Genomic DNA, 55,595 nt, shown 5'->3' on the forward strand with positions numbered 1-55,595 from the left:
CCGGCTCGCCTGCTTCGCCACCGCGCTGGTCGGGGAGCGGCCGCTGCTGGTGCTGGACGAGCCGACCAGCGGCATGGACCCGGTGGCCCGCCGGTCCGTGTGGGCGGCCGTCGACCGGCGGCGCGCCGAGTCCGGCACCACCGTCCTGCTGGTCACCCACAACGTCATCGAGGCCGAGACCGTCCTCGACCGGGTCGCTGTCCTCGACCAGGGACGGGTCATCGCCTGTGACACCCCGGCCGGGCTGAAGGAGAAGGTCGCCGGCGAGGTCCGCGTCGAACTGGTGTGGCGCGAGCGGGCCCCGCTGGAGGTGCCGGAGGTCGCCGCCCTGCTGCCCCGGGCCGTGGAGTCCGGACGCCGCTGGACGCTGCGGCTCGCGCCGGAGGAGGCGCGCGCGGTGGTGGCCACCGTCACCGGAGGCGCCGCCTTCGTGGCGCTCGACGACTTCACGCTCGCCACACCGAGCCTGGAGGACGTCTACCTGGCGCTCGGCGGCAGCGCGGGTCACGCTCAGGGGCTGGTCAAGGCGTGAGGGGCGCGGGCATGGGCCGGACAGCGGCCGGTACGGGCGTGAACGGCAGGGCTGCCGCAGCCGTACGAGAATGGGCGACAGCCGAAGCGCGAAGGAGCAGCTCGACGTGAGTGTCGTACCCGCCGAGGCCCTGCCGGGCAGTGCCCTGGCAGTCGAGGAGCGAGCGGAGCGGGAGCCCGCCGAGCTGGGGCCCCGCGCCCGGCTGTGGCCCTCCCTCGCCGCCGTGTACCGGGCACAGCTCTCCCGGGCGCGGGTCGCGCGGATCCCGCTGCTGTTCGTCGCCACCTTCCAGTCGATCGGGATCATGGTCCTGATGCGCGGAGTGGTGGACGGCGGGGCCGAGGCGCGGGCCGTCGTCGCCGGTTCGTCCGTGCTCGTCGTCGCGTTCGTGGCGCTGAACCTGCTGGCGCAGTACTTCGGTCAGCTGCGGTCGAGCGGCGGCCTCGACCACTACGCGACCCTGCCGGTGCCGCCCGCCGCCGTCGTACTGGGCGCCGCGGGCGCGTACGCGTCGTTCACCGTGCCGGGGACCGTGGTCACGGCGGTGTTCGGGTGCGTGCTGTTCGGGCTGCCCCTGGCTCATCTGTGGGTGCTCGCCGCGGTGATCCCGCTCGCCGGGGCCGCCCTCGCCGGGCTCGGCGCCGCGCTGGGCCTGCTCGCCCCCCGCCCCGAACTCGCCACCGTCCTCGGCCAGCTGGGCATGTCGGCGGCGCTGCTGCTGGGCGTGCTCCCGGCCGACCGGATGCCGGGCCTGATCCGGTTCGCCCGCGACCTGCTGCCCTCCACCTACGGTGTCGAGGCCTTCGCGCGGACCTTCGGACCGAACCCCGACTGGGCGTTCGTCCTCGGCGACCTCGCCGTGTGCGCGGGCGTCGGTGTCGTCTCGCTCGCCGTCGCCACCTGGGCGTACCGCCGGGCCGCTGTCCGGTGACGCGCCGCACGGCCGCGCCTGGCACGATGTCAGAGTGACCGCACCGTTTTCTTCGCCTCCGCCGCAGCCGCACCACCAGCCGCAGACCGACCCCTGGGACTCGCCGCCCACCGGCGGACACGGCGTGGGGCACGTATGGCACGAGCCGGAGGAGCCGTCCGGGCCCGGGCTGGGGAGAGAGCTGTTGGAGGCCGCCGTCGTCACGGTGGTCATGACGCTGGTCGGCGGGGTGCTGCTCGGAGTGCTGTGGTGGTGGCTCGCGCCGCACGTGCCGCTCGTCTCCGACGGGTCGGCGGTCTACTTCGAGGACACCGAGGGCGAGCAGGCCGTCGGCGTCGACGGAACGTTCACGCTGCTCGCGCTGGGCATGGGCGCGCTCAGCGCGCTCCTCGTCTTTCTCCTGCGGCGGCGCGGGGGTGTGCCGCTGGCCGTGGCGCTCGCCGTGGGCGGGCTGCTGGGTGCCGTGGTGGCGTGGCGGCTCGGGGTGTGGCTCGGGCCCGGCACGGATGTGGCGGCACGAGCGAAGGAAGCGGGGCGGGGGGTGACGTTCTCCGCGCCACTGAAGCTGGCGGCGAAGGGGGCGTTGCTGGCGTGGCCGCTGGCGGGGTTGCTGGTGCACCTCGCGCTGACGGGGCTGTTCGGGCCGCGGGATCCGGAACGGTTCGAGGAGTACGAGGGCGCCAAGTAACTCGGGGCCGCGGGGTGCGGGTGCGGGTGGGTGGGGGTTGTTCGCGCATTCCCCGCGCACCTGAAAAGCGTCCGGGGCTGCGCCCCGTGCTTTTCAGCTGAAGGGCGGGCCGCAGGCCCAACCCTTCAGGGGCGCGGGGAACCGCGCGAGAAACCACAACGCACCCGCAGTCGCCGAATCACACGCACCCCCGAGTTGTCAGGCGCCCTGAACCCTGGCGATCGGCGCCATCGTCGCACCCGTCAACGCCGCCAGATCCCCCGGCACCAGCTCCACCTCCAGCCCCCGACGCCCGGCCGAGACACAGATCGTGGCGTGCCCGGAGGCCGACTCGTCGAGGACGGTGCGGAGCCTCTTGCGCTGGCCCAGGGGGGAGATGCCGCCGCGGACGTACCCCGTGGTGCGTTCGGCGAGGGTGGGGTCCGCCATCGCCGCCCGCTTGCCGCCGACCGCCGTCGCCAGGGACTTCAGGTCCAGTGAGCCCGCGACCGGCACCACCGCGACGACCAGCGCGCCGTCGACGTCCGCGACGAGGGTCTTGAAGACGCGCTCGGGCGAGACGCCCATCGCCTCCGCCGCCTCCTCGCCGTAGGAGGGGTGGGACGGGTCGTGCTCATAGGCGTGGACGGTGAACTCCACGCCCGCCGCGGTCAGCGCCACCGTCGCCGGAGTGCCCCCCGCCTGCTGCTTCTTCGACTTCTTCGCCATCCCAGCCTGTTCCTGGTAGCCGTGTCCTGGAGCCGTGTCCTGGAGCCGTCCTCAGTTGAGGCTCGTCGGACCCCGCGTCAGTTCCGACGCGGGCAACGACGGCAGACTACGGATGATGGCGGTCTCGGCGCGCAGGAGTTTCAGCTCGTCGCGCAGCCGGGACGCGGTGTCGGGGGCCTGGAGGAGCCGCTGCTTGGCCGGGGTGTCGAGCATCATCGCCGCGGCGACCAGATACGACACCACGGCAGGCTCGTCGGGAAGGTCCGAGCCCGTCGACAGCGAGCGCTCCCGCGCTCCCGCCAGACGCTTCTGGTACTGGCGGAAGGCCCGCAGGACACCCTCCGCGAGCGCGCCCGCCTCGTCGCCGGGTGCCTCCGGCAGTTCCTCCAGGTCCGCCATGAGGAACGGGCCGGTCGTGTCCAGGGAGAGCAGTCGTACCCGGTTCGTGCCGGTGGCGAGGACCTCGAACGTGCCGTTGTCGCGCTCCCGGATGGTGGCCGCGTCGGCGATGCAGCCCACGGAGTGGAACGCCTTGGCCGGGTCGTCGCCGAACCCGGCGGTCGGCCCGCGCTCGGGGAGCGCCGTCGGATCCGGCATGCCGGGCGCGCTCGGCGCGACCTCGTGGCCGTCGCGGATGGCGACGACGGCGAAGCGGCGTGGTTCGTCCTCGGGGGTCTTCAACAACTCGCGCATCATGGCGCGGTAGCGCTCCTCGAAGATGTTCAGAGGAAGCACGAGCCCCGGGTACAACACCGAGTTCAGGGGGAAGAGCGGCAGCCGGACGGTGGTCACGAGGCCAGAGCCTAGTCGTCGTCGGGGCGCGCGCGTTCGCCCGTACTCGTTTGTGACCTCGCCGCGGGCCGTCCGGCACGCTTCCGGGACCTCGTCAGCAGTGGTGTCGAGGACGCCACCTCCAGCCGTACCCCGTCCCGCAGTTGGAGGAACTGGCCCAGCGGATCGTCCGAGACCCGGTCCCAGGGGAACGAGGTGGCGTACGGGCCGATCCTGCGCAGCTGCTCCAGGGCGTCCTGCCAGCGTTCGAGGCGGACGAGGACATAGGCGAGGAGGTTGCGGACCTCGGCGGGCCACGGGTCGCCGGGCGGGTACTCGGCGGAGAGCGCGATCGCGCGGTCCGCCGCCTCGTCCAGCCGGGCGCGCCGCACCTCGGGGCCGCCGCCACCGACGAGATGGGCGAACGCCGCCCGCACCGGAAGGGCCTGGATGAGGGAGCCGGGCAGAGCCTCCTCGGCGGCCCGTTCCGCGAAGTCGAAGCACTCGTGGTGCGAGCCGTACCAGGCGGCGGAGCGGTACTTCAGGGCCGAGACATGACAGCCGTAGTGGTGCGGGGAGCGGCGGACCGCTTCCGCCCAGAGCCGCGCGAAGCCGGTGCGGCCGACGCCCGTGCCCCGGGCGTGGTCCAGGGCGATCCGCCACGGCACGGGGTCGCGCGGTTCGCCCTCGGCGGCCGCCATGATCAACGGACCCGCCTCGCGCAGCAGTTCCGCCCTGGCCGGGGAGTGCCAGCCGCGGGTCACCGCCAGCTCGGCCCCGACCAGCAGGACATCAGGGTCGTGCGGGGCGGCGCGCCGCCAGTTGTGCAGCCACTCGTCCGTGGCGCGGGCGAAGGCGGCGAGCCGCAGCGCGTACCGGTCGCGGTTCTCCCACTCCGCCGCCTCACGCGTCATCGCGAGGAGCCCGGCCACGGGGGCGTACTCACCCCGGCCGGCCGCGACCAGCGCGGGCCCGAGCCGCTCGTCGGGGGCGTCCAGCAGCACCTCGTCGTCGGCGGGCAGACCGTCGGCGAGCCCCGAGGTGTGCCTCACCATCCGGGCCGTACGCACGAGCGCACGCAGAAGGTCCATTGGCGCGCCCCCTTTGCGCCCGGCCGGTGCCGCTCCGCGCGGACCGGTGCTCACCGTCCTGGTGCAGCGGTCGACGGTGGTGTCGTGGTCGGTGGTTCGGTGGGAAGACGGTGGGGGAGCGACTCCGGTTGTGCCTCTCCACAACCTTTTCAGTTCCTGCTCAACAGCCGCGTGGCACCCGCGGCGACCGTCGTCGCGAGGATCCAGCCCAGCAGGATCACCACCACGGCCAGCCACTGCCAGCCGCCGCGCAGCTGCCAGTAGCCGACCTGACCGAGATCGATCACCGGGAGCAGCAGATCCAGGGCGAACAGGGACGGGCTCCAGTGCGGGTGCTCGCCGCTCTTGATCGGCGGATGGTCCGCGTGCGAGAAGGCGTACGAGGCGAGCGCCCACAGCAGCGCCATCCACACGACCGCCCGGCCCGGCCGGTACCCGTACGCCACCGTCCAGTCCTGCGCGTAGCCCCACAGCTTGGCCGCGAGCGGCAGGTTCTCCCGCCGGTGGCGCTGCTTGGCGAGGAGCACGTCCCGGGCGCCCTCGTCGTCGCCGCTGGCCCGCAGCACCGTCGCGAGCCGCTCGTACGGCTCCGGCTGGTACTCGGGGGTGGCCGCCGCCACCCACTCCAGACGTCCGGCGAGCGGGAACCGGTCGCGCGGTACGAGGTTCTCGTACTGGAAGCCGCCCATCTGGAGGTTGCCCGGGCCGGGCCAGCTGTCCGCCCGGTCGATGAGGACGCCGACGCGGGCGCCGGACAGCACGACCTTGCCGCGCTCCGGCTTCTCGCCGAGGAAGCGCAGCTCGGGCACCTGGACCCGGCGCAGCGACAGCTCCTGCTCGTCCGTGAAGGTGAACCTGGCCCGCTCCAGGTCGACGGCGTCCCCGAAGCGCCCGTCGTCCAGCCGTATCCCGCCCTGGCACTCGAACCGCTGGACGCGGGTGCCGCGCGCGGGCGTGCTGCCGCTGGTGTAGAGCGGGTTGCCGACGCCGGCGGGGGTCAGATACAGGGTGCGCTCGACGGTCAGCTGGGGCGCGTTGAGGGCGAGGCGGCCGTAGGGGTTGGCGAGCCGGCTGCCGCGCAGGCTGAGCGACGCGCCGACGGTCGCGCCGCGCAGGCTCAGCTCGCCGTGCGACTCCAGCATCTCCGCCTGCACGTCCTGGGCGACGCTGAGGCCGTCGGCGGACAGGGAGCGGCCGTGCCGGTCACGGTAGACGACCGCCTGGTTGAGCAGCAGATCGGTGCCGATGTGCGCGTCGGCGAGCCGCACCCCGTTGTGGAAGCGGCAGCGCGGCAGGTGCAGATCGCCCTCCGTGTGCAGCCGGGCCGCCTCCAGCCGCGGCACCGAGCAGTCCACCAGCCGTACCGTGGTGAACCGGGCCTCCGGCAGCAGGATCTCCTTCTCGAAGCGGCAGGACTTCATCTCCACGTACGGGACCACCTGGCCGCCCGCCAGCTCCAGGACGTCCTTGATCTGCACGCCGACCAGCTTGAGCGCGGACACCCGGCCGGCCAGCGCGGGCGGCCCGTCGAGCAGCAGCCAGGCCACGATCCGGGCCCGTACCGTCCGCTCCGGGCCCCAGGGGTGGCCGCCGTGCGGATCGTCCTCGGCGGTGTCGCCGCTGCGGAGGTCGTACACGCTGCCGTTGCGGAATGCCTGCCACATACCGGCCTCGGCGGCGGTGAGGTCGTCCGGGAGGTCTCCGTCGTCCCGGATGGCGGCACCCTCGGTCACGGCTCTTCCTTCCTCCGTCTCCACCACTCACGTGTATCGCACAACAGTTCATGCTGGTGATGCCCGCTGAGTGACATCCCGAACGCTAGACGTGAAGAGGATCTTCCGGGTTCTCGTTCCGACGCGTATCAGCCATTGGAACGTGCGGACAGCCGCCGACCGCGGTCTGAGAGAATTGGGCCTGTGATCTCCCGAATCGATCTGCGCGGCGACGCCCTCCCGAAGGGACCCGCCCTGCGCGACCTGCTGCCCCGAGCCGACTTCGACGTCTCGGCCGCCCTGGAGAAGGTGCGTCCGATCTGCGAGGCCGTGCATCATCGCGGGGACGCGGCGCTGATCGACTTCGCCGAGAAGTTCGACGGCGTACGCCTCACCTCCGTCCGGGTCCCGGCCGAGGCCCTCGCGGACGCGCTGGACCAGCTCGACCCTGCCGTCCGCGCGGCCCTGGAGGAGTCCGTCCGCCGCGCCCGCCTCGTCCACCGCGCGCAGCGCCGCACCACGCACACCACCCAGGTCGTGCCCGGCGGCACCGTCACCGAGAAGTGGGTGCCGGTCGAGCGTGTCGGCCTCTACGCCCCCGGCGGCCGTTCGGTCTACCCCTCCTCGGTGATCATGAACGTGGTCCCGGCGCAGGAGGCGGGCGTCCCCTCGATCGCCCTCGCCTCCCCGGCGCAGGCCGAGTTCGGCGGGCTGCCGCACCCCACGATCCTCGCCGCGTGCGCCCTGCTCGGCGTCGACGAGGTGTACGCGGCCGGCGGCGCCACCGCCGTCGCGATGTTCGCCTACGGCACCGAGTCCTGCCCGCCGGCCAACATGGTCACCGGGCCGGGCAACATCTGGGTGGCCGCCGCCAAGCGGTACTTCACCGGCGTCATCGGCATCGACTCCGAGGCGGGCCCCACCGAGATCGCGGTCCTCGCGGACGACACCGCCGACCCGGCGCACGTCGCCGCCGACCTGATCAGCCAGGCCGAGCACGACCCGCTCGCCGCCGCCGTGCTCGTCACCGACTCCGTCGCGCTGGCCGACGCGGTGGAGAAGGAACTGGGCCCGCAGGTCGAGGCCACCAAGCACATCGAGGACCGGATCCGCCCCGCGCTCGCGGGCCGGCAGTCCGCGGTCGTCCTGGTCGACGGCATCGACGAGGGCCTCAGGGTCGTCAACGCGTACGGCGCCGAACACCTGGAGATCCAGACGGCCGACGCCGCGGCGGTCGCCGAGCGTGTCGTCAACGCGGGCGCCATCTTCATCGGGCCGTGGGCGCCCGTGTCGCTCGGCGACTACGCGGCGGGCTCCAACCACGTGCTCCCGACCGGCGGCTGCGCCTGCCACTCCTCCGGTCTGTCCGTCCAGTCCTTCCTGCGCGGCATCCACATCGTCGACTACACGAAGGACGCGCTGGCCGAGGTCGCGCACCACGTGGTCACGCTGGCGGAGGCGGAGGACCTGCCCGCCCACGGCGCGGCGATCAAGGCACGTTTTGGCGGAGCCGAACAGTGGACACGTGGCGGAGCCGAACAGTGGACACGCGGCTGGAAGGTACCTGGTCAGTGAGCTTCGGAATCGACGATCTTCCCGTCCGGGACGAACTGCGCGGCAAGAGCCCCTACGGCGCGCCCCAGCTCGACGTCCCCGTACGGCTGAACACCAACGAGAACCCCTATCCCCTGCCCGAGCCGCTGGTCGAACGGATCGCCGAGCGGGTGCGCGAGGCGGCACGGAACCTCAACCGCTACCCCGACCGGGACGCGGTGGAGCTGCGGACCCGGCTCGCGGAGTACCTGACGCGGACCTCCGGGTTCGCCGTGGACGTGACGAACGTCTGGGCGGCCAACGGCTCCAACGAAGTGATCCAGCAGCTGCTGCAGACCTTCGGCGGACCCGGCCGTACGGCCATCGGCTTCGAGCCGTCGTACTCGATGCACGGGCTCATCGCGCGCGGTACGGGCACCGGCTGGATCTCCGGGCCCCGCAATGACGACTTCACGATCGACCTCGCGGCGGCCGAGCGGGCCATCGCCGAGCACCGGCCCGACGTCGTGTTCGTCACCACCCCCAACAACCCCACCGGCAACGCGGTCCCGCCGGAGACGGTCCTCGCCCTGTACGAGGCGGCCCAGGCGGCCAAGCCGTCCATGGTCGTCGTCGACGAGGCCTACATCGAGTTCAGCCACGGCGACTCCCTGCTGCCGCTGCTCGAAGGACGGCCGAATCTCGTCGTCTCACGCACCATGTCCAAGGCCTTCGGCGCCGCCGGTCTGCGCCTCGGCTACCTCGCCGCGCACCCGGCGGTCGTGGACGCGGTCCAGCTCGTGCGGCTGCCGTACCACCTCTCCGCCGTCACCCAGGCGACCGCGCTGGCCGCCCTGGAGCACACCGACACCCTCCTCGGCTATGTCGAACAGCTGAAGACCGAGCGGGACCGGCTGGTCGCCGAGCTGCGCGCCATCGGCTACGAGGTCACCGAGTCCGACGCCAACTTCGTGCAGTTCGGGACGTTCGCCGACGCGCACGAGGTGTGGCGGAAGATCCTCGACCGGGGCGTCCTGGTCCGGGACAACGGCGTACCGGGGTGGCTGCGGGTGACCGCCGGCACCCCGGCCGAGAACGACGCGTTCCTCGACGCGGTACGTGAACTGAAGAAGGAGCAGAGCGCATGAACCGCGTAGGACGCGTGGAGCGGGTCACCAAGGAGACGTCGGTCGTCGTCGAGATCGACCTCGACGGCACCGGCCGCACGGAGATCTCCACCGGGGTCGGCTTCTACGACCACATGCTCGACCAGCTCGGCCGCCACGGACTGTTCGACCTGACCGTGAAGACCGACGGCGACCTGCACATCGACTCCCACCACACCATCGAGGACACCGCCCTCGCGCTCGGCGCCGCCTTCAAGCAGGCCCTGGGCGACAAGGTGGGCATCTACCGCTTCGGCAACTGCACGGTCCCGCTGGACGAGTCCCTCGCCCAGGTCACCGTCGACCTCTCCGGCCGCCCCTACCTCGTGCACACCGAGCCCGAGAAGATGGCGCCGATGATCGGCGAGTACGACACCACGATGACCCGGCACATCCTGGAGTCCTTCGTCGCCCAGGCCCAGATCGCGCTGCACGTGCACGTGCCGTACGGGCGCAACGCCCACCACATCGTCGAGTGCCAGTTCAAGGCGCTGGCCCGCGCCCTGCGCTACGCCTCCGAGCGGGACCCGCGCGCGGCCGGGATCCTGCCCTCCACGAAGGGCGCGCTGTGAACAGCCTCTCGACCATCCTGATCGTCGTCGGTCTGTTCCTGGTCGGCGGGATCATCTCCTTCGTCAAGCAGCAGATGCCGAAGGGCCTCATCGTGCTGCTCTCCATCGGCGCCGCGATGTGTCTGGTCGCGGGCGTCATGAGGCTGGAGGTGTGGAATTGAGCACCGAGAACGCGGGGGCGAGGACCACTCCCGCCAAGCGGGTCGTCGTCTTCGACTACGGCTTCGGCAACGTCCGCTCCGCCGAGCGCGCTCTCGCGCGCGCGGGAGCCGAGGTCGAGATAACGCGTGACTTCGACAAGGCGATGAACGCGGACGGGCTCCTGGTGCCCGGCGTCGGCGCCTTCGCCGCCTGCATGAAGGGCCTGAAGGAGGCGCGCGGCGACTGGATCATCGACCGCAGGCTCGCGGGCGGACGCCCCGTCATGGGCATCTGCGTCGGCATGCAGATCCTCTTCGCCCGCGGCATCGAGCACGGTGTGGAGACCGAGGGCCTCGACGAGTGGCCCGGCGCGGTCGAGCCGCTCCAGGCCGAGATCGTGCCCCACATGGGCTGGAACACCGTCGACGCCCCGCCCGGCTCCGAACTGTTCGCCGGCCTGGACGCCGACGCCCGCTTCTACTTCGTGCACTCCTACGCCGTCCACGACTGGACCCTGGAGACGCACAACCCGACCCTCACCACACCCAAGGTCACCTGGTCGACGCACGGCAAGCCCTTCGTGGCGGCCGTCGAGAACGGCGCCCTGTGGGCCACGCAGTTCCACCCCGAGAAGTCCGGCGACGCCGGAGCGCAGCTGCTGAACAACTGGATCGGAACCCTGTAGACCATGGCAAAGCTCGAACTCCTCCCCGCCGTCGACGTCCGCGACGGCCAGGCCGTCCGCCTCGTGCACGGCGAGTCCGGCACGGAGACCTCCTACGGCTCCCCGCTGGAGGCCGCCCTCTCCTGGCAGCGGGCGGGCGCCGAGTGGCTGCACCTGGTCGACCTGGACGCCGCCTTCGGCACCGGCGACAACCGCGAGCTGGTCGCCGAGGTCACCCGGGCGATGGACATCAAGGTCGAGCTCTCCGGCGGCATCCGGGACGACGCCTCCCTGGAGAAGGCGCTCGCCACCGGCTGCACCCGCGTGAACCTCGGCACCGCCGCCCTGGAGACCCCCGAGTGGGTCGCCAAGGTCATCGCCGAGCACGGCGACAGGATCGCGGTGGGCCTCGACGTCAAGGGCACGACCCTGCGCGGCCGCGGCTGGACCCGCGACGGCGGCGACCTCTACGAGACGCTGGCGCGCCTCGACAAGGAGGGCTGCGCCCGGTACGTCGTCACCGACATCGCCAAGGACGGCACGCTCCAGGGCCCCAACCTGGAGCTGCTGCGCAACGTCTGCGCGGTCACCGACCGTCCGGTCGTGGCGTCCGGCGGCGTGTCGTCCCTCGACGACCTTCGCGCCGTCGCCGAGCTGGTGCCCCTCGGTGTCGAGGGCTCCATCGTCGGGAAGGCCCTGTACGCGAAGGCGTTCACCCTGGAAGAGGCCCTGGAGGCTGTGTCGTCATGACGTCCGATGCCGTGCGGCGGGTGCAGAGCGGGAGTTCCTGGGAGGAGTCCTTCGGCTCCGCGCGGGCCGTCGCGGCGGGCGACCGCGTGCTGGTGGCGGGCACCACGTCCTTCAAGGGCGATGTCCTGTACGGGGAGGGCGACCCGTACGAGCAGGCCAAGGTGGCCTTCACCAGCGCGGTCGAGGCGCTCGGCGAGTTCGGGCTCGGCGCCGAGTCCGTGATCCGGACGAGGATGTACCTGGCGCACCTGCGGGACGTCGACGCGGTCGGGCGGGCCCACCGGGAGCTGTTCGAGCCCGTGCGCCCCGCCGCGACCCTGCTGGTCGTGGACGGTTTCTTCGACCCGCGCGTCCTCGTCGAAGTAGAAGTCGAAGCATTCAAGGGCCAGAGGCCTTCCCAAGGAGCCGTGGATTCATGACCCTGGCGGTCCGAGTCATCCCCTGCCTGGACGTGGACAACGGCCGGGTCGTCAAGGGAGTCAACTTCCAGAACCTGCGTGACGCGGGCGACCCGGTCGAGATGGCCAAGGTGTACGACGCCGAGGGCGCCGACGAGCTGACGTTCCTCGACATCACCGCGTCCTCCGGCAACCGCGAGACCACCTACGACGTGGTGCGCCGCACCGCCGAGCAGGTCTTCATCCCGCTGACCGTCGGCGGCGGCGTCCGTACCGCCGAGGACGTCGACAAGCTGCTGCGGGCGGGCGCGGACAAGGTCGGCGTGAACACCGCGGCGATCGCCCGCCCCGACCTGATCCGCGAGATCGCCGAGCGCTTCGGCCGCCAGGTCCTGGTCCTGTCGGTGGACGCCCGGCGCACGGAGTCCGGCTCCTTCGAGGTCACCACCCACGGCGGCCGCAAGGGCACCGGCATCGACGCCGTCGAGTGGGCCCACCGGGCGGCCGAACTGGGCGCCGGGGAGATCCTGCTCAACTCCATGGACGCGGACGGCACGAAGGACGGCTACGACCTGGAGATGATCAGCGCCGTCCGCAAGCACGTCACGGTCCCCGTCATCGCCTCCGGCGGTGCCGGCAGGCTCACCGACTTTCCCCCGGCCATCGAGGCCGGCGCCGACGCCGTCCTCGCCGCCTCGGTCTTCCACTTCGGAGACCTCCGCATCGGCGAGGTCAAGAACGCGCTGCGGGAAGCGGGCCACCCGGTGAGGTGACACCCGCCGGTTCCGCGTGAGCCCCGGTCACCTGGTGGCCGGGGCTCACGCCTGGGCGCAGGCGGCCGGGCGGATCCGGTCAGATCCCCAGCTGCTTCGTCTCGTGCAGCCTGGCGATCGCCTCCTTCTCGCCCTCCAGTTCCACGTCGGCGACCTGCTGGCGGCCGTAGAGGAACAGGAGCAGCTCCGAGGGCTCACCGGTGACGGTGACGACCGGAGTGCCCCGGTGGGCGACCGCCGTGCGGCCGTCCGGGCGGCGCAGGACCAGGCCGGTGGGGGAGCCGCGGCCCATGAGACGGGCGGCGCGCTCCAGCCGGGACCAGAGGGCGTCCTGGAAGACGTGGTCGAGTTCGCGTGGGGACCAGTCGGGCTGGGCGCGGCGGATGTCCTCGGTGTGGACGTAGAACTCGATCGTGTTGGACGCCTCGTCGATCTGCTTGAGGGAGAAGGGCGAGAAACGTGGCGGGCCGGTCCGGATGAGCTGGATCAGCTCCTCGAACGGCTTTGCGGCGAACTCCTCCATCACCCGGTCCAGGCGGGAGGCGAGCTGCTTGATGAGGATGCCCCCGGCGGCGTCGGGGCGACGCTCCCGCACCACCACATGCGCGGCGAGATCCCGGGTCGTCCACCCCTCGCACAGGGTGGGGGCATCGGGGCCCGAGGTCTCCAACAGGTCAGCGAAGAGAAGCCGTTCACGCTTGGCATGGGTCGACATGCCGCCAGCCTACGACCGGCGTCACCGGCCGCCCAGTGCGGGCCCGCCGACACGGCGGCAGGGGCCGTGCGATTGCGGGGCCGCGCTCGGTGGCCGGGGCGCGGCCCGGCCCCCCGCGGAGCCGTCCTCCGAACGGGAGTTGTTCGTACGACAATGTGGTCCGGCCTGTGGACAACGGGCGGGGAGGATCGCCGCGGCGCGGCACAATGGCACTCATGACCAGCACGCCGTCCCCCAGCAGCCCCAGCGGTCCCGGCGCCCCGAGCGGCCCCGGCGCTCCCAGCGCGCTGGACCCCGAGATCGCCGCGCGCCTCAAGCGCAGCGCCGACGGGCTCCTGCCCGCCATCGCCCAGCAGTACGACACCGGCGAGGTGCTCATGCTCGGCTGGATGGACGACGAGGCACTCCACCGCACCCTCACCACCGGACGCTGCACCTACTGGTCGCGCAGCCGCCGCGAGTACTGGGTCAAGGGCGATACGTCCGGTCATTTCCAGTGGGTGAAGTCGGTCGCCCTGGACTGCGACGCCGACACGGTCCTCGTCAAGGTCGACCAGGTCGGGGCCGCCTGTCACACCGGCGCCCGCACCTGCTTCGACGAGGACGTCCTCAAGTCCGTCGAGGGCGGCGCCGATTCCGTCGCACCGTCACTGGATCAGTAAGGTCAGCCGCCATGGACCTCGAGACCTTCCGCAAGCTGGCCTCCGACCGCCGTGTCATCCCCGTCAGCCGCAAGCTCCTCGCCGACGGCGACACCCCGGTCGCGCTCTACCGCAAGCTCGCCGCCGAGCGCACCGGCACCTTCCTCCTCGAGTCGGCGGAGAACGGCCGCTCCTGGTCCCGCTACTCCTTCGTCGGTGTCCGCAGCCACGCCACCCTCACCGCCCGGGACGGTCAGGCGCACTGGCTCGGCACCCCGCCGGTCGGCGTCCCGGTCGACGGCGACCCCCTCGCCGCCCTCCGCGCCACCATCGAGGCACTCCACACCCCGCACCAGGAGGGCATGCCCCCCTTCACCGGCGGCATGGTCGGCTACCTCGGCTACGACATCGTGCGCCGCCTGGAGAAGATCGGCCCCGGCGAGCAGGACGACCTGCGGCTGCCCGAACTGACCATGCTGCTGACGAGCGACCTGGCGGTCATGGACCACTGGGAGGGCTCGGTCCTGCTGATCGCCAACGCCATCAACCACAACGACCTGGACACGGGCGTCGACGAGGCCTACGCCGACGCCGTCGCCCGCCTCGACGCCATGCAGGCCGACCTCACCCGGCCCGTCGCCCAGCCCCCGGCGGTCCTCCCGCCCTCCGAACTGCCCGAGTACACCGCTCGATGGGGCGGCCCCGACTTCCAGGAGGCCGTCGAGGACATCAAGGAGCGCATCCGCGCGGGCGAGGCCTTCCAGGTCGTCCCCTCCCAGCGCTTCGAGACCCCGTGCACGGCGAGCGCGCTGGACGTCTACCGCGTCCTCAGGGCGACGAACCCCTCCCCCTACATGTATCTGTTCCGGTTCGACGGCTTCGACGTCGTCGGCTCCTCGCCCGAGGCCCTGGTCAAGGTCGAGGACGGACAGGCCATGGTCCACCCCATCGCCGGCACCCGGCACCGGGGCGCCACCCCGCAGGAGGACCAGGCCCTCGCCGACGAACTGCTCGCCGACCCCAAGGAGCGCGCCGAGCACCTCATGCTCGTGGACCTGGGGCGCAACGACCTGGGCCGGGTCTGCGAACCGGGCTCGGTCGAGGTCGTCGACTTCATGTCCATCGAGCGGTACTCCCACGTGATGCACATCGTCTCCACCGTCACCGGCCGCGTCGCCGCCGGTCGCACCGCGTTCGACGTGCTGACCGCCTGCTTCCCCGCCGGCACCCTCTCCGGTGCCCCCAAGCCCCGCGCGATGCAGATCATCGACGAGCTGGAGCCGTCCCGCCGCGGCCTGTACGGCGGCTGCGTCGGCTATCTGGACTTCGCGGGCGACTCGGACACCGCCATCGCCATCCGCACGGCCCTGCTGCGCGACGGCACGGCCTACGTCCAGGCCGGCGCGGGCATCGTCGCCGACTCCGACCCCGTCGCCGAGGACACCGAGTGCCGCAACAAGGCGGCGGCGGTGCTGCGTGCCGTGCACACGGCGAACCGACTCGGACAATAGGGCGCTTCTCACGTGAGCCCCGGGTGACAACCCACCCGGGGCTCAGGCGATAGTGGAGTACGTGACCGCAGTACCTCACCCCCGTTCCGAGCCCGCGTTCGTCCGCTCCGGCCGGCGCAGCCTCGCCCTGGCGTTGCTGAGCGGCGCGCTCGGCGCCGCCGTCGCGCTGCTCGCCACCCGTCAGCGCTGGTCCGAGGGCACGGCGTCGGTGGCCGGCGGCGCCTTCCCGCTGACCGCCAAGGGCAGCGACATCACGGGCGTGCCCGCGGCGCTCGCCGTGGTGGGCCTCGCCGCGCTCGTCGCCGTCTTCGCCGTCCGCCGCTCCGGGCGCGTGCTGGTCGCCGTGCTGCTCGCCCTGTCCGGCGCGGGCACCATCGCCGCCGCGCTGTACGGGGCCTACGACAGCTCGGCGCTCGACGACAAGGCCGCCGAGGCCTCCGGCGACGCCTCCGCCACCGTCGGCGCGCTCAGCCACACCGGCTGGCCGTACGTGGCGGCGGTCGGCGGCGCCCTCATCCTGCTGGCCGGGCTGCTCGCCCTCCGGTACGGACGGCTGTGGCCCGGGATGTCCGGCCGCTACGAGCGCGACGGCACGCCCCGGCAGCGCAAGGCCAAGCCGGTGGACCCCGACCGGCCCGAGGACATGTGGAAGGCCCTGGACCGGGGCGAGGACCCCACAGGAGGGGACCCGGCGTAGACCGGTGCCCGGCACCGGCAGACCGGCCTTGCGGCCCGTCGACGGGTCGGGCCGGGCGGGGACGGACCCCCGCTCGAGGCACTCGTGGGCGTACGGAACAATGGACGACGAGCGTCCGACTCACCACAGGCATCGAGTGACACGCATCGAGCACTCGCATGGAGCAACTGAGCAACGAGGAGCAAGTCATGGCGGGCAGCAGCCACGGCCACACCCCGGCCGCCTGGACCGGCGTCACCATCGCCTTCATCGGTTTCTGCGTCTCGGGCGCCTACATGGTGATGGCCGAACCGCTGGGATTCTGGGCGGGCATGGTCATCGTCCTCCTCGGCGGTGTCGTGGGCCTGATCATGAAGTCCATGGGCCTCGGTCAGGCGAAGTCGGCGCACGGTGACGACTGGTCGGGCGCGGCGACGGAAGAGGCCAAGGCCGTCAGCGGCGAGCCCCTTCCCGCCAAGAGCTGACGTTCCGCGCAGGGTGGTCCGGTGCGCCGTACGGCGCCCGACCACCCTTCTCGCGCGGGTACGGCGCGCGCCGGGCACAATGCGGTGTGTGAACGCCGAGACCCAGCCAGTCGTGCCACCCCCGCACACCGGACGGGCCGCTCAGAGCGGGGCGCCGCGCCGGCTGTGGGCGCCGGCCGCCGCCCTCGCGGCCGTCGGCGGTGCCTTCGCGTATGTCGCGGCCGTGGACCCGAACGAACCCGGCCACTACCCCGTCTGCCCGCTCTGGCGCTTCACCCGCCTGTACTGCCCTGGCTGCGGCGGGCTGCGCAGCGCCCACGCCTTCGCCCACGGTGACCTCGCCACCGCCCTCAGGGACAACGCGCTCGCGGTGGCCGCCTTTCTGGCGTTCGCGGTGCTGTGGACCGTCTGGGTGGTCCGGGCGGCACGCGGACGACCGATGCGGCTCGAACTCCGGCCGCTGTGGCTGTGGGCGCTCGGCGCGTCCGTGGCTGCCTTCACGATGGTCCGGAACCTGCCGTTCGGGGAATGGCTGCACCCTTGATCGAACGGGAAAGGTCCAGCTGGTGGGACCGCCGTCAACCGGATGCGAGAGCTGTGCCCCGGTCCGGCTACCATCGCAGTGAACCGCCAGGACCCTGTGAAGCGCCCGGCAGCCGAAACCCGACTGTCAAACGTTGTCACCGATCGCAACCGTCTGAAAGGGGGCCGCTCGCGTGAGTGTGCTCGACGAGATCATCGACGGAGTCCGTGCCGACCTTTCGGAGCGGCAGGCCCGCGTCAGCCTCGAAGAGCTCAAGGAGCGCGCGGCGAAGGCTCCGGCGGCCAAGGACGGCGCGGCCGCCCTGCGCGGTGACGGCGTCAAGGTGATCTGCGAGGTCAAGCGGTCCAGTCCCTCCAAGGGCGCGCTGGCCGCGATCGCCGACCCGGCCGGCCTCGCCGCCGACTACGAGGCGGGCGGCGCGGCGGTCATCTCCGTCCTCACCGAGCAGCGCCGCTTCGGCGGTTCGCTGGCCGACCTGGAGGCCGTGCGGGCCCGCGTGGACATCCCCGTGCTGCGCAAGGACTTCATCGTCACCTCCTACCAGCTGTGGGAGGCCCGGGCGTACGGCGCCGATCTGGCCCTGCTGATCGTCGCGGCCCTCGACCAGCCCGCCCTGGAGTCCCTGATCGAGCGCGCCGAGTCCATCGGGCTCACCCCGCTCGTCGAGGTGCACGACGAGGACGAGGTCGAGCGGGCGGTCGACGCCGGCGCCCGTGTCATCGGCGTCAACGCGCGCAACCTCAAGACCCTGGAGGTCGACCGCTCCACGTTCGAGCGTGTCGCCCCCGAGATCCCCGACCGGATCGTCAAGGTCGCCGAGTCGGGTATCCGCGGCCCCCACGACCTCATCGCCTACGCCAACGCCGGCGCCGACGCGGTCCTCGTGGGCGAGTCCCTCGTCACCGGCAAGGACCCGAGGACGGCCGTCGCCGACCTCGTCGCCGCCGGTGAGCACCCGGCGCTGCGCCACGGGCGGAGCTGACCGCACCATGACCGACCGCACCTCCGCAGCCGACCGGTCGGGGCACGTCCCGGCCGGGGCCGCGGGGTGCACACGGCCGGCCCCGGCGGCGTCGCCCATGGCCGGTACGCCCGAGCCCGGTATCCACCACCCGGGTGAGGCCGGGCCGGTAGGCTGTGCTCCGATGTTCTCGCTCACCATGACCAGCAGGGACCCCTACGCCCGCCTCGCGCGCGGGTGCCGTCCCCGTGGCTGCCGGGCGCCCGCGCGCCGGGTTCACGGGCGCCGGGTCCGCTATGTCATCGGTGACGAGCCGGGCCAGGTGAACGGCATGCGATGGCCCCGGCCCATGTCACCCGCGGCGAGCTGAGCGGAGTCCCGCTCCGCACACCGGGTGACGCCCGTCCACCGGAAGACGCGTACGGCCCCGGCCGGTTCGGCGGCGCCGCACGAGCGGCTGCCCGCGGCCGCCTCCCGCCGCGCGTCTCCTGTGGCGTCCCTGTATGGGCCTCTCAACGTCCGATCGACATCGGGGCTGTGCCCCTGTGAGGTAATCGCATGTCCAGCGAGTTCTTCATCCCCGACCCGGAGGGCCGGGTCCCCAGCGCCGAGGGGTATTTCGGCGCGTACGGCGGCAAGTTCATCCCGGAGGCGCTGGTCGCCGCGGTGGACGAGGTCGCCGTCGAGTACGACAAGGCGAAGGCCGACCCCGAGTTCGCGCGCGAACTCGACGATCTGCTCGTCAACTACACCGGCCGGCCCAGCGCGCTGACCGAGGTCCCCCGGTTCGCCGAGCACGCCGGTGGCGCCCGGGTGTTCCTCAAGCGTGAGGACCTCAACCACACCGGATCCCACAAGATCAACAACGTGCTGGGGCAGGCCCTGCTCACCAAGCGCATGGGCAAGACCCGGGTCATCGCCGAGACCGGCGCGGGCCAGCACGGCGTCGCCACCGCCACGGCCTGCGCGCTCTTCGGGCTCGACTGCACCATCTACATGGGCGAGATCGACACCCAGCGCCAGGCCCTGAACGTGGCCCGCATGCGCATGCTGGGCGCCGAGGTCATCGCCGTGAAGTCCGGCTCCCGGACCCTCAAGGACGCCATCAACGAGGCGTTCCGCGACTGGGTGGCCAACGTCGACCGCACGCACTACCTCTTCGGCACCGTGGCCGGCCCGCACCCCTTCCCCGCCATGGTCCGCGACTTCCACCGGGTCATCGGCGTCGAGGCCCGGCGGCAGCTGCTGGAGCGCGCCGGGCGGCTGCCCGACGCCGCTGTCGCCTGTGTGGGCGGCGGCTCCAACGCCATCGGCCTCTTCCACGCGTTCATCCCGGACGCCTCCGTACGCCTCATCGGCTGCGAACCCGCGGGCCACGGCGTCGAGACCGGCGAGCACGCGGCGACGCTGACCGCCGGTGAACCGGGCATCCTGCACGGATCGCGCTCGTACGTCCTCCAGGACGAGGAAGGGCAGATCACCGAGCCGTACTCGATCTCGGCCGGTCTGGACTACCCGGGCATCGGCCCGGAGCACTCCTACCTCAAGGACAGCGGCCGCGGGGAGTACCGCGCGGTCACCGACGACGCTGCCATGCAGGCGCTGCGTCTGCTGTCGCGCACCGAGGGCATCATCCCGGCGATCGAGAGCGCCCACGCCCTCGCCGGTGCCCTGGAGGTCGGCAGGGAACTGGGCAAGGACGGGCTGATCGTGGTCAACCTGTCCGGGCGCGGCGACAAGGACATGGACACCGCGGCCCGGTACTTCGGTCTCTACGACGAGGGGACCGACGCCGAGGTGGCCGCCAACGCCGCCGACACCGCCGAGATCGAGGGGGACGCCAAGTGAACGGGGCCGCATCCACCGGAGGCAACAGCCGGCTGTTGAGTGACACCCTCGCCGCCGCCAAGGCGCAGGGGCGCTCCGCGCTCATCGCCTATCTGCCGGCCGGGTTCCCGACCGTCGACGGCGGTATCGCCGCGATCAAGGCCGTCTTCGAGGGCGGCGCCGACATCGTCGAGGTGGGGCTGCCGCACAGCGACCCCGTCCTCGACGGCCCCGTCATCCAGACCGCCGACGACATCGCCCTGCGCGGCGGCGTCAAGATCGCGGATGTGATGCGCACGGTGCGGGAGGCCTTCGAGGCCACCGGGAAGCCCGTGCTCGTCATGACGTACTGGAACCCCATCGACCGCTATGGCGTCGAGCGCTTCACCGCCGAGCTCGCGGCAGCCGGCGGCGCGGGCTGCATCCTGCCCGACCTGCCCGTCCAGGAGTCGGCGCTGTGGAGGGAGCACGCCGAGAAGCACGGCCTCGGCACGGTCTTCGTGGTCGCGCCCAGCAGCAAGGACGCCCGCCTCGCCGAGATCACCGCGGCGGGCAGCGGCTTTGTCTACGCCGCCTCGCTGATGGGCGTCACGGGCACCCGGGAGTCGGTCGGCGCCCAGGCCCAGGACCTGGTGCGGCGCACCCGCGCAACCGGCACCGAGCTGCCGGTCTGCGTCGGCCTCGGTGTCTCCAACGCCGAGCAGGCCGCCGAGGTCGCCGGGTTCGCCGACGGGGTGATCGTCGGCTCCGCGTTCGTCAAGCGGATGCTGGACGCCCCGGACGAGGCGGCCGGTCTGGATGCCGTACGGGAACTGGCCGGTGACCTCGCCAAGGGCGTGCGCCGGCAGGTGTGACCGGCGCGTCTGCCCTGGCGTGAGCGGGGCGTGACGTTCACCCGTTTGTCGTACGAGGCGGGCCGGACGCAACGGGTCGTCCGCTCACCCGAAGGGGTGGAAGTGGGACCGGGGAGGCGCGGTGCGCCTCCCCGGTTCGTTCTGCGGAATGTGAGCGAGAACAACCGTGAGGGAAAGCGCACCGCCCGTGAGCGGCTGGCGGAGGAGCGCGAGAAGCAGAAGGCCGCCGAGAAACGCCGTCGGGCCCTGATCGTGGGTGCCTCGGTGGTGTGTGTCCTGGGCCTGGCCGCCGTGATCGGTGTCGTCGCGGCCAACGCGGGCAAGGACGACGGCGGCGACGCCTCGGGCCCGGTCGTGGCGCCCTCCGGGGCCAACGGCGAGAACAGCCTCGTGCTCCCCGTCGGGGACGCCGGCGCCAGGTCCACCCTCACGGTCTGGGAGGACTTCCGCTGCCCGGCCTGCAAGTCCTTCGAGGACGCGTACCGCTCGACGATCCACGAACTGACCGAGGCCGGCCAACTGAAGGTCGAGTACCGCCTCGCCACCCTGATCGACGGGAACATGGGCGGCAGCGGCTCCCGCAAGGCCGCCAACGCCGCCGCGTGCGCGCAGAACGCCGGCAGGTTCCCCGCGTACCACGACGTGCTCTACCAGAACCAGCCGCCCGAGACCGACGACGCCTTCTCGCGGAACAGCACGCTGATCGACCTGGCGAAGAAGGTCGACGGCCTCGACACGGCCGCGTTCCGCACCTGTGTCGAGGACGGCAGGCACAACGCCTGGGTCGCGAAGTCCAACGAGGCCTTCCAGAAGGGACGCTTCGGCGGCACACCCAGCGTTTTCCTCAACGGCACCAACATCTACGCCGACCGGTCGATGACCCCGGCCAAGCTGAAGCAGATGGTGGAGAAGAACGCCCAGGGGTGAAACCGGTGGGGCCTCCGGGACCGCGGAAATCCGTGCGGCGACCGGGACTTCGCCGGATGGCGTTATGGACCCGTTGCCGGGCTGCCTGCCGTCGGCCGGGCCCGGCAGGGTAGCGTCGACCCTGCCATGGAACTTGCCTACATTCCCAGCCCGTCGCGCGGGGTGCTGTACCTCGGTCCCGTCCCGCTGCGCGGCTACGCCTTCTGCATCATCCTCGGTGTCTTCGTAGCCGTCTGGCTCGGCAACAAACGCTGGGTCGCCCGGGGCGGGCGCGCCGGTACGGTCGCCGACATCGCTGTCTGGGCCGTTCCCTTCGGCCTGATCGGCGGCCGGCTCTACCACGTGATCACGGACTACGAGCTGTACTTCAGCGAGGGCCGTGACTGGGTGGACGCCTTCAAGGTGTGGGAGGGCGGCCTCGGCATCTGGGGCGCGATCGCCCTCGGCGCGGTGGGCGCGTGGATCGGATGCCGACGCCGTGGCATCCCGCTGCCCGCGTACGCGGACGCCGTCGCGCCGGGTATCGCCCTCGCCCAGGCCATCGGGCGGTGGGGCAACTGGTTCAACCAGGAGCTGTACGGCAAGCCGACGGATCTGCCGTGGGCACTGGAGATCACGTCCTCCACGGACGGGCGGATGCCCGGCACCTACCACCCGACCTTCCTGTACGAGTCGCTGTGGTGCATCGGCGTCGCGGTGCTGGTCATCTGGGCCGACCGGCGGTTCCGGCTCGGGCACGGGCGGGCGTTCGCGCTGTACGTCGCCGCGTACTGCGCCGGGCGGTTCTGGATCGAGTACATGCGGGTCGACGAAGCGCACCACATCCTGGGACTGCGGCTCAACAACTGGACCGCGCTGCTCGTGTTCGTGCTCGCCGTGGTCTACATCGTGCTGTCGGCCCGGAAGCGGCCCGGGCGCGAGGAGGTCGTCGAGCCGGGCGCCGGTGACGGTGACGACGATTCCACGGCTCTGGAGAAGGACGGGGACACGGAGTCGGAGGAGGCCGCCGACAAGAGCTCCGAGAAGGCCGCCGACAAGGCGTCCGAGTCCGGGAAGCCCTCGGGGAAGGCTTCCGGGACCTCCGAGGAGAAGAAGGACGTGAAGGACGCGAAGGTCTCGGACGCGCCCCAGGCCGCCGAGAAGAGCTGAGGGCTCGCCCGCATCGCTGTGATCCGCCGCTTAGCGGTGGATGCTTCCCGCCCACCCGCCTGTTCAGGCGGGTGGGCTCCTCGCTTTCGGGCCGCGGCCCGGTGCCGGTCAGTGTCGCGTGGGGCGGTGGGCGAGGGCCAGGGTCCGGCGGGCCTGGGCCAGGATCGCGGGGTCGATGAAGTGGCCCGTCGGGAGGGCCTGCGCACCAGGGGTCGCGGCGGCCGCTTCGACGATGTGCTCGGCGGATTCGATCTCCGCCGGGGTCGGGGCGTAGGCGTGTTCGATGACGGGGAGCTGGCGGGGGTGGATCGCGGTACGGCCGAGGAAACCCAGGGCGCGACCGCGCGCGCAGGAGCGGGCCAGGCCGTCGAGATCCTTGGTGTCCGGGTAGACGGACTGCGCGGGGGAGGGGAGACCCGCGGCGCGGGCGGCGACGATCACCCGGGAGCGGGACCAGTCGAGCGCCCGGTCGTCGTGGACGGCCAGGTCGGCGCGGAGGTCCGCCTCACCGAGCGCGATGCCCTGGAGCGAAGGATGGGCGGCGGCGATCTCGTACGCCCGTTCCACGGCCAGCGCCGACTCCAGGAGGGCATGGAGGGGGAGCGCCCCTCCGTCGGCGGGGGCCGCGCGCTCCGCGACGCGGACCACGTCGGCGGGGGCAGAGACCTTCGGGAGGCGGAGGGCGCCCAGACCGGGGAGCGGGGCCAGCGTCTTGAGGTCGTCCTCGGCGTACGCGGTGTCCAGGTCGTTCACCCGGACGTGGACGGGCACCGGCGGGGGCTCCGAGAGCAACTCGGCGGTGGCGGACCGCGCGTACTCCTTGCGGTCGGGGGCGACCGCGTCCTCCAGGTCGACGATCACCACGTCGGCGCCGGCGGCCAGGGCCTTGGTCACCACCTCCGGGCGGTCGCCGGGCACGTAGAGCCAGGTCAGGGGGACGGTGGTGACGGGGCGGAGGGTCACAGTGCGCCCTCCGCACGGAGGGTCGCGATGTCCGCCCCGGTCAGGCCCAGCTCGGTGAGGACCGAGTCCGTGTCCGCACCGTGCGGGCGGCCCGCCCAGCGGATGCCGCCAGGTGTCGCGGAGAGGCGGAAGAGGACGTTCTGCATGCGCAGGGGGCCCAGGTCGGGGTCGTCGACGGTCGTGATGGTGTCGAGGGCCCGGTACTGGGGATCGGCCATCACGTCCCGGACGTCCTGGATGGGGGCGACCGCCGCCTCCGCCTTCTCGAACGCCTCGATGACCTCCTCCCTGCCGTGGCGGGCGATCCACGCGCCGACCGCCTCGTCCAGGACGTCCGTGTGGCGGGCCCGCTCCGCGCCCGAGCCGAACCACGGTTCGTCGATCAGCTCCGGGTGCCCGACCAGGCGCATCACCCGCTCCGCGACGGACTGGGCGGAGGTGGACACGGCCACCCAGGAGCCGTCCGCCGTGCGATAGGTGTTGCGGGGCGCGTTGTTGGCGGAGCGGTTGCCCGTGCGGGGCTGGACATGGCCCAGCTGGTCGTACCAGAGGGGTTGGGGGCCGAGGACGGTGAGGATCGGCTCGATGATCGCCATGTCCACCGTCTGCCCCTCGCCCGTCCGGTCACGCGCGGCGAGCGCGGTCATCACCGCGTACGCCGTCGCCAGGCCCGCGATCGAGTCGGCGAGGCCGAACGGCGGCAGCACCGGCGGGGCGTCCGGTTCTCCGGTGATCGCGGCGAAACCGCTCATGGCCTCGGCGAGCGTGCCGAAGCCGGGGCGGTGCGCGTACGGGCCGAACTGGCCGAAGCCGGTGACGCGGGCGAGGACCAGGCGCGGGTTGGCGGCGGACAGCTCCGGCCAGCCCAGGCCCCACTTCTCCAGGGTGCCGGGCCGGAAGTTCTCGATGATCACGTCGGAGGTCGCGGCGAGACGGAGGAGGGTGTCCCGGCCGCCGGGCTTCGAGAGGTTCAGCGTCACGGTCCGCTTGTTGCGGCCGAGGAGTTTCCACCACAGGCCCACGCCGTCCTTCGAGGGGCCGTGGCCACGGGACGGATCGGGCTTCGTGGGGTGCTCGACCTTGATGACCTCCGCGCCGAAGTCGCCGAGCATCGTGGCGGCGAGGGGACCGGCGAAGAGAGTGGCGAGGTCGAGGACGCGCAGATGGCTGAGCGGGGGGTCGTACGCCTGGGTCATGAGCGGCGGACCTCCCGGAGGGTGAGGTGGGCCAGGGCGTCGAAGCCGATGCCGTTGAAGTCGGCGACCGAGGTGGCCAGGCGGTTCTTGAGCGGGGCCGTCCACCGGTCGGGCAGCGCCTGTGCGGAGCCGGCCAGGAGGCCCGCGATGCTGCCCGCCGTCGCGCCGACCGAGTCGGTGTCCCAGCCGCCCGACACCGCACGGCACACCGAGGCGGTGAAGTCGCCGTCCGCGTGGGTGAGGGCGGCGGTCAGCAGGGCGGTGTTGGGGATGGCGTGGACCCAGTGGTGGTCGGCGTAGGTGGAGTGGAGTTCGTCGACGATCCTGTCGAAGTCCCTTTCCTCCGCGGCCAGTCGGAGGGCCTGGCGGATCGCTCGTGCCAGCCGGGAGTGCTCGGGGACGACGGTGAGGCCGGTCCGCAGACAGTGGTGGACGTCGTGGACGCCGGTGGTGGCCTCGGCGATGACGGCCGCGACGAACATCGCCGCGTACACGCCGTTCGCGGTGTGGGTGAGGGTGGCGTCGCGATGGGCCTGCGCTGCCGCGGTCGCCGGGTCGCCGGGATTGGTCCAGCCGTGGACGTCGGCGCGGATCAGGGCGCCGATCCACTCGCGGAACGGATTGCGGTGGCGTGCGGTCCGGGGCGGCTCGATACCGGTGAGCAGATTGCGGTAGGCGACGCGTTCGGCGGTGAAGGTGCGGCCCGCGGGGAGTTCGTCGAGCCAGAGGGCCGCCACGTCGGTGGTGGTGAAGCGGGGGCCGTGCCGCTGGAGAAGGAGGAGGTTGAGGAGGGGGTAGTTGAGGTCGTCGTCCTCGGGCATGCCGTCGATGTTCTCGGCGAGGGAGGTCTGCGCCGAGCGGCGGTTCCAGGGGTGGGCCCGCAGCAGGTCGGCGGGGACTCCCCGGGCGGTGAAATACGCGTTCAGGGGCCAGTTCCCGCTGGTCTGGGCGAGCCGGCGGATGGCGGTGAGAGGGAGCTTCTCGACGGGTTTGCCGAGGAGACAGCCGACGGCTCGGCCCAGCCAGGCGGCCTCCAGGGCCGCCGGTCGTACGGCCACCTCGGCCCGGGTGCCCCGGCGCGCGGTGGGCCAGTCCGGGCACAGGGCCTTGATCCTGTCGAGTTCCGTCGGTTCCCGGTCCGCCGAACGGCTGGGCAGGTCCGCCAGCTCGTCCAGCAGATCCTCGGCGAGCAACCGCAGGTAGCGGGAGGCCGGTTGGGGGGAAGCGCCGTCGCGGAGCGGGGCCTCGGGGCCGCCCGCGTTCTTCCAGCGGGTGGCGATGGCGGAGGTCTCGCGGCCGTCCTGGGCCGCCTGCTGGAGTTCATGGCCGAGGAGGTCCTCGGGCTGGACCCAGGTGAGGCGCAGGGCGGTCATCGGGTGCCCGCCAGGGTGGTGAAGGCGGCCTCGTGGGCCCGGCGACGGCGTACGTCCTGCTCGTGGATCTGGAGGGCGACCTCCGTCAACGCCGCGGCGGGCGCGTGGAGATCCAGGCGGCTCGCCTCCGCGACCGTCTTCGCCCAGTCCCCCGGCACGTCCGACCCCAGCGCTCCGGCCAGGGCACCCGCCATCGTGGCGATGGAGTCGCAGTCACGCCCGTAGTTCACCGAACCCAGGACCGCGTGGCGGTAGTCGCCACGGGCCACCAGCAACATGCCAAGGGCGATGGGGAGTTCCTCGATGGAGTGGAGGCGGGAGGGGCGGCGCGCGCCGAGGGAGGGGGCGCGGTAGTCGGCGCCGACCGTGTCGTAGGGCGTCACCGCTTCGCGCAGCGGTTTCAGCGCCGACTCGAAGTCCCTGTGACGGGAGGCCACCTCGCACACCGCCTCGATCGCGGCGCGCGTGCCGTCCTTGGCCAGCCGTACGCAGGCCTCGACCACCGACTGCGCGGTGGCGCCCGGTGCGCACGCCGCCGCGACGGCCGCCGCGAAGACGCCTGCCGCCTCCCTGCCGTACGACGACTGGTGGGCGCCCGCGATGTCGAGGGCCTCGGCGTACGCGCCCCGCGGGTCGGCCGCGTTCACCAGGCCGACCGGTGCCATGTACATCGCGGCACCGCAGTTGACGATGTTGCCCGCGCCCGCCTCGCGTGGGTCGACGTGGCCGTAGTGCAGACGGGCCACCAGCCACTTCTCGGCGAGGAAGACACGCTGCAGGGGGAGGGCCTCCGCCTCCAGCTCCGGGATCCAGCGCGGGGTGGTCATCAGGTCGGGGACCAGGTGCTCGGCGATCGCGTACGCGTCCAGGTGGTCGCGGACCCGCTCGTAGACCCGCACCAGCGCGTGGGTCATCAAGGTGTCGTCGGTGACGTGTCCGTCGCCCTTGTGGTACGGGGCGATCGGCCGGGCGGTGCGCCAGTCGTCGCCGTTCCAGGGGCCGACGACGCCGTGGACGCGGCCGCCGTGGCGTTCGAGGATCTGCTCCGGGGTGTAGCCCTCGACCGGGCCGCCGAGGGCGTCGCCGACGGCGGCGCCGACCAGGGCGCCGGTGATGCGTTCCTCAAGGCTCGCGTCGGTGTGCGGCACTGCGTGGCGATGGGCTTCCATGGGGGGCGTCATGCCCGAATCATCCTCCGGGGGAGGCGAGTTCCGTGGTTGCGAGAAGTTCGGCGAGGTGTACGAGATCCGTACCGGTGAGGCGGGGGAGGGCGCAGCCGGAGAGGGTGCGGCAGGCGTCCCGCCAGGCGTCGGGGATGGCGGTGGCGCCGCCGAGCGCGCCGGTCAGGGCCCCGGCGAGGGCGGGGGCGGAGTCGGCGACACGGGAGAGGCAGGCGGCGGCGGGGACGGCCTCGGCGATCCGGCCGCGGGCGGCGGTGGCCAGGGCGAGGGCGACGGGGACCGTCTCGGCGGCGGCGATGCCGTAGCTGTAGACGTGGTCGACGATCTGGTGCTCCAGCAGCGGTACCAGGGCGAATGTTCCTTCTCTTCCGTGGCGGCGGGCCAGGTCCAGGGCGTGGCGGGCGTTGCGTCCGATCTCCGTCTCCTCCGGGAGTTCGGCGAGGGCCGCCGCCGCGCACGCGTCGACGTCCGCGCCGGCGAGCGCGAGCGCGAGGGCGGCGGCCATCGCGCGGGCGCCGTGCACGCCGTCGCCGTCCTGGGTGTAGCGGGCGTCGAACTCGGCGAGCTCGGCGGCGCGCCCGGGGTCGCTGGGGTGGGCCACCGCGAGCACACAGGCGCGTACGCAGGCCGCGTCGTCGAAGTAGTGCGGGTTGTCGTGGCCGGTGGCGGGCGGGCGCAGGCCGGTGGCGAGGTTGCCGAGGCCGGCGCGTACGGAGATACGGGCACGGAGGGGGAGGACGGCGGACTCGACCTCGGGGGCACGTTCCGCCGCCGCGGCGATCTCGCTGGCGACGGTGTTCCAGGAGAGGTCGATGGAGGCGCGGGTACGGCGCTCCAGGCTCAGGTCACCGAGGGCGGCGGCGTCCGAGGCTCGCAGGAGCGCCTCGGCGGCGAAGGCCGCCCATTCCGCGTCGTCGGAGGGGCCGAGGCGGAGGGGCTCGGGGGGCTGGTTGAGGGCGATGGGGACGGGGAGGGTGGTCGTCGCGTTCTGCTCGGCGAAGGTGTCGAGTTCGCGGGTGAGGCGGCGGGTCCACTCGGGCATGCGGGCCGCCCGGTGGCGGGCGGCGGGCCAGCCGGCGGCGTCGCCTGCGGCGAGGCCGAGCAGGAGGCCCTCGATTCTGGTCCCGGTCCGGGCGGGGGGCCGGGCCGTGCGGGCGGGCGCGGGTTCGTGTGCTGGGGAGTCGTGCCCGACCGACCCAGCCGTTGCTCTGTCGTCGTCGTGTGCGGGTGGCCCCTGCGGCGGCATCTCGTCGTCGGCGGCTGCGGGTGGTTGTCGGGGGGTGGTCGCGTCGGCGGCGGCTGCGGGTGGTTGTCGGGCGGTGGTCGCGTCGTCGGCGGTTGTGTTGTCTGCGGTTGCAGGGGGTGCCGGCTCGGGGTCGGGCGTTGCCGGGGGTTCTTGGGCGGCCGACTCACTGTCTGTGCGCGTGTCACCGTCTGTGCTCGTGGTCGCTGCTTCCGAGGGTGCCCCGGGCAGGGTCGGCGCGGGCGGTGTCAGGGTGAGGGGGGTCCCTGCCGGGCCCTCGTCCCAGGGGCTGGGCGGGTTCATGGGCGGGTCTCCTCGTCGGGGGCCAGGGCGTAGGCGGGCGGGGTGGGCCGGGTCGGGGGGAGGGGGCCGGTGATCCACTTGGCGCAGTCGTCCGGGGTGAGGAGTTCGGCGACGTCCAGGACGTGGTGGCCCGCCATGGACGGCAGGCAGCTGCCTCGCGCGGGGCCGATGGGTGTCGTCCACTCGGCGGGGATGGACGAGGCGCCGCGGGTGGCTCCGGCCAGGGCGCCCGCGACGGCCGCGGTCGTGTCGGCGTCGCGGCCCATGTTGACCGCGGTGAGGACGGACTCGGTGAAGTCGCCGTCCGCCGCCGCGTACGCGCCGAAGGCGAGGGCGACCGCCTCGGGGGCGAGGTCGGTCCACGGGTAGCCGCCGATGACGACGGCGGAACGGACCGCACGCTCGCCGCGGTGGGCGACGGCGACCGCGCGGCGCAGCGAGCGCGCGGTCCAGGAGTCGTCCGGGATGACGGCCAGGGCGGAGGCCACCACCGCGATGGTCGGCGCGCCCGCCATCGCCGCTGCCACACCCGCCGCGACGGCCTGACCGCCGTAGATGCCCTCCCCGTCGTGGCTGACCGAGCCGTCGATGGCGACCAGGCGGGCCGCCTCCGCGGGGCGGCCCGCCGCGAACACGCCGAAGGGAGCCGCGCGCATCGCCAGACCGTCGCTCCAGGCGTGCCGGTGCTGGGCGGAGATCGGGGCGGCCAGCCCCCGACGGAGGTTCTCCAGGGTGCCGCGTTCGCTGAAGCCGGCGCCCCGGAACGGGCCCTCGTCCAGGTCCGCGATCCACTGGTGCCAGGCCGTCTCCACATGGGTGACGGTGAGCGCCGAGCCGTGCCGGGCCAGCAGCAGCCCGGAGAAGATGGCGTACTCGGTGTCGTCCGTGCCGGCGGGGTTCTCGGCGACGTACCCCGTGATGCGGCCCCAGCGGGCACGGATCTCGGAGGGCTTCATGTTCTCCGCGGGCGCCCCCAGCGCGTCCCCGACGGCGAGCCCGAGCATGGCGCCGCGCGCCCGCTCGCGGAGACCGGTGGCGTCCCCCGGCATCGGGGCCGGGGGGACGCAGGCGATGGAAGGCATAGGGCGCCTCTCTGGCCCGAGGGCCGGTCCAGCGGATCCTGTCCGAGGGGGGTAGGGGGCGGCATGCGGCTGCCTGGCGGTGTGCGTGCGTCCGGCTGGCTGGTGGTGCCCGGTCGGTGCCTACGGCCCTGCAGGTGGTCCGTCGTCCGGCCGTGGTGGGCCGGTGACCCGTTGCCATCCGGTGGCGCCTGCGGCTCCTCGGAGCCCTGCGTACTCCGACCGGTGGGTCCGCAGTCCTATGGGCAGTTGATCCGTTCTGAAGATTTCTCTGTGAAGATCTCTGCCACATCCCGTGGCCGACCGGCCCCCTGAGTGCCCCGGTATCACCCGGTCGACATCTGTGCGGAGCTCTGTACGAATGAGCGGCGACGATTCCTCGAACAGCCGTGAACCCCGGTCGACTGCCGGCGAACTCAGGCTCGGCTGCGGGTAAGTACGGCCTTCCTTGCTGGCAGAAGCGATTTTCCGAGCGTACGTTCGGATGTATGGCGATCATTGACACCGAAGCAGCGCTGCACGTGGCGCACCGCGACAACCACACGCACCGGGACGTGAACGGCGGCTGGCTGCGCCCGGCTGTGTTCGGTGCGATGGACGGGCTCGTGTCCAACCTGGCGCTGATGACCGGTGTCGCCGGCGGCACGGCCGGCCGGGAGGCGGTCGTCGTCGCCGGGCTCGCCGGGCTCGCCGCCGGGGCCTTCTCGATGGCGGCCGGCGAGTACACTTCCGTGGCCTCGCAGCGCGAACTCGTCGAAGCGGAACTGGACGTCGAGCGGCGGGAGTTGCGCAAGCACCCCAAGGACGAGGAGAAGGAGCTGGCCGCCCTCTACGAGGCCCGCGGCGTCGAGCCGGGACTCGCCCGCGAAGTCGCGAGACAGCTCTCGCACGACCCCGAGCAGGCGCTGGAGATCCATGCCCGCGAGGAGCTGGGCATCGACCCCGGGGACCTCCCCTCGCCCGCCGTCGCCGCCGTGTCGAGCTTCGGCTCCTTCGCGCTCGGCGCCCTGCTGCCCGTGCTGCCGTATCTGCTCGGTGCTCGCGCGCTGTGGCCCGCCGTCCTGGTGGCGTTGCTGGGGCTTTTCGCCTGTGGTGCCCTGGTGGCGAAGGTGACGGCCAGAAGCTGGTGGTACAGCGGGCTGCGTCAGCTGGCCCTCGGGGGTGCCGCGGCCGGTGTGACGTACGCCCTCGGCACTCTGTTCGGTGCAGCCGTATGATGGATCGGATGGCTATGTATGCGGCGGGTCGTATAAATAGTCGTTACCAGGCGGTTTCGAATGCTTAACCGCTGGGCATGAGCCGTAAGCGCCGCCGGCAATGACGCCTGCACCGCACCCTTTCGCGGAGGGCGATGACGCCCCCCGCGCTCCGAGTCGAAGGACATGGATCTGTCCGGCTGGCTCCCCTTGCTCCCGCCGTCGTGCGCCGTACCCGATCGGCGCCGCGGCGTCCGCATGTTGGAACGAACTATCCCGGTTCCCGAGAAGCGCTCCATCATGTAACCTGCACGAAATTTTGCACTCCGCGCAGAGGGCCAACGTCGTCCCTCGGCAACTTGCACATGCCACATGACGACGACGGGAGAGCCGATGCGTACGCCGCGCCAGCCGTCCCAGCACTCCACGAATGGCCAGAAGTGGTCGTTCATGGATGCTCGCCCTGCTGCGCAGGGTATGTACGACCCCCGCAACGAGCGCGACGCCTGTGGCGTCGGCTTCGTGGCCACCCTCACCGGCGAGGCGAGCCATGCGCTGGTCGAGCAGGCGCTCACCGTTCTGCGCAACCTCGAGCACCGCGGTGCCACCGGCTCCGAGCCGGACTCCGGTGACGGCGCCGGCATCCTCTCCCAGGTGCCCGACGGCTTCTTCCGCGAGGTGGCCGGATTCGAGCTGCCCGAGGCCGGTGCGTACGCCGTCGGTATCGCCTTCCTGCCCGAGGACGCCGCCGACGACGCGGCCGCCCGCATCGACGCCATCGCCGCCGAGGAGGGCCTGACCGTCCTCGGCTGGCGCGAGGTGCCCGTCGCGCCCGAACTGCTCGGCGCCACGGCCCGCTCGACGATGCCGGCCTTCCGCCAGATCTTCGTCACCGACGGCGCCGCAGTGCCTTCCACGGACATCGAACTCGACCGCAAGACGTTCGTGCTGCGCAAGCGCGCCGAGCGCGAGGTCGACGTCTACTTCCCCTCGCTGTCCGCGCGGACCATCGTCTACAAGGGCATGCTGACCACCGGCCAGCTGGAGCCCTTCTTCCCGGACCTGTCCGACCGCCGCTTCGCCTCCGCGATCGCGCTCGTGCACTCCCGGTTCTCGACCAACACCTTCCCGTCGTGGCCACTCGCCCACCCGTACCGCTTCGTCGCGCACAACGGCGAGATCAACACGGTCAAGGGCAACCGCAACTGGATGCGCGCCCGCGAGTCCCAGCTGGTCTCCGACCTGTTCGGGCCGCAGGAGAAGCTGGAGCGGATCTTCCCGATCTGCACCCCGGAGGCCTCCGACTCGGCGTCCTTCGACGAGGTGCTCGAACTGCTCCACCTCGGCGGCCGTTCGCTCCCGCACTCCGTGCTGATGATGATCCCGGAGGCGTGGGAGAACCACGACTCCATGGACCCGGCCCGCCGCGCCTTCTACCAGTACCACTCCACGATGATGGAGCCCTGGGACGGCCCGGCCTGTGTCACCTTCACCGACGGCCGTCAGGTCGGCGCGGTCCTCGACCGCAACGGCCTTCGCCCCGGCCGCTACTGGGTCACCGACGACGGCCTCGTCGTCCTCGGTTCCGAGGTCGGCGTCCTCGACATCGACCCCGCCAAGGTCGTCCGCAAGGGCCGCCTCCAGCCCGGCCGCATGTTCCTCGTCGACACCGTCGAGCACCGCATCATCGAGGACGACGAGATCAAGGCCGCCCTCGCCGCCGAGCACCCCTACGCGGAGTGGCTGGAGGCCGGCGAGATCGAGCTGTCCGACCTGCCCGAGCGCGAGCACATCGTGCACACCCACGCCTCGGTCACCCGCCGCCAGCAGACCTTCGGGTACACCGAGGAGGAGCTGCGCGTCATTCTCGCGCCGATGGCCAAGGCCGGCGCCGAGCCGATCGGCTCCATGGGCACCGACTCGCCGATCGCCGCCCTCTCCTCTCGCCCGCGGCTGCTGTTCGACTACTTCACCCAGCTGTTCGCGCAGGTCACCAACCCGCCGCTGGACGCGATCCGCGAGGAGCTGGTCACCTCGCTGCGCTCCTCGCTGGGCCCCGAGGGCAACATCCTGGAACCGACCGCCGCGTCGTGCCGCAGCGTCACCCTGCCCTTCCCGGTGATCGACAACGACGAGCTGGCCAAGCTCATCCACATCAACGCCGACGGCGACATGCCCGGCATGAAGGCCGCGACCCTCTCCGGCCTGTACCGGGTCTCCGGTGGCGGTGACGCCCTCGCCGCGCGCATCGAGGAGATCTGCGCCGAGGCCGACGCCGCGATAGACAACGGCGCCCGCCTGATCGTCCTGTCGGACCGCCACTCGGACGCCGAGCACGCGCCGATCCCGTCGCTGCTGCTCACCGCGGCCGTCCACCACCACCTCATCCGCACCAAGCAGCGCACCCAGGTGGGCCTGCTGGTCGAGGCCGGTGACGTCCGCGAGGTCCACCACGTCGCCCTGCTCATCGGCTACGGTGCCGCCGCCGTCAACCCGTACCTGGCGATGGAGTCCGTCGAGGACCTCGTCCGCGCCGGAACGTTCCTTTCCGGTATCGAGCCCGAGCAGGCCATCCGCAACCTGATCTACGCCCTCGGCAAGGGCGTGCTGAAGGTCATGTCGAAGATGGGCATCTCCACCGTGGCCTCCTACCGCGGCGCCCAGGTCTTCGAGGCCGTCGGCCTCGCCGACGAGTTCGTCGAGAAGTACTTCAACGGCACGGCCACCAAGATCGGCGGTGTCGGCATCGACGTCATCGCCAAGGAGGTCGCCGCCCGCCACGCCAAGGCGTACCCGGCCTCCGGCATCGCGCCGGCGCACCGCGCCCTGGAGATCGGCGGCGAGTACCAGTGGCGCCGCGAGGGCGAACCGCACCTGTTCGACCCGGAGACGGTCTTCCGCCTCCAGCACTCCACGCGCTCGGCCCGCTACGACATCTTCAAGCAGTACACCGAGCGGGTGAACGAGCAGTCCGAGCGGCTGATGACGCTGCGCGGTCTGTTCGGCTTCAAGTCGGACCGGCAGCCGATCCCGGTCGACGAGGTCGAGCCGGTCTCCGAGATCGTCAAGCGGTTCTCGACCGGCGCCATGTCGTACGGCTCCATCTCCAAGGAGGCGCACGAGACCCTCGCCATCGCCATGAACCAGCTGGGCGGCAAGTCCAACACCGGTGAGGGCGGCGAGGACCCCGAGCGCCTGTACGATCCGGCGCGCCGGTCGTCCATCAAGCAGGTCGCCTCCGGCCGCTTCGGTGTGACCTCCGAGTACCTGGTCAACGCGGACGACATCCAGATCAAGATGGCCCAGGGCGCCAAGCCCGGTGAGGGCGGCCAGCTGCCCGGCCACAAGGTGTACCCGTGGGTCGCGAAGACACGTCACTCGACGCCGGGCGTGGGCCTGATCTCCCCTCCGCCGCACCACGACATCTACTCCATCGAGGACCTGGCCCAGCTGATCCACGACCTCAAGAACGCCAACCCGCAGGCCCGCATCCACGTGAAGCTGGTCTCCGAGGTCGGCGTCGGCACGGTCGCGGCCGGTGTGTCCAAGGCGCACGCCGACGTCGTCCTCATCTCCGGCCACGACGGCGGTACGGGCGCCTCCCCGCTCACCTCGCTGAAGCACGCGGGCGGTCCCTGGGAGCTCGGCCTCGCCGAGACCCAGCAGACCCTGCTGCTCAACGGTCTGCGTGACCGCATCGTCGTGCAGACCGACGGCCAGCTGAAGACCGGCCGTGACGTGATCATCGCCGCGCTGCTCGGCGCCGAGGAGTTCGGTTTCGCGACCGCCCCGCTGGTCGTGTCCGGCTGCGTCATGATGCGCGTCTGCCACCTGGACACCTGCCCGGTCGGCATCGCCACGCAGAACCCGACGCTCCGCGACCGGTTCTCCGGCAAGGCCGAGTACGTCGTGAACTTCTTCCGGTTCATCGCCGAGGAGGTCCGCGAACTGCTGGCCGAGCTGGGCTTCCGCTCCATCGAGGAGGCCGTCGGTCACGCCGAGGTCCTCGACGTGGAGCGCGCCGTCGACCACTGGAAGGCGCAGGGCCTGGACCTGGAGCCGCTGTTCCACGTGCCCGAGCTGCCCGAGGGCGCGGTGCGCCACCGGATCGTCGAGCAGGACCACGGCCTGGAGAAGGCGCTCGACAACGAGCTGATCAAGCTCGCGGCGGACGCCCTGGCCGCCTCCGACGCGACCGAGGCCCAGCCCGTGCGCGCCCAGGTCAAGGTCCGCAACATCAACCGCACGGTCGGCACCATGCTCGGCCACGAGGTGACGAAGAAGTTCGGCGGCGCCGGCCTGCCCGACGACACCATCGACATCACCTTCACCGGTTCCGCGGGCCAGTCCTTCGGCGCCTTCCTCCCGCGCGGTGTCACGCTGCGCCTGGAGGGCGACGCCAACGACTACGTCGGCAAGGGCCTCTCCGGCGGCCGGGTGATCGTCCGCCCGGACCGGGGCGCCGACCACCTCGCCGAGTACTCGACGATCGCCGGCAACACCATCGCCTACGGCGCGACCGGCGGCGAACTGTTCCTGCGCGGCCGTACGGGCGAGCGGTTCTGCGTCCGCAACTCCGGCGCGCTGGTCGTCGCCGAGGGCGTGGGCGACCACGGCTGCGAGTACATGACCGGCGGTCACGCGGTCGTCCTCGGCGAGACGGGCCGCAACTTCGCGGCCGGTATGTCCGGCGGCATCGCGTACGTCATCGACCTCGACCGCGACAACGTCAACGTCGGCAACGTGAACGCCGTCGAGGCGCTCGACGACACCGACAAGCAGTGGCTGCACGACGTGGTGCGCCGCCACGCCGAGGAGACCGGATCCACGGTCGCCGAGAAGCTGCTCGCGGAGTGGGACGAGGCCGTGACCCGCTTCAGCAAGATCATCCCCAGCACGTACAAGGCAGTGCTCGCCGCCAAGGACGCCGCCGAGCGAGCCGGTCTCTCCGAGACCGAGATCACCGAGAAGATGATGGAGGCGGCGACCAATGGCTGATCCCAAGGGCTTTCTCAACCACGGCCGCGAGGTCGCCAAGTCCCGGCCCGTCGACGTCCGGCTGAAGGACTGGAACGAGGTCTACGTCCCGGGTTCGCTGCTCCCGATCATCTCGAAGCAGGCGTCCCGCTGCATGGACTGCGGCATCCCGTTCTGCCACAACGGCTGTCCGCTGGGGAACCTCATCCCCGAGTGGAACGACTACGCCTACCGCGAGGACTGGGCGGCCGCCTCCGAGCGCCTGCACGCCACCAACAACTTCCCGGAGTTCACGGGCCGGCTGTGCCCGGCCCCGTGCGAGTCGGCGTGTGTGCTCGGCATCAACCAGCCCGCCGTCACCATCAAGAACGTCGAGGTCTCGATCATCGACAAGGCGTGGGACGGCGGCGACGTGGCGCCGCAGATCCCGGAGCGTCTGTCCGGCAAGACGGTCGCGGTCATCGGCTCCGGCCCGGCGGGCCTCGCGGCGGCGCAGCAGCTGACGCGGGCCGGTCACACGGTCGCGGTCTACGAGCGCGCCGACCGCGTCGGCGGTCTGCTCCGCTACGGCATCCCCGAGTTCAAGATGGAGAAGCGGCACATCAACCGGCGTATCGAGCAGATGCGCGCGGAGGGCACCCGCTTCCGTACGGGCATCGAGATCGGCCGCGACCTCAAGGCGACCGACCTGAGGAAGCGGTACGACGCCGTCGTGATCGCCGCCGGTGCCACGACCGCGCGTGACCTGCCGGTCCCCGGCCGCGAGCTGAACGGCATCCACCAGGCCATGGAGTACCTGCCGCTGGCCAACAAGGTGCAGGAGGGCGACTTCGTGGCGCCCCCCATCACCGCCGAGGGCAAGCACGTCGTGGTCATCGGCGGCGGTGACACCGGCGCCGACTGCGTGGGCACCGCCCACCGCCAGGGCGCGGCCTCCGTGACCCAGCTGGAGATCATGCCGAAGCCGGGCGAGGAGCGTGCCCCGCACCAGCCGTGGCCGACCTTCCCGATGCTCTACAAGGTCACCTCCGCGCACGAGGAGGGCGGTGAGCGGGTCTACTCCGTCTCCACCACCCACTTCGAGGGCGACGAGGACGGCAACGTCCAGTGGCTGCACCTCGTCGAGGTCGAGTTCGTCGACGGCAAGCTGACGCAGAAGCCGGGCACGGAGCGCAAGATCCCCGCCCAGCTCGTCACCCTCGCGATGGGCTTCACCGGCACCGACCGGGAGAACGGCCTGGTCGAGCAGTTCGGCCTGGAGCTCGACGAGCGCGGCAACATCGCCCGCGACGCCGACTTCCAGACCAACGTGCCGGGTGTGTTCGTGGCGGGCGACGCCGGCCGCGGCCAGTCGCTCATCGTGTGGGCGATCGCGGAGGGCCGCTCGGCCGCCCGCGGCTGCGACCGCTTCCTGACGGGCGCGAGCGACCTGCCGGCACCGATCCGCCCGACGGACCGCGCGCTGACGGTCTGATCGACCTGGACCGACAGACGTCCCGTACAACGGCGTACGGAACACAGACGGCGCCTGCCCACTAGTCCCCGACCGGACGCTTGGGCGGGCGCCGTCGCATGTGCGGCTACGGATCGTCTGCTTGGCGGTGGTCGTCGGCACGTGCGGCGAGTCCTCCAGGGCCGCGTGCAGCGCGGGGTGCGGACAGTGCAGGCAGAGCCGCAGCCAGGAGCGAGACGTCCTTCTGCGCGCAGGTCAGCGGGGCGAACCTCTCCTTGAGCTGAGGGTCCTTGGCGAGGAATGGTGTCGCCGTCACTCCGATCGGCAGTGCCCGTCGTCGCCCTGGGAAATCACCCTGCACACCACGCCCGCGACCCCCGAGAACTTCCTCGCCGACCGCGCTGATCAGCGACATGATTCCCGAAGTGCCCAGAGTGCGGGCCGGGTTGGGACAGCCGGACGGCTGTGGTGGGGCGCGGACGCGGTGAGGCGGAGAGCCTTCGTGCTCAGCCCGTCATCGCCGCGACCTTCCCCACCGCCGGCACCAGCAGGAGTGCGAGGACCACCGCGCAGGTGCCCGCCTGCACCAGCACCCGGCGGCGGTCGCGCGGGGCGTAGGCGTAGCCGAGGGCGATGAGGCCGCCGGTGAGGAGGCCGCCGAGGTGGCTCTGCCAGGAGGTGACGACCGCCGAGATCACCAGCCAGACCAGCAGGCCCGCCATGAAGCGGTTGATGCCGCTGGGGTCGGCGCCGAGGCGTCGGGCGAGGACGTAGTACGCGGTGCAGACACCGAAGATCGCGCCGGAGGCGCCGACGGTGGTGGCGTCAGGGGCGAGGAGCAGGACGAACACCGAACCGCCGAGGGCCGACAGGAGGTAGAGGGCGAGGTAGCGGGCGCGGCCCAGCTGGGCCTCCACGATCCGGCCGACGTTCCACAGCGTGACCATGTTCATCACGATGTGGAGGATGCCGAAGGTGCCCTCGGTCGGCGGGAGGTGCAGGAACGCTCCGGTCAGGAGGCGGTACCACTCGCCGTCGATGACGCCCTCGGGGTGGAAGCCGGACGGGTAGACGTCCTGCCAGACGTAGTGGAGGCCGTCGGAGCCGGCGAGCCCTCTGCCCAGCATCGCGAAGTCGTCCACCACCGAGGGGCGGACCAGTTCGGCCACGTAGGCCAGGACGTTGAGGGCGATGAGGACATACGTCACCAGCGGCACCGTCGAGATCCGGCCGCCGAAGGCGGTGCGGGCCCGGCGGACCGTCCGGGCGCCCTCCTTCACGCACTCGGGGCACTGGTGGCCCACGGCCGCCTCGCGCATGCAGTCCGGGCAGATGAAGCGGTCGCAGCGGGTGCAGCGGACGTACGACTCGACCTTCGGGTGGCGGTAGCACGTGGTGACCGCGGGCTCCGCGGCGGTCGCGGCGGCCGGGGAGTCCGGCGGCTCGGGGGAGGACTGGGGCGGCTGGGCGGACTCGGGCGCCCCGGGGGACTCGGGCGACTGCGGGGACTCGGACGGCTGGGGTTCCACGGCCGGCTCCTTGCGGGTGCGGACGGATGACGAGCCGGTGAGGACGGCGGCGAACAAAATAGCGAACGATCAGGGGTGAGGAGTGACGGGGAGGCGTACGGGGGTGCGGTCGGGGGGTGAGCGCGGGTGATCCCGTCACCGGGGACCCCGCTGACGCTCCAGCCTCGGGGGCCCGTCGACCCAGTACGCCAGGAGGGCCCGTATGCCCGCGATCAGCCTCAGCAAGGTGCGGGAGACCGCTCCCGCGCTCGTGGACCTCTACAAGGCCGCCGGGGTCTCCCTCGACAAGCACGGGCTGCGCGGGCAGCGCGCCGCCGTGTACCTCGTGGTCGACCACAGCGGCTCCATGCGGCCGTACTACCAGGACGACAGCGTGCAGGCCCTCGCCGACCGGGTGCTCGGGCTGTCCGCGCAGCTCGACGACGACGGGAACGTTCCGGTCGTCTTCTTCTCCACCGGGATCGACGCGGCGTCGCCACCCATCTGCACCTCTCCATCCACGCGATCACCTGGTTCGTACGCATCGCCTTCCTCGTGGTGCCCGTCGTCGCCTTCGTCGTCACCCGGCGCATCTGCATGGGCCTGCAACGCCGCGACCGGGACAAGGTGCTCCACGGCCGTGAGACCGGCGTCATCAAGCGGCTCCCGCACGGGGAGTACGTCGAGGTCCGTCGAGGTCCACGAACCGCTCACCCGGGCGCAGCTGTTCACGCTCACCCAGCACGAGCAGCCCCCGCCGTACGAGACCGGGCCGCTCGTCGACGCGAACGGCGTCCGGCGGCGCGTCGGACCGGTGGACCGGCTGCGCGCCCGGTTCGCCCGCGCCATGTTCGGCACCGGCACCCACATCCCGAAACCGACCCCTGAGGAGTACCGGCAGCTCACCGGCGGCGACCACCACCGCTGAGCACCGTCTCCCGGCAGGCGTCCGGCGAACCCCATGCCGTGCGCAGCGCACGGGCCTTGGTCAGCCACAGCGACAGGTCGTACTCCGCGGTGTAGCCGATCGCGCCGTGCGACTGGAGCGCCGTGCGCGCGATCCGGTACGCCGCCTCGCAGGCCATGACCTTGGCGGCGGCCACGTCCGCCGGGTCCATGGTGACCGCCGCGCCGAACACCAGGGGGCGCGCGAACTCCAGTGCCACCTTGGCGTCGGCCAGCCGGTGCTTCACCGCCTGGAACGAGCCGACGGGCACACCGAACTGGGTGCGCTGCCCGACATACGTCACCGTCCGGTCCAGGAGTGCGAGTCCCACGCCCAGGGCCTGGGCGGCCACCGCCAGCCGGGCCCACAGGACCGCTCGGGCGACGTGCGGTTCCCCGGCGAGGAGTTCACCCCCGGGGGAGAGGGGGGCAAGGCGGCGGGCCGGGTCCAGGGACGGGCGGAGCGGGCCATGGCCGGGGGAGAGCCTGAGTTCGGCACCGCTCAGGGACAGACGGGTCGCCGCCGCGTCCCCGTCCAGCGCGTACGTCGCCCCCGGCGGCGCGACCGTGGCCATCGCCTCCCCGGACACCAGCGCCGGGAGCAGCCGCTTCGCCGGGCCCGGGTCGTCCAGTCCGGCGAGGAGCACCGTGGCCGCCACCGTCTCCACGAGCGGGCCCGGTACCGCGTGCCGCCCCAACTCCACGAACGCGACGACGAGTTCCACGGGCAGGGGGCCCACCCCCTCGTACGTCTCCGGCGCCGCCAGCGCGAACACACCTGCCCGGGCGATCCGCGCCCACAGCGCCCGCCCGGCCGCGTGCTCCCCACGGCTCCAGGCCCGTACGACCGCCGGGGTGTCCGCGGCCGTCAGCATCGCGTCCAGCGACGCGGCGAACGCCCGCTGCTCGGCGTCGAGGAGGAAACGCATCAGCGGCGCCCCCTCGGCAGCCCCAGCAGGCGTTCGGCGATGATGTCCCGCTGGATCTCGTTGGTGCCGGCGTAGATGGGGCCGGCGAGGGAGAAGACGTACCCCTCCGACCAGTCGGTGTCCGCGAACTCGCCTTCCTCACCGAGCAGTTCCAGCGCCGTCTCATGCAGTGCGATGTCGTACTCCGACCAGAACACCTTGTTGAGGCTGGACTCGGGGCCGAGAGTCTCGCCGTCGAGGAAGCGGGAGGCGCTCGCCCAGGTGAACAGCTCGTAGGCGCGTGCGCCGATCAGGGCGTCGGCCACACGGCCGCGGGTGGCCGACGGGCACTCCCGGGCGAGCCACAGGTCGCGCAACCGGTGCGCGGAGGCGAGGAAGCGGCCGGGGGAGCGGAGCGTCAGCCCGCGTTCGTTGCCGGCCGTCGACATCGCGATCCGCCAGCCCTGGCCGGGCTCGCCGATCACGTCCTCGTCGGGCACGAACACATCGTCCAGGAACAGCTCCGCGAAGGCCGGCTTGCCGTCGAGGCGGCCGATCGGGCGGACCGTCACACCGGGCGCGCGCAGGTCGAACATGAAGTAGGTCAGCCCCTGGTGGGGTTTCGGGGTGCCCGGCTCGCTGCGGAACAGACCGAACGCGCGATCCGCGAAGGCCGCGCGCGACGACCACGTCTTCTGCCCGCTGAGCAGCCAGCCCCCCTCCACGCGCACCGCCCGGGAGGTCAGCGAGGCCAGATCCGAACCGGCCTCCGGCTCCGACCACGCCTGCGCCCACACCACCTCACCGGAGGCCATCGGCGGCAGCACCCGGGCCCGCTGCTCCTCGGTGCCGTGGTCGAACAGGGTCGGCGCCAGGAGGTTGACGCCGTTCTGGCCGACCCTTCCGGGGGCGCCCGCCGCGTAGTACTCCTCCTCGAAGATGAGCCAGCGCGGCAGACTCGCGTCGCGGCCCCCGTACACGGCCGGCCAGCTCACCACCGACCAGCGGCCGGCGGCCAGTTCGGCCTCCCAGGCGCGGTGGGCGGCGAAGCCCTCCTCGGTCTCCAGGGTGGGGAGGGGCTCGGGAGGGACGTGGGCGCGCAGCCAGGCGCGGGCCTCGGCGCGGAACGCCTCGTCGGCGGGGGAATGAGCGAGGTCCACGGGTCACCTCTCTCCGGGCAAGCACCCAACCTTCCCTAACAAGTGTTTGGTAGGTTAGCGTGCCCTCATGACGAACGTCGAGCCCGCGACCTACGTCCCCGGCCACGGCCTCCTCCACGGCCGCACCGCCGTCATCACCGCGGCGGCCGGCGCGGGCATCGGCGGGGCGACCGCGCGACGCTTCCTGGAGGAGGGCGCACGTGTGCTGATCAGCGACGCGCACACCCGCCGGCTCAAGGAGTACGAGGCCGAGCTGGCGGGCGAGTTCGGCGCCGACGCGGTCGCGGCGACGGCCTGCGACGTGACCGACGAGGACCAGGTGCGCGCGCTGTTCGACACAGGCGTCCGGCTGCACGGACGGCTCGACGTCGTCGTCAACAACGCGGGCCTCGGCGGCACCTCGGACCTCGTCGACATGACGGACGAGCAGTGGTCGAAGGTGCTGGACGTGACCCTGAACGGCACCTTCCGCTGCACACGCGCTGCCCTGCGGCGCATGCGGGAGACCGGTGGCGGCGTGATCGTCAACAATGCCTCCGTCGTCGGCTGGCGCGCCCAGGCCGGCCAGGCGCACTACGCGGCGGCGAAGGCGGGCGTGATGGCGCTGACCCGGTGCGCGGCGGTCGAGGCGGCCGGGTACGGGGTGCGGGTCAACGCCGTGGCGCCCAGCCTCGCCATGCACCCGCACCTGGTGAAGGTGACCACACCCGAACTGCTCGCGGAGCTGACCGAGCGGGAGGCCTTCGGCCGGTACGCCGAACCCTGGGAGGTGGCCAACGTGATCGTGTTCCTCGCGTCCGGCTACTCCTCGTACCTGACGGGCGAGGTCGTGTCCGTCAGCAACCAGCACCCTTGAGGACAATGAACAGCGTGCCGACCAAGAAGAAGCCCCAGGTGACCGCCGCGCCCGCCCGTCGTCGTGAACTCCTCGACAGGGCGGCCGAGGTCTTCGCCGAGCAGGGGTACAACGCGACCACCGTGCGCAGGATCGCGGACGACGCGGGCATGCTCGCGGGCAGCCTCTACTACTACTTCGACTCCAAGGACGCGATGCTCGAGGAGATCCTGCGGACCTTCCTCGACGAGCTCTGGGAGCAGTACGACGCGGTGCTGGCCGCCAGGCTGGGGCCCAGGGAGACCTTCCGGTCCCTGGTCACCGAGTCGTTCCTCGCCATCGACCGGCACCGCGCGGCCGTCGAGATCTACCAGAACGAGGCGAAGCAGCTGATCGTGCAGGAACGCCGGTTCGGGTTCCTGGAGGTGTCGCAGCGCAAGTTCGAGACGACCTGGCTGTCCACGCTGGAGCGCGGGGTCGCCGAGGGGGAGTTCCGGGCCGACCTCGACACGAGGGTCACCTACCGGTTCGTGCGCGACACCGTGTGGGTCGCCGCGTCCTGGTACCGGCCCGGCGGGCAGTACAGCCCGGAGCAGATCGCCCGGCAGTACCTGTCGATGGTGCTGGACGGGATCGCCGTACGTACCTGACCACCAACTCAAGCCCAGAGTCCGGGGAGTCGCCATGGCCGAGGCCTATATCGTCGAAGCGGTCCGTACGCCCGTCGGGCGGCGCGGGGGAGGGCTCGGCGGGGTGCACCCGGCCGACCTCGGCGCGCAGGTGCTCAAGGCGCTCGTCGCGCGCGCGGGCGTGGACCCGGCCGCCGTCGAGGACGTCGTCTTCGGGTGCCTGGACACCGTGGGGCCGCAGGCCGGTGACATCGCCCGCACCAGCTGGCTGGCCGCCGGGCTGCCCGAGGAGGTGCCGGGCACCACCGTCGACCGGCAGTGCGGCTCCTCCCAGCAGGCCGTGCACTTCGCCGCCCAGGCCGTCCTGTCCGGCACCCAGGACCTCGTCGTCGCCGGCGGCGTCCAGAACATGACGATGGTCCCCATCGCCTTCGCCTCCCGCCAGGCCGCCGTGCCCCTCGGCCTCACCGAGGGCCCGTTCGCCGGCAGCGAGGGCTGGCGCGCCCGGTACGGGGACCGGCCCGTCAACCAGTTCGCCGGCGCCGAGATGATCGCCGCCAAGTGGGGCATCACCCGCCGCGACCAGGAGGAGTACGCGCTGCGGTCCCACCGGCGGGCGGTACGCGCCGTCGACGAGGGCCGTTTCGACCGGGAGACCGTGCCGTACGGTGACGTGACCGTCGACGAGGGGCCGCGCCGGGACACCTCCCTGGAGAAGATGGCCGCGCTGAAGCCCGTCATCGACGGCGGCACCGTCACCGCCGCCTGCTCCTCCCAGGTCTCCGACGGCGCCGCCGCGCTGCTGATCGCCTCCGAGCGGGCCGTCGAGGAACACGGGCTCACCCCGCGCGCCCGCGTCCACCACCTGTCCGTGCGCGGCGAGGACCCCATCCGGATGCTCACCGCGCCGATACCGGCGACCGCGTACGCCCTGAAGAAGACCGGCCTCTCCCTCGACGCCATCGACCTCGTCGAGATCAACGAGGCCTTCGCGCCCGTCGTCCTCGCCTGGCTCAAGGAGACGGGCGCCGACCCGGAGAAGGTCAACGTCAACGGCGGCGCCATCGCCCTCGGACATCCGCTGGGCGCGACGGGCGCCAAGCTCATGACCACCCTCCTGCACGAACTGGAGCGCACGGGCGGCCGCTACGGACTCCAGACCATGTGCGAGGGCGGCGGGCAGGCGAACGTGACGATCATCGAGCGTCTGTGAGGCACTCCGGGCCGCCACTCACCGGTGGCCCCCGAGGTGCCCCAATGCCGTCAGTACCTCCTCCGCCTCCTTCATGACCCGGTCCACCAGTTCCGCGCACGACGGCAGGTCGTCGATCACCCCGGCGACCTGGCCGGAGGCCATGACGGCGAAGTCCGTGCGGCCGTCGACCATCGCGGACCTCAGCAGCATCGGGGTGTTGGCGGCGAGGAGGACCTGGCTCCAGGTGAGGTCCTTGCCGTGTCTCATCGCGAGCCCGTCCCGGATCATGCGGCGCCAGGTGAGCCCCGAGACCCGCCGGAAACCGGCCGCGTGACGCACGGCGTGCAGCAGGGCGCGGGCGCGGCCGGACCTCTCCAGGGCGTCGACGAACTCGCTGCGGAGCATGCGGTGCGGCAGCCCGTCCACGGCCCTGGTGACGGTGACGTCCTTGACCGTCGCCGCGAGATAGCGGGCCTTGACCGCGTCGGGCACCGTCGAGTCCGAGGTCAGCAGGAACCGGGTGCCCATCGCGACGCCGGCCGCGCCGAACGCGAGCGCGGCGACCAGTCCCCGGCCGTCGTGGAAGCCGCCGGCGGCGACGACGGGAATGCCGACGGCGTCCACCACCTGCGGCAGGAGCACGGACGTCGCCACGTCGCCGGTGTGCCCGCCGCCCTCCCCGCCCTGCACCACCACCGCGTCCGCACCCCATGCCGCCACCTTCTCGGCGTGCCGCCGGGCCCCGACCGAGGGCATGACCACCACACCCGCGTCCTTCAGCTCGGCGATCAGCTCCCTGTTCGGCGCGAGCGCGAAAGACGCCACCCGGACGCCCTCCTCGACGATGATCCGCACCCGGTCCCGGGCGTCCCCGGCGTCGGCCCGCAGATTGACCCCGAACGGCGCGTCGGTGCGGGACTTCACCTCCCGTACGGCGTCCCGGAGCCGGTCCGGGCTCATGGTCGCGGACGCCAGGACACCGAGGGCTCCCGCCTCGGCAGTGGCGGACACCAGGCGGGGGCCGGCCACCCAGCCCATCCCGGTCTGCACGATCGGATGGCGGACGCCCACGAGCCGGGTGAGGGCGGTGTCCATCACCCCTGGACCTCCCGTGCACGGACGTTCCCCGGGTCGAGCACCTCACGGATCAACCGCAGCTCCTCCGCCGACGGGTCCCGTGTGTACGGCACCTCCCCCGGTACGGCCAGCGCGAACCCGGTGGCCTCTTCGACCTGCTCGACCGTGACCCCCGGGTGCAGCGACGCCAGCCGCATCGAGCGGTCCGGGGTCGCGAAGTCGAACACCCCGAGGTCGGACACGACGCGGGGGAGCCGGTGGAAGCGGGCGGTCGAGGGATGCCCGGCGGCCCGGTCGTACCCCACCCCGCACACCATGTCGACCTTCTCCACGAACACCCGCCGGGAGTGCCGCGGCACCCAGTAACTGGTCGCGTTGTTCAGGGTGTTCACCGGCGCTCCCCGCACCCCGAGGAGCTGGCGCCGCGGCCGTGCCCAGTCGCCGACGCAGGAGATGTTCTGGTTGCCGTACCGGTCGATCTGGCTCGCGCCCATCATCACGTGCCGTCGGCCGCCGGTGACCAGAGCCAGGTGCTGCCGGTAGGGCAGCCACCCCTCGACGGTGCCGTCCAGGCCCACGAGGAGCGCCTCGCCGTCGGTGAGCAGCAGCTCCGGCGCGAACGTCCGCTTGGCGAGCCGCGCGCCCAGCGACGGGATCAGGCCCATCGGGCTCGCCAGGATCTCCCCGGCCCCGCGCCAGGCCTCGGCGCACGCGATCACGCAGTACTCGGCGCGGGTGGCTCCGCTCACGCCCCCACCGGTCGGGCTCTCTCGGCTCGCGCCCCCACCGGTCGGGCTCTCTCGGCTCGCGCCCCCACCGGTCGGGCTCTCTCGGCTCACGCCCCCACCGGTCGGGCTCTCTCGGCTCACGCCCCCACCGGTCGGGCTCTCTCGGCTCACGCCCCCACCGGTCGGGCCCTCTCGGCTCACGCCCCCACCGGTCGGGCTCTCTCGGCTCACGCCCTCTCCGCTCACGGCCCCTCCTGTCATGTCCCCTCCTGGCGCCAGGCCCGCACGGCCGCCTGGTAGGCGTGTTCGTCGCCGGTGAGGAACCGCCCGGCGAACTCCGGCCACGCCGTGCCCGCGTACTGCTTCTGGAAGGGCTCGTCCCGCCCGTAGTCCGGCGCGCAGGACGTGAAGTGCGCCCCGTTCGGCGCCTCCACCACACCCGTCACCACATGCCGTTTGATCAGCAGTGACTGCGGCGGCGCCTCCTTGGTCAGCTCCGCCGTGTCCACGATCCGCTCGCACGAGACGTACGCGGTGTCGGCCGCCTCGCAGAACAGGTCGTCGAAGTAGGGGTCCGGGCCGAGATACTGACCGTTGCCGAGCCGGTCGGCCCGGTTGACGTGCACGAACGCCGCGTCCATGCGCAGGGCGGGCATCGCGACGAAGGTCTCCCCGTCGCCGTAGGGCGAGGTGACGGTCCGTAAGGAGGGGTTGACCCGCATCACGTCCGAGCCGATGCCCGCCCGCACCGGCAGGAAGGGCAGACGGTTCGCCGCGGCGTGCAGCCCCCACATGAACATCGCCTCGTCGACCTCCATCAGTTCGAACGCCCCCCGTTCGCGCGCCGCGCGGAAGTGCGGCTCCAAGGGGATCGAATCGAGGGTGGCGAACGCGGCGACCAGTTTCCGGATCCGTCCGGCGGCGGCGAGCATCCCCACGTCCGGGCCGCCGTACGACACGACGGTGAGATCGGTGATCTCCGTACGGAGCAGCGCTCGCAGCAGGGCCATCGGCTTGCGCCGGGAGCCCCAGCCGCCGAAGCCCAGGGTCATCCCGCTCTCCAGCCGCGCGACGGCCTCCTGGGCGGTCATGGTCTTGTCACTCATCCGCGCCCTCCTTCCCGGCCCTGCCGAACGTGCCGCGGAGCTCGTCGGCGACCCCGCTGAGGTTCGCCTCGAAGGTGAAGCCCTGCTCGAAGCGGTAGCTGCGCCGTACGTCGACGGGGTCGATGCCGTTGATGGCGGCCTTGGCCAGACGGATCAGCCGCCCGTCCTTCGCGGCGATCTCCGCCGCCAGTTCCAGCGCGGCCGCACGCAGTCCGGCCCGCGGCACCACCCGCCACACCGAGCCGTGCGCCCGCAGCTCGGCAGCGGTCGCCGTGCGCGAGGTGTAGTACAGCGCCCGCATCAGGTGCTGCGGCACCAGCCGCGCCAGATGCGTCGCCGCCCCGAGCGCCCCACGGTCCAGCTCGGGCAGCCCGAACGTCGCGTCCTCGCTCGCCACGATCGCGTCCGCGTTCCCGGCCAGCCCGATCCCGCCGCCCAGGCAGAAGCCCTGCACCGCCGCCACCACGGGCACCTCGCACTCGTACACCGCCGCGAAGGCCTCCGCGCAGCCCTGGTTGGCGCCGAGTAGCGCGCTCCGCCCCGCCGCCTGGATCTCCTTGATGTCGACGCCCGCGTTGAACCCGCGCCCCTGAGCCGCGAGCACCACACACCCGACCGCCGGATCACGCCCCGCCGCGCGCACCGCGTCGGCCAGCTCGAACCACCCCCGCACCGGCAGGGCGTTCACCGGCGGGAAATCGACCGTGACGAGAACCGTCCCCTTTTCCGGGGACGAGGTGGAGACACCCATGGGAGCATCAGCTACCTTCCACCTAACGTTTGTTTGGTGGAAGGTAGCAGCGGATGGAGCTCAACGGGAAGCTCGCCGTCGTCACCGGCGGCACACGCGGCGTCGGCGCCGGCCTCGCCCGCGCCTTCGCCGAAGCGGGCGCCGACGTCGTGATCTGCGCCCGCCGTCCACCCGAAACACCGCTCAGGGGCACCGAGTTCATGTCGGTGGACGTACGGGACCCGGACGCCGTCCAGGCCCTCTTCGACGGCCTGCCCCGCCTCGACGTCCTCGTCAACAACGCGGGCGGCACGCCCTACCGGCCGCTCACCGGCACCGACGCCCGCCGCCATGCCCGCGTCATCGACCTCAACCTCACCGCCCCCCTGACCGTCTCCCTCGCCGCCCACCCGCACCTGAGGCGTTCGCGGGGTTCGATCGTGATGATCGGCAGCGTCAGCGGCAGCCGCCCCTCGCCCGGCTCCGCCGCGTACGGCGCCGCCAAGGCCGGCCTGGAACACCTCGCCCGCTCCATGGCGGTGGAGTGGGCCCCGGACATCCGCGTCAACACCCTCGTCCTCGGCATGGTCCGCACGGAGCTCTCCCACCTCCACTACGGCGACGAGCACGGCGTCGCGGCCGTCGCCCGCACGGTCCCCCTCGGCCGTCTCGCCGAACCCTCCGACGTCGGGGAGGCGGCCGTCTTCCTCGCCTCCGACGCGGCGGCGTACATCACCGGGGCCTCACTGCTGGTCCACGGCGGCGGAGAACGCCCCGCGTTCCTCGCCGCGGCCACGGCGGACCGGCCCCCCACGGACGGCACCGGTCGCCGGGACACCGGGGACGGCACCGGTCGCCGGGACACCGGGGACGACACCGGCCGAGGCACCCCCGACGACAGCAACGGCACCCGAGGAGGCGGACGATGAGCGGACGGCGACTGTGCGAGGGGCGCGTGGTGATCGTGACCGGCGCGGGGCGCGGACTGGGCCGCGCACACGCCCTCGCGTACGCCGCGGAGGGCGCACGGGTCGTCGTCAACGACCTAGGCGTGGGACTGGACGGCACCGCGGGCCCAGACAGCCCCGCCGCCCGGGTCGTCGACGAGATCCGAGCGGCCGGAGGGGAGGCGATCGCCCACGGCGGGGACGTCGCCACGAGCGACGGTGCCGCCTCCGTGGTCCGCACCGCGCTGGACGCGTACGGCCGCCTCGACACCCTGGTCAACAACGCCGGCTTCCTGCGCGACCGCATGCTCGTCAATCTCGGCGAGGACGACTGGGACGCCGTCCTCCGGGTCCATCTCAAGGGCCATTTCCTCCCCCTGAAGCACGCCGCCCTGCACTGGCGCGCCGAGGCCAAGGGGGGCCGCCCGCCCCTGGCACGCGTCATCAACACGAGCAGCGGCGCCGGCCTCCTGGGCTCCGTCGGCCAGGGCAACTACAGCGCGGCCAAGGCCGGCATCGTCGGCCTCACCCTCGTCGCGGCGGCGGAACTGAGCCGCTACGGCGTCCTCGTGAACGCCATCGCCCCCGCGGCACGCACCAGGATGACCGAGCGGGTCTTCGCCGACAGCATGGCCGCCCCCGGCACGGGCTTCGACGCGATGGCCCCGGAGAACGTCTCCCCCCTGGTGGTCTGGCTGGGCTCCGCCGCCAGCACCGGAGTCACCGGCCGCGTGTTCGAGACGGAGGGCGGCCGCATCACGGTCATGGAGGGCTGGCACCCCGGCCCCACAGCCACCCGCCCCTCCCGCTGGACCCCGAGGGAGGCAGGCGAGGCGACCTTGAAACTGCTGGCGGAGGCGGAGCGGCCGGGACGGGTGTACGGCGCCGAGTAGCCCTGCCGGGCTCCGGTGACCGCCCCACGGCGAGCCCTCAGGCAGAGGGCCTCCACCGGAAGCGCCGCCAAGAAGCGGGAAGAAGCCGCGACGAAGTGCCGCGACAGATGATCCTTGCCCCATGGAGCGAGTCATGGATCTCGACGAAGTCGCCGCCGGGGTTCTTGCCCGCCGGCCCGCCTGGCAGGCGGCAGGTCTGGTCATCGCACCCGTGACCTGGCGCGACGCCGCCGCTCCCTGGCCGCAGCGGCTGGAGACGGACAGGTCCCAGGTGAGCGATCCCGACTCGATCGGCATCCACCTGCGCAGCGCGTCCGAGGCCGAACTCCACGTCGTCCTGTACCGCGGCGGGTGGGCCGACGTCGACTACCTCGTGAGCCTCGACGACGCCGGTGTCATCCCGGCCCCGGCAATGAGGTCCGCCGAGGCATTCGAGACCCTGCTCGACACCTGGGTGGCCCGCGTCTTCGGATTCCGCGGCCCGGCCGACCAGGGCGAGGTCCCCGACGCCGTCCGGTGACCGGTCGAGCCGGACCAGGCCGGACGACCGGGCGGGCCGGAGCCGGGCGTACCAGGGGGAAGCGGGCCTGGGCGAACCGGCGGCCGGGGCTTGGTCCACCCGAGTGTCCAGCGGGGCCGCGACGGAGTACGGCCGCGCGGAACACCGCGACCCTGAACGGCGGGCCGAGCCCCGGGCGACCGCGTCTCTCGTCCGCCGGCCGGCCTGCCGCAGGAGACCGACACCGTAGGGCAATCGGGCTGTTTTCGCTCATATCCGATATTCACCCGGCGGGCAAGTGCATAGAAACCTGGACGACACAGACCAGGGGTGTGCCATGACCGTCGACGTCCCGGCGCAGGCCGATCCGATCCGCGCCGCGCAGCTTCAGGCCCAACCACTGTCGCTGATGCTCCGGACCTACCGGAGGCTGGTGCCCCTGCCGTTGCGCAGGGCCGTGCGGGCACGGTTCGGTGCGCAGCGGTGGGAACTGCTGCGGCAGCGGCTGGAACGACCGGCGGTCCTGGCGCGCCGGGCACGGCACCGTCTGCTGTGCGCGCGCCTGAAGCGCCTGGGACTGCTGCGGGACGGCGAACGGGTGCCCGTAGAGACCGCCGGAGGGACCCGTATCGCCCTGCTGCACGACGGCGTGACACCCCTGCTGGCCAGGGAGCACAATCTGCGCCTGGTGCTGAGCACGCTGGAGAAGGCGGGCGTGGAGCACTTCGTCGTACGCAACGCCGCCAGCACCTCCTCCGCCGTCGGGATCAGCTCCGAGGACCGGGCCGCAGTCGAGAACGCACTGATCGCCATGGGCGCCCACGTGCCGGCGTACCTCACACGGACGGGCGGATCGGAGCGGGCCAGGGACCGGCGCGCCGAACCGGTCGGCTCCCGGCGATCCTGGCAGCGGGCCGCCGGCCGGCGGGTCATCCGCGTCTTCTGCTACCTGGCCGACACCACCGCCCCCCGCATGGTGCTGGGCGCGGGCTACGGCTGCGACATCGAGGTCTGGCGACCGTCCGAGGAGGGCGCCGAACTCGTGGCGCCGCGCCCCAACCGTACGTGCGAGCGCGTGTGCCGGGAGGCGCCCGCCGTCGAGATGCCGGGCCGCCGCTTCACCCGTCTCGCGTCCGAGCACACCCGGCCGCAGCCCCTCACCGTACGCACCCGGCGCGAGTTCGCCGAGCCGGTGCCCGACGACATCCACTTCCCCGTCGACGCCGTGTACACCTGGGTCGACGGCTCCGATCCCGCATGGCAGCGGCGGCGCGCGACGGTCGTGGGGGAGCCGTACCACCCGCAGGCCGCCAACGCGGCCCGCTTCCTCAGCCGCGACGAACTGCGCTACTCGCTGCGCTCACTGCACATGTACGCCCCCTGGATCCGGCACGTGTACCTCGTCACCGACCAGCAGGTGCCCGCATGGCTGGACACCGCGCATCCCGGGATCACGGTCGTCGACCACCGGGAGATCTTCACCGACCCCACGGCGCTGCCGACGTTCAACTCCCACGCCATCGAGAGCCAACTGCACCACATCGAGGGCCTCGCCGAGCACTTCCTCTACTTCAACGACGACGTCTTCCTCGGACGCCCCACGGTGCCGCAGCACTTCTTCCTGGCCAACGGCATCAGCAAGTTCTTCCTCTCGAAGGCACTGCTGCCACCTGTGGGAAACGCGGGCGCGGACGACGTACCGGTCTCCGCCGCCGCACTCACCAACCGCCGGCTCCTGCAAGCACGCTTCGGCAGCAGCATCGTCCAGAAGATGAAGCACACGCCGTGCGCGCTGCGCCGCAGCGTGCTCACGGAGATCGAAGAGGTCTTCGCGGAGGACCACAAGCGCACCGCCTCCCACGCCTTCCGCAGCCCGGACGACATCTCGATCACCAACTCGCTGCACCACTACTACGCGTTCCACACCGGCCGGGCCGTACCCGGCAGCATCCGCTACGACTACGTCGACATCTCCAGACCCGGCATCGCCCCACGGCTGTGCCGACTGCTGACCGCCAGATCGAATGTCGCCTTCTGCCTGAACGACACCGTGACCTGCGACGGCGAGAGCCACGACAACGCGGCACTCGTGCAGGCCTTTCTGGACGGCTACTTCCCCACCCCCAGCCCCTTCGAGCTCCGGCCCGACCACACGGAAGCGCTCTGTCTGCCATGCCCCTCGCCATCAGGCTCCCGCACCATCCCGGCGTCATCGAGGCCGACGGCCCCTATCCACGCGCGCTCAACGTCCTGAGCCGCAAGCAGACCGCCGTACAGCGGCAGCTGCGCCGATCCGGCCTCGCCGGGTACGAGCCCGTGACCCAGGCGACGCTGATGGCCCTGGCCGGGCAGGCACCGCCCGGCAGCGCCGTGTACGACGTCGGCGCGCACATCGGGCTCTACGCGGCACTGATCGACGCGGTGTACGGCCGCCGGCTGACGGTGCACGCCTTCGAACCGACCCCGGACACGGCACGCGTCTGCGGCGACATCCGCCGCCACAACGGCCTCCGCTTCGAGCTGATCACCTCGGCGGTATCCGACACGCCGGGCACCGCCGAGCTCTGCCTGTCCCTGAAGGGAGAATCCTCCAACTCCCTCAACGCCGCGCACCGCAGGCACACCGAGACGGTGACCGTGCCCGTCACCACCCTGGACGTGTTCACCGAGCAACGGTCCCTCCACCCCCACCTCATCAAGATCGACGTGGAGACACTGGAGGGCCAGGTCCTGGCCGGCGCGCTCCGGACGGCGCGCCGGCACCGGCCCTGGATCGTGCTGGAGATCCTGCCCGGCTCCGACCACGACACCCTGGGCCGCGCGCTGGACGCGTTCACCGAGCTGGGATACGGACTGCATCTCCTCCAGCCGGAGAGCCCATGGCCCGGCAGAACCCGCGGCGACTACCGCACCCACGTGGGCAGCCAGTGCCGCGACTGGCTGCTCACACCCGCCCCGCTCACCTACGACTTCCACCACGCGGTACGCACCTGGCTCAGGGCCATCCTGGCCTGCGACGAACGCACCAACCTGATCGTCCCCGCCGGCACCCCGTTCCCCCGCGGCTGGAACGCCCCGTATCCGTCCACACCGGTGGGCGAGGCCCACGACCGCGCCCTGGGGAACCAGCCGAGGCCGGGCCGGGTTCCGGCGAGGATCTGACGCGCAGACCACAACCGCCTCACGGCCCTGCGCACACCGAGGGCAACGCCCGCTCCAGCCCCCTCAGATGCAGCACGTCCAGCCGATGGCCGTACGCCGACCAGGCAGCCGCGCCGTACAGCCGCGGCTCGCACGACGGCGAGGTACGCACGCCCTCGGTCGCCACCAGCGCGCTGAGCAACCGGGTGGTGATGCGGTCGAGCGCCGGCCGGACCTCCTTGTCGAGGTCCGGCCGCCGGGTGGGCCGCTCCTCGGGATGCGCGTCCCAGCGGGCGTACAGTCCCCGCTGCACCAGCTTGTTCGCCTCGATCTGGTCCCGGAAGACGGCGACCACCACGTCAGGATCCAGGCCGAGCCCGACGGCCCGGGCGGCGACGTCATCGAGGATCCTCTGCTCGCGCGCGGGGTCGTCGATCGGCCGGTCGGTGCCGTACTTGGCGGCGGCCACCTGGTCGGCGATCAACAGTCGCTCGGCGAACAGGTCCGTCAACGAGGTCAGTCCCCGAGCGGCAGAAGGCGCGGACGCCGGAGGCCGCGGCTGGGCGACGGCGGGTACGACGGCGGAACCGGACAGCAGCAGCGCGGCAAAAGCGGCGACCACCACGGACCGCGTGCGTCGGATTCTCACAGGGCGGGTCCTCTCCATGGGGGGTGTGATCAACCTACAAGGGCCACGCGAAAGCCCTCACGCACACCCGGGACCCCACCGAACCCGCCCCAACCCCTCACCCACCCCCACAACCTACGTGTCGCACTCCAGCACCGTCCGGCACAACCCGCACCGGGCCCGCACCCGCCCCCGGACCGGCACCCGGATCCGCTGATGACACGTCGGACAGGGAAACGACACCCGCAACCCCCCGCTCCCCCCACCCCTCACCTCCTCAGGCGAGAAGACGTACGACACCCCCCGCTCCACCCCGGCCGGCCGCGGATCCCGCGCCCGGCGCCGGTCCCGCGCATACCGGCGCCGCCCCGCCCACCCCGCCGCGGACAACGGCGGCTGCTCCTCGTCCAGCCGCGCCCGCACCCGGCCCTGCGTGTACGCCGTGTACGCCTGCGCACTGGTGAACCACACCGACGGGTCCTCCCCGAAGACCCGCGCCCGCTTGGCCAGCACGTACCCGAACTCCTCCGGCGTCAGATACCCCAGCTTCTGCGACGACGCCCCGTCCTCCCGGTACGCGTCCAGCAGCAGCCAGCCCGCCCCCAGATACGTCGCCGCCGTGTCCGTGAGGATCTCGTTCTCACGGACACCCGGGAACGACAACCCCAGACGGTGCAGACAGACGTGCATCACCTCATGCGCGAGGGCCGCGCCGATGTCCCGCCGATGCGTGCGGAAGCGGTCGTTCAGCTCGACGAAGTACTCGGGCCCGGCGGCCAGTTCGACGTTCGCCGCATGCGTCATCTCCCGAAAGCCGACGATCAGCCGGGCATCCGGCAGCCGATAGTGCCGCACCAGCTCACGGGCCACCCGCTGGGCGCCCAGATGCAGATCATCGGTGTCGCAGAACGCCACGTCGACAGGGGCGACACTGGTGTCGAACGCGTGAATAGTGTCGTACGACAGCCGCCTGTACAGCGCG

General features: G+C 72.3%; 54 protein-coding genes (2 of these 54 cut by a window edge). 34 read left to right on the forward strand and 20 right to left on the reverse strand.

Annotation, left to right across the window (positions count from 1 at the left end):
* The 3 genes from ACZ43N_RS08530 to ACZ43N_RS08540 form a co-directional block, all read left to right on the forward strand.
* Positions 1–532, forward strand: the 3' portion of a protein-coding gene (locus tag ACZ43N_RS08530; protein WP_468095966.1) for an ABC transporter ATP-binding protein. 494 nt of this gene lie to the left of the window's left edge; only the last 532 of its 1,026 coding nucleotides appear in the window; its start codon lies off the left edge, out of view; its stop codon occupies positions 530–532.
* A 70-nt stretch (positions 533–602) separates the two neighbouring features.
* Positions 603–1,463 carry an ABC transporter permease gene (locus ACZ43N_RS08535; protein WP_468095967.1) on the forward strand — a complete coding sequence of 287 codons (861 nt, stop codon included), beginning with the start codon at positions 603–605 and terminating at the stop codon, positions 1,461–1,463.
* A 34-nt stretch (positions 1,464–1,497) separates the two neighbouring features.
* Positions 1,498–2,151, forward strand: a complete 654-nt coding sequence (locus ACZ43N_RS08540; RefSeq protein ID WP_468095968.1) for a DUF2567 domain-containing protein — start codon at positions 1,498–1,500, stop codon at positions 2,149–2,151.
* Between the two features lie 198 nt (positions 2,152–2,349).
* Here the strand turns inward: ACZ43N_RS08540 and ybaK are convergent, their stop codons facing one another.
* The 4 genes from ybaK to ACZ43N_RS08560 form a co-directional block, all read right to left on the reverse strand.
* The gene (gene ybaK, locus ACZ43N_RS08545) at positions 2,350–2,859 is read right to left on the reverse strand and encodes a Cys-tRNA(Pro) deacylase (protein ID WP_468095969.1); all 510 of its coding nucleotides are present in this window, start codon (positions 2,857–2,859) and stop codon (positions 2,350–2,352) included.
* A 51-nt stretch (positions 2,860–2,910) separates the two neighbouring features.
* Positions 2,911–3,651 (reverse strand): LON peptidase substrate-binding domain-containing protein, encoded by a 741-nt coding sequence (locus ACZ43N_RS08550; RefSeq protein ID WP_468095970.1) that lies wholly within the window; start codon positions 3,649–3,651, stop codon positions 2,911–2,913.
* 11 nt (positions 3,652–3,662) lie between these two features.
* On the reverse strand, positions 3,663–4,721 hold the full coding sequence (locus ACZ43N_RS08555) for a hypothetical protein (RefSeq protein ID WP_468095971.1): 1,059 nt from the start codon (positions 4,719–4,721) through the stop codon (positions 3,663–3,665).
* Positions 4,722–4,870: 149 nt separating this feature from the next.
* Positions 4,871–6,454, reverse strand: a complete 1,584-nt coding sequence (locus ACZ43N_RS08560) for an oxidoreductase (RefSeq protein WP_468095973.1) — start codon at positions 6,452–6,454, stop codon at positions 4,871–4,873.
* Between the two features lie 183 nt (positions 6,455–6,637).
* On the opposite strand from ACZ43N_RS08560, the gene hisD reads away from it, so the two are divergent.
* From hisD to hisF, 8 genes are read left to right on the forward strand one after another with little or no spacing between them, the layout of a single operon-like run.
* A complete protein-coding gene (gene hisD, locus ACZ43N_RS08565; RefSeq protein WP_468095975.1) occupies positions 6,638–8,008 on the forward strand; it encodes a histidinol dehydrogenase in 1,371 nt (456 codons plus the stop codon).
* Positions 8,005–9,114, forward strand: a complete 1,110-nt coding sequence (locus ACZ43N_RS08570; protein ID WP_468095976.1) for a histidinol-phosphate transaminase — start codon at positions 8,005–8,007, stop codon at positions 9,112–9,114. Before hisD ends, ACZ43N_RS08570 begins: the two co-directional genes overlap by 4 nt.
* On the forward strand, positions 9,111–9,704 hold the full coding sequence (hisB, locus tag ACZ43N_RS08575) for an imidazoleglycerol-phosphate dehydratase HisB (RefSeq protein WP_468095977.1): 594 nt from the start codon (positions 9,111–9,113) through the stop codon (positions 9,702–9,704). The genes ACZ43N_RS08570 and hisB overlap by 4 nt, the downstream gene beginning before the upstream one ends.
* Positions 9,701–9,865 (forward strand): hypothetical protein, encoded by a 165-nt coding sequence (locus ACZ43N_RS08580; protein ID WP_468095979.1) that lies wholly within the window; start codon positions 9,701–9,703, stop codon positions 9,863–9,865. Before hisB ends, ACZ43N_RS08580 begins: the two co-directional genes overlap by 4 nt.
* Positions 9,862–10,530, forward strand: coding sequence for an imidazole glycerol phosphate synthase subunit HisH (hisH, locus tag ACZ43N_RS08585; protein WP_468095981.1), 669 nt, complete (start codon positions 9,862–9,864; stop codon positions 10,528–10,530). The genes ACZ43N_RS08580 and hisH overlap by 4 nt, the downstream gene beginning before the upstream one ends.
* Positions 10,531–10,533: 3 nt before the next feature.
* A complete protein-coding gene (priA, locus tag ACZ43N_RS08590; protein WP_468095983.1) occupies positions 10,534–11,259 on the forward strand; it encodes a bifunctional 1-(5-phosphoribosyl)-5-((5-phosphoribosylamino)methylideneamino)imidazole-4-carboxamide isomerase/phosphoribosylanthranilate isomerase PriA in 726 nt (241 codons plus the stop codon).
* Positions 11,256–11,678, forward strand: coding sequence for a RidA family protein (locus ACZ43N_RS08595; protein WP_468095984.1), 423 nt, complete (start codon positions 11,256–11,258; stop codon positions 11,676–11,678). Before priA ends, ACZ43N_RS08595 begins: the two co-directional genes overlap by 4 nt.
* Complete coding sequence (gene hisF, locus ACZ43N_RS08600) at positions 11,675–12,430, forward strand: imidazole glycerol phosphate synthase subunit HisF (RefSeq protein ID WP_468095986.1); 756 nt, start codon at positions 11,675–11,677, stop codon at positions 12,428–12,430. Before ACZ43N_RS08595 ends, hisF begins: the two co-directional genes overlap by 4 nt.
* A 79-nt stretch (positions 12,431–12,509) precedes the next feature.
* On the opposite strand, the gene ACZ43N_RS08605 is transcribed toward hisF, so the two are convergent.
* Entirely contained in the window at positions 12,510–13,145 is a 636-nt protein-coding gene (locus tag ACZ43N_RS08605; protein WP_468095987.1) for a TIGR03085 family metal-binding protein, read from the reverse strand.
* Positions 13,146–13,360: 215 nt separating this feature from the next.
* Here ACZ43N_RS08605 and hisI point away from each other — a divergent pair, with 215 nt between their 5' ends.
* From hisI to lgt, 11 genes are all read left to right on the forward strand, one after another.
* Complete coding sequence (hisI, locus tag ACZ43N_RS08610) at positions 13,361–13,807, forward strand: phosphoribosyl-AMP cyclohydrolase (protein ID WP_468095989.1); 447 nt, start codon at positions 13,361–13,363, stop codon at positions 13,805–13,807.
* 11 nt (positions 13,808–13,818) lie between these two features.
* Positions 13,819–15,297: an anthranilate synthase component I gene (locus ACZ43N_RS08615; protein WP_390951846.1), complete on the forward strand. Its 1,479-nt coding sequence runs from the start codon at positions 13,819–13,821 to the stop codon at positions 15,295–15,297.
* A 52-nt stretch (positions 15,298–15,349) separates the two neighbouring features.
* Positions 15,350–15,994, forward strand: coding sequence for a TIGR02234 family membrane protein (locus ACZ43N_RS08620; protein WP_468095990.1), 645 nt, complete (start codon positions 15,350–15,352; stop codon positions 15,992–15,994).
* 188 nt (positions 15,995–16,182) lie between these two features.
* The gene (locus ACZ43N_RS08625; RefSeq protein WP_468095992.1) at positions 16,183–16,458 is read left to right on the forward strand and encodes an HGxxPAAW family protein; all 276 of its coding nucleotides are present in this window, start codon (positions 16,183–16,185) and stop codon (positions 16,456–16,458) included.
* Between the two features lie 79 nt (positions 16,459–16,537).
* Entirely contained in the window at positions 16,538–17,002 is a 465-nt protein-coding gene (locus ACZ43N_RS08630; protein WP_468095994.1) for a DUF2752 domain-containing protein, read from the forward strand.
* 172 nt (positions 17,003–17,174) lie between these two features.
* A complete protein-coding gene (trpC, locus tag ACZ43N_RS08635; RefSeq protein ID WP_468095996.1) occupies positions 17,175–17,984 on the forward strand; it encodes an indole-3-glycerol phosphate synthase TrpC in 810 nt (269 codons plus the stop codon).
* 178 nt (positions 17,985–18,162) lie between these two features.
* Positions 18,163–18,333, forward strand: a complete 171-nt coding sequence (gene trpM / locus ACZ43N_RS08640; RefSeq protein ID WP_468096464.1) for a tryptophan biosynthesis modulator TrpM — start codon at positions 18,163–18,165, stop codon at positions 18,331–18,333.
* Between the two features lie 188 nt (positions 18,334–18,521).
* A complete protein-coding gene (gene trpB / locus ACZ43N_RS08645) occupies positions 18,522–19,811 on the forward strand; it encodes a tryptophan synthase subunit beta (RefSeq protein ID WP_468095997.1) in 1,290 nt (429 codons plus the stop codon).
* Positions 19,808–20,644, forward strand: a complete 837-nt coding sequence (trpA, locus tag ACZ43N_RS08650; protein ID WP_468095998.1) for a tryptophan synthase subunit alpha — start codon at positions 19,808–19,810, stop codon at positions 20,642–20,644. Before trpB ends, trpA begins: the two co-directional genes overlap by 4 nt.
* Positions 20,645–20,794: 150 nt before the next feature.
* Positions 20,795–21,571, forward strand: a complete 777-nt coding sequence (locus ACZ43N_RS08655) for a thioredoxin domain-containing protein (protein ID WP_468096000.1) — start codon at positions 20,795–20,797, stop codon at positions 21,569–21,571.
* A gap of 126 nt (positions 21,572–21,697) precedes the next feature.
* Positions 21,698–22,720 carry a prolipoprotein diacylglyceryl transferase gene (lgt, locus tag ACZ43N_RS08660; RefSeq protein WP_468096001.1) on the forward strand — a complete coding sequence of 341 codons (1,023 nt, stop codon included), beginning with the start codon at positions 21,698–21,700 and terminating at the stop codon, positions 22,718–22,720.
* A gap of 108 nt (positions 22,721–22,828) precedes the next feature.
* On the opposite strand, the gene ACZ43N_RS08665 is transcribed toward lgt, so the two are convergent.
* Genes ACZ43N_RS08665 through ACZ43N_RS08690 form a run of 6 tightly spaced genes read right to left on the reverse strand, consistent with a single transcriptional unit; the run spans position 22,829 to position 30,061 of the window.
* Positions 22,829–23,683, reverse strand: coding sequence for an HpcH/HpaI aldolase/citrate lyase family protein (locus ACZ43N_RS08665; RefSeq protein WP_468096003.1), 855 nt, complete (start codon positions 23,681–23,683; stop codon positions 22,829–22,831).
* Entirely contained in the window at positions 23,680–24,879 is a 1,200-nt protein-coding gene (locus ACZ43N_RS08670) for a CaiB/BaiF CoA transferase family protein (protein ID WP_468096004.1), read from the reverse strand. Before ACZ43N_RS08670 ends, ACZ43N_RS08665 begins: the two co-directional genes overlap by 4 nt.
* Positions 24,876–26,252 (reverse strand): ADP-ribosylglycohydrolase family protein, encoded by a 1,377-nt coding sequence (locus ACZ43N_RS08675; RefSeq protein WP_468096006.1) that lies wholly within the window; start codon positions 26,250–26,252, stop codon positions 24,876–24,878. Before ACZ43N_RS08675 ends, ACZ43N_RS08670 begins: the two co-directional genes overlap by 4 nt.
* On the reverse strand, positions 26,249–27,433 hold the full coding sequence (locus ACZ43N_RS08680) for an ADP-ribosylglycohydrolase family protein (RefSeq protein ID WP_468096007.1): 1,185 nt from the start codon (positions 27,431–27,433) through the stop codon (positions 26,249–26,251). Before ACZ43N_RS08680 ends, ACZ43N_RS08675 begins: the two co-directional genes overlap by 4 nt.
* A gap of 7 nt (positions 27,434–27,440) precedes the next feature.
* Positions 27,441–28,979, reverse strand: a complete 1,539-nt coding sequence (locus ACZ43N_RS08685; protein WP_468096008.1) for an ADP-ribosylglycohydrolase family protein — start codon at positions 28,977–28,979, stop codon at positions 27,441–27,443.
* Positions 28,976–30,061: an ADP-ribosylglycohydrolase family protein gene (locus tag ACZ43N_RS08690; protein WP_468096009.1), complete on the reverse strand. Its 1,086-nt coding sequence runs from the start codon at positions 30,059–30,061 to the stop codon at positions 28,976–28,978. The genes ACZ43N_RS08685 and ACZ43N_RS08690 overlap by 4 nt, the downstream gene beginning before the upstream one ends.
* Before the next feature lie 485 nt (positions 30,062–30,546).
* Between ACZ43N_RS08690 and ACZ43N_RS08695 the strand changes: the two genes are divergently transcribed.
* From ACZ43N_RS08695 to ACZ43N_RS08705, 3 genes are all read left to right on the forward strand, one after another.
* Positions 30,547–31,275 carry a VIT1/CCC1 transporter family protein gene (locus tag ACZ43N_RS08695; protein ID WP_468096011.1) on the forward strand — a complete coding sequence of 243 codons (729 nt, stop codon included), beginning with the start codon at positions 30,547–30,549 and terminating at the stop codon, positions 31,273–31,275.
* Between the two features lie 372 nt (positions 31,276–31,647).
* Positions 31,648–36,252, forward strand: a complete 4,605-nt coding sequence (gltB, locus tag ACZ43N_RS08700; protein ID WP_468096012.1) for a glutamate synthase large subunit — start codon at positions 31,648–31,650, stop codon at positions 36,250–36,252.
* Positions 36,245–37,705: a glutamate synthase subunit beta gene (locus ACZ43N_RS08705; protein ID WP_468096014.1), complete on the forward strand. Its 1,461-nt coding sequence runs from the start codon at positions 36,245–36,247 to the stop codon at positions 37,703–37,705. Before gltB ends, ACZ43N_RS08705 begins: the two co-directional genes overlap by 8 nt.
* Before the next feature lie 485 nt (positions 37,706–38,190).
* Here the strand turns inward: ACZ43N_RS08705 and ACZ43N_RS08710 are convergent, their stop codons facing one another.
* Complete coding sequence (locus ACZ43N_RS08710) at positions 38,191–39,213, reverse strand: rhomboid family intramembrane serine protease (RefSeq protein ID WP_468096015.1); 1,023 nt, start codon at positions 39,211–39,213, stop codon at positions 38,191–38,193.
* Between the two features lie 202 nt (positions 39,214–39,415).
* On the opposite strand from ACZ43N_RS08710, the gene ACZ43N_RS08715 reads away from it, so the two are divergent.
* On the forward strand, positions 39,416–40,120 hold the full coding sequence (locus ACZ43N_RS08715; RefSeq protein WP_468096017.1) for a VWA domain-containing protein: 705 nt from the start codon (positions 39,416–39,418) through the stop codon (positions 40,118–40,120).
* On the opposite strand, the gene ACZ43N_RS08720 is transcribed toward ACZ43N_RS08715, so the two are convergent.
* Complete coding sequence (locus ACZ43N_RS08720; RefSeq protein WP_468096018.1) at positions 40,095–41,066, reverse strand: acyl-CoA dehydrogenase family protein; 972 nt, start codon at positions 41,064–41,066, stop codon at positions 40,095–40,097. The genes ACZ43N_RS08715 and ACZ43N_RS08720 overlap by 26 nt on opposite strands.
* Positions 41,066–42,205, reverse strand: coding sequence for an acyl-CoA dehydrogenase family protein (locus ACZ43N_RS08725; RefSeq protein WP_468096019.1), 1,140 nt, complete (start codon positions 42,203–42,205; stop codon positions 41,066–41,068). Before ACZ43N_RS08725 ends, ACZ43N_RS08720 begins: the two co-directional genes overlap by 1 nt.
* 67 nt (positions 42,206–42,272) lie before the next feature.
* Here ACZ43N_RS08725 and ACZ43N_RS08730 point away from each other — a divergent pair, with 67 nt between their 5' ends.
* The 3 genes from ACZ43N_RS08730 to ACZ43N_RS08740 are packed head-to-tail and all read left to right on the forward strand — an operon-like array spanning position 42,273 to position 44,882.
* Complete coding sequence (locus ACZ43N_RS08730) at positions 42,273–43,061, forward strand: SDR family oxidoreductase (protein ID WP_468096020.1); 789 nt, start codon at positions 42,273–42,275, stop codon at positions 43,059–43,061.
* A 14-nt stretch (positions 43,062–43,075) separates the two neighbouring features.
* Entirely contained in the window at positions 43,076–43,690 is a 615-nt protein-coding gene (locus tag ACZ43N_RS08735; RefSeq protein WP_468096021.1) for a TetR/AcrR family transcriptional regulator, read from the forward strand.
* 34 nt (positions 43,691–43,724) lie between these two features.
* Positions 43,725–44,882 (forward strand): acetyl-CoA C-acetyltransferase, encoded by a 1,158-nt coding sequence (locus ACZ43N_RS08740; RefSeq protein WP_468096022.1) that lies wholly within the window; start codon positions 43,725–43,727, stop codon positions 44,880–44,882.
* Between the two features lie 18 nt (positions 44,883–44,900).
* On the opposite strand, the gene ACZ43N_RS08745 is transcribed toward ACZ43N_RS08740, so the two are convergent.
* From ACZ43N_RS08745 to ACZ43N_RS08760, 4 genes are all read right to left on the reverse strand, one after another.
* A complete protein-coding gene (locus tag ACZ43N_RS08745; protein ID WP_468096024.1) occupies positions 44,901–45,959 on the reverse strand; it encodes an NAD(P)H-dependent flavin oxidoreductase in 1,059 nt (352 codons plus the stop codon).
* Positions 45,959–46,690: a CoA-transferase subunit beta gene (locus ACZ43N_RS08750; RefSeq protein WP_468096025.1), complete on the reverse strand. Its 732-nt coding sequence runs from the start codon at positions 46,688–46,690 to the stop codon at positions 45,959–45,961. The genes ACZ43N_RS08745 and ACZ43N_RS08750 overlap by 1 nt, the downstream gene beginning before the upstream one ends.
* Positions 46,691–46,926: 236 nt before the next feature.
* The gene (locus tag ACZ43N_RS08755; RefSeq protein WP_468096026.1) at positions 46,927–47,775 is read right to left on the reverse strand and encodes a CoA transferase subunit A; all 849 of its coding nucleotides are present in this window, start codon (positions 47,773–47,775) and stop codon (positions 46,927–46,929) included.
* A complete protein-coding gene (locus tag ACZ43N_RS08760) occupies positions 47,768–48,526 on the reverse strand; it encodes an enoyl-CoA hydratase family protein (RefSeq protein ID WP_468096027.1) in 759 nt (252 codons plus the stop codon). The genes ACZ43N_RS08755 and ACZ43N_RS08760 overlap by 8 nt, the downstream gene beginning before the upstream one ends.
* A 53-nt stretch (positions 48,527–48,579) precedes the next feature.
* On the opposite strand from ACZ43N_RS08760, the gene ACZ43N_RS08765 reads away from it, so the two are divergent.
* The 5 genes from ACZ43N_RS08765 to ACZ43N_RS08785 all read left to right on the forward strand — a co-directional run bounded on the left by ACZ43N_RS08765 (position 48,580) and on the right by ACZ43N_RS08785 (position 54,006).
* Entirely contained in the window at positions 48,580–49,434 is an 855-nt protein-coding gene (locus ACZ43N_RS08765) for an SDR family oxidoreductase (RefSeq protein ID WP_468096029.1), read from the forward strand.
* Positions 49,431–50,345, forward strand: a complete 915-nt coding sequence (locus ACZ43N_RS08770; protein ID WP_468096030.1) for an SDR family oxidoreductase — start codon at positions 49,431–49,433, stop codon at positions 50,343–50,345. Before ACZ43N_RS08765 ends, ACZ43N_RS08770 begins: the two co-directional genes overlap by 4 nt.
* 133 nt (positions 50,346–50,478) lie before the next feature.
* On the forward strand, positions 50,479–50,865 hold the full coding sequence (locus tag ACZ43N_RS08775; RefSeq protein WP_468096031.1) for a hypothetical protein: 387 nt from the start codon (positions 50,479–50,481) through the stop codon (positions 50,863–50,865).
* Between the two features lie 316 nt (positions 50,866–51,181).
* The gene (locus tag ACZ43N_RS08780; protein ID WP_468096032.1) at positions 51,182–53,098 is read left to right on the forward strand and encodes a stealth family protein; all 1,917 of its coding nucleotides are present in this window, start codon (positions 51,182–51,184) and stop codon (positions 53,096–53,098) included.
* Positions 53,017–54,006, forward strand: a complete 990-nt coding sequence (locus tag ACZ43N_RS08785) for an FkbM family methyltransferase (protein ID WP_468096034.1) — start codon at positions 53,017–53,019, stop codon at positions 54,004–54,006. Before ACZ43N_RS08780 ends, ACZ43N_RS08785 begins: the two co-directional genes overlap by 82 nt.
* Before the next feature lie 19 nt (positions 54,007–54,025).
* Here the strand turns inward: ACZ43N_RS08785 and ACZ43N_RS08790 are convergent, their stop codons facing one another.
* Positions 54,026–54,634, reverse strand: coding sequence for a chorismate mutase (locus ACZ43N_RS08790; protein ID WP_468096036.1), 609 nt, complete (start codon positions 54,632–54,634; stop codon positions 54,026–54,028).
* Positions 54,635–54,748: 114 nt separating this feature from the next.
* Positions 54,749–55,595, reverse strand: partial view of a hypothetical protein gene (locus ACZ43N_RS08795; RefSeq protein WP_468096037.1) — the 3' portion only. The gene runs 65 nt beyond the window's last position; only the last 847 of its 912 coding nucleotides appear in the window; its start codon lies off the right edge, out of view; its stop codon occupies positions 54,749–54,751.

Source organism: Streptomyces sp. NPDC030814, assembly GCF_055572155.1.

What these genes read in the sequence shown, in the direction of transcription:
- ACZ43N_RS08555 (WP_468095971.1), bottom strand. Translation starts at nt 4,721, where the DNA reads ATGGACCTTCTGCGTGCGCTCGTGCGTACGGCCCGGATGGTGAGGCAC.
- ACZ43N_RS08775 (WP_468096031.1), top strand. Translation starts at nt 50,479, where the DNA reads ATGGATCTCGACGAAGTCGCCGCCGGGGTTCTTGCCCGCCGGCCCGCC.
- hisB (WP_468095977.1), top strand. Translation starts at nt 9,111, where the DNA reads ATGAACCGCGTAGGACGCGTGGAGCGGGTCACCAAGGAGACGTCGGTC.
- ACZ43N_RS08685 (WP_468096008.1), bottom strand. Translation starts at nt 28,979, where the DNA reads ATGAACCCGCCCAGCCCCTGGGACGAGGGCCCGGCAGGGACCCCCCTC.
- trpB (WP_468095997.1), top strand. Translation starts at nt 18,522, where the DNA reads ATGTCCAGCGAGTTCTTCATCCCCGACCCGGAGGGCCGGGTCCCCAGC.
- ACZ43N_RS08765 (WP_468096029.1), top strand. Translation starts at nt 48,580, where the DNA reads ATGGAGCTCAACGGGAAGCTCGCCGTCGTCACCGGCGGCACACGCGGC.
- ACZ43N_RS08690 (WP_468096009.1), bottom strand. Translation starts at nt 30,061, where the DNA reads ATGCCTTCCATCGCCTGCGTCCCCCCGGCCCCGATGCCGGGGGACGCC.
- hisF (WP_468095986.1), top strand. Translation starts at nt 11,675, where the DNA reads ATGACCCTGGCGGTCCGAGTCATCCCCTGCCTGGACGTGGACAACGGC.
- ACZ43N_RS08755 (WP_468096026.1), bottom strand. Translation starts at nt 47,775, where the DNA reads ATGAGTGACAAGACCATGACCGCCCAGGAGGCCGTCGCGCGGCTGGAG.
- ACZ43N_RS08785 (WP_468096034.1), top strand. Translation starts at nt 53,017, where the DNA reads ATGCCCCTCGCCATCAGGCTCCCGCACCATCCCGGCGTCATCGAGGCC.
- ACZ43N_RS08715 (WP_468096017.1), top strand. Translation starts at nt 39,416, where the DNA reads ATGCCCGCGATCAGCCTCAGCAAGGTGCGGGAGACCGCTCCCGCGCTC.
- ACZ43N_RS08605 (WP_468095987.1), bottom strand. Translation starts at nt 13,145, where the DNA reads ATGTCGACCCATGCCAAGCGTGAACGGCTTCTCTTCGCTGACCTGTTG.
- ACZ43N_RS08625 (WP_468095992.1), top strand. Translation starts at nt 16,183, where the DNA reads ATGGCGGGCAGCAGCCACGGCCACACCCCGGCCGCCTGGACCGGCGTC.
- ACZ43N_RS08720 (WP_468096018.1), bottom strand. Translation starts at nt 41,066, where the DNA reads ATGCGTTTCCTCCTCGACGCCGAGCAGCGGGCGTTCGCCGCGTCGCTG.
- ACZ43N_RS08780 (WP_468096032.1), top strand. Translation starts at nt 51,182, where the DNA reads ATGACCGTCGACGTCCCGGCGCAGGCCGATCCGATCCGCGCCGCGCAG.
- hisI (WP_468095989.1), top strand. Translation starts at nt 13,361, where the DNA reads ATGACCAGCACGCCGTCCCCCAGCAGCCCCAGCGGTCCCGGCGCCCCG.
- ACZ43N_RS08695 (WP_468096011.1), top strand. Translation starts at nt 30,547, where the DNA reads ATGGCGATCATTGACACCGAAGCAGCGCTGCACGTGGCGCACCGCGAC.
- lgt (WP_468096001.1), top strand. Translation starts at nt 21,698, where the DNA reads ATGGAACTTGCCTACATTCCCAGCCCGTCGCGCGGGGTGCTGTACCTC.
- ACZ43N_RS08730 (WP_468096020.1), top strand. Translation starts at nt 42,273, where the DNA reads ATGACGAACGTCGAGCCCGCGACCTACGTCCCCGGCCACGGCCTCCTC.
- ACZ43N_RS08745 (WP_468096024.1), bottom strand. Translation starts at nt 45,959, where the DNA reads ATGGACACCGCCCTCACCCGGCTCGTGGGCGTCCGCCATCCGATCGTG.
- ACZ43N_RS08630 (WP_468095994.1), top strand. Translation starts at nt 16,538, where the DNA reads ATGCGGTGTGTGAACGCCGAGACCCAGCCAGTCGTGCCACCCCCGCAC.
- ybaK (WP_468095969.1), bottom strand. Translation starts at nt 2,859, where the DNA reads ATGGCGAAGAAGTCGAAGAAGCAGCAGGCGGGGGGCACTCCGGCGACG.
- ACZ43N_RS08740 (WP_468096022.1), top strand. Translation starts at nt 43,725, where the DNA reads ATGGCCGAGGCCTATATCGTCGAAGCGGTCCGTACGCCCGTCGGGCGG.
- ACZ43N_RS08680 (WP_468096007.1), bottom strand. Translation starts at nt 27,433, where the DNA reads ATGACGCCCCCCATGGAAGCCCATCGCCACGCAGTGCCGCACACCGAC.
- ACZ43N_RS08675 (WP_468096006.1), bottom strand. Translation starts at nt 26,252, where the DNA reads ATGACCGCCCTGCGCCTCACCTGGGTCCAGCCCGAGGACCTCCTCGGC.
- trpM (WP_468096464.1), top strand. Translation starts at nt 18,163, where the DNA reads ATGACCAGCAGGGACCCCTACGCCCGCCTCGCGCGCGGGTGCCGTCCC.
- ACZ43N_RS08760 (WP_468096027.1), bottom strand. Translation starts at nt 48,526, where the DNA reads ATGGGTGTCTCCACCTCGTCCCCGGAAAAGGGGACGGTTCTCGTCACG.
- ACZ43N_RS08535 (WP_468095967.1), top strand. Translation starts at nt 603, where the DNA reads ATGGGCGACAGCCGAAGCGCGAAGGAGCAGCTCGACGTGAGTGTCGTA.
- priA (WP_468095983.1), top strand. Translation starts at nt 10,534, where the DNA reads ATGGCAAAGCTCGAACTCCTCCCCGCCGTCGACGTCCGCGACGGCCAG.
- ACZ43N_RS08595 (WP_468095984.1), top strand. Translation starts at nt 11,256, where the DNA reads ATGACGTCCGATGCCGTGCGGCGGGTGCAGAGCGGGAGTTCCTGGGAG.
- ACZ43N_RS08670 (WP_468096004.1), bottom strand. Translation starts at nt 24,879, where the DNA reads ATGACCCAGGCGTACGACCCCCCGCTCAGCCATCTGCGCGTCCTCGAC.
- ACZ43N_RS08615 (WP_390951846.1), top strand. Translation starts at nt 13,819, where the DNA reads ATGGACCTCGAGACCTTCCGCAAGCTGGCCTCCGACCGCCGTGTCATC.
- ACZ43N_RS08705 (WP_468096014.1), top strand. Translation starts at nt 36,245, where the DNA reads ATGGCTGATCCCAAGGGCTTTCTCAACCACGGCCGCGAGGTCGCCAAG.
- gltB (WP_468096012.1), top strand. Translation starts at nt 31,648, where the DNA reads ATGCGTACGCCGCGCCAGCCGTCCCAGCACTCCACGAATGGCCAGAAG.
- ACZ43N_RS08770 (WP_468096030.1), top strand. Translation starts at nt 49,431, where the DNA reads ATGAGCGGACGGCGACTGTGCGAGGGGCGCGTGGTGATCGTGACCGGC.